The sequence below is a fragment of the Pseudacidovorax sp. genome, from assembly GCF_017991995.1.
GTDB lineage: Bacteria > Pseudomonadota > Gammaproteobacteria > Burkholderiales > Burkholderiaceae_C > Xenophilus.
On the sequence record NZ_JAGOPN010000032.1, the window covers coordinates 1 to 44290 of the forward strand.

Annotated in this window: 40 protein-coding genes and 1 other RNA gene; 20 read left to right on the plus strand and 21 right to left on the minus strand. The window is 68.2% G+C overall.

The window, feature by feature from the left end; all coding sequences use genetic code 11:
- The 7 genes from KBC94_RS28050 to gyrA form a co-directional block, all read right to left on the minus strand.
- Positions 1 to 748: S1 RNA-binding domain-containing protein (locus KBC94_RS28050; RefSeq protein ID WP_294378632.1), on the minus strand; the 748-nt coding region annotated here is incomplete at its 3' end.
- Positions 749 to 957: 209 nt separating this feature from the next.
- The gene (locus KBC94_RS28055; RefSeq protein ID WP_294378582.1) at positions 958 to 2967 is read right to left on the minus strand and encodes a bifunctional 3-phosphoshikimate 1-carboxyvinyltransferase/cytidylate kinase; all 2010 of its coding nucleotides are present in this window, start codon (positions 2965 to 2967) and stop codon (positions 958 to 960) included.
- A gap of 95 nt (positions 2968 to 3062) precedes the next feature.
- Complete coding sequence (locus KBC94_RS28060; protein ID WP_294378583.1) at positions 3063 to 3932, minus strand: prephenate dehydrogenase/arogenate dehydrogenase family protein; 870 nt, start codon at positions 3930 to 3932, stop codon at positions 3063 to 3065.
- 8 nt (positions 3933 to 3940) lie between these two features.
- Positions 3941 to 5062, minus strand: coding sequence for a prephenate dehydratase (gene pheA / locus KBC94_RS28065; protein ID WP_294378585.1), 1122 nt, complete (start codon positions 5060 to 5062; stop codon positions 3941 to 3943).
- 21 nt (positions 5063 to 5083) lie between these two features.
- Entirely contained in the window at positions 5084 to 6205 is a 1122-nt protein-coding gene (serC, locus tag KBC94_RS28070; RefSeq protein WP_294378587.1) for a 3-phosphoserine/phosphohydroxythreonine transaminase, read from the minus strand.
- Positions 6206 to 6262: 57 nt separating this feature from the next.
- Complete coding sequence (locus tag KBC94_RS28075) at positions 6263 to 6877, minus strand: DUF2059 domain-containing protein (protein ID WP_294378588.1); 615 nt, start codon at positions 6875 to 6877, stop codon at positions 6263 to 6265.
- A complete protein-coding gene (gyrA, locus tag KBC94_RS28080; protein WP_294378589.1) occupies positions 6874 to 9513 on the minus strand; it encodes a DNA gyrase subunit A in 2640 nt (879 codons plus the stop codon). The genes KBC94_RS28075 and gyrA overlap by 4 nt, the downstream gene beginning before the upstream one ends.
- 230 nt (positions 9514 to 9743) lie before the next feature.
- Between gyrA and ompA the strand changes: the two genes are divergently transcribed.
- The 4 genes from ompA to ssrA all read left to right on the plus strand — a co-directional run bounded on the left by ompA (position 9744) and on the right by ssrA (position 12304).
- The gene (gene ompA, locus KBC94_RS28085; protein ID WP_043113615.1) at positions 9744 to 10403 is read left to right on the plus strand and encodes an outer membrane protein OmpA; all 660 of its coding nucleotides are present in this window, start codon (positions 9744 to 9746) and stop codon (positions 10401 to 10403) included.
- A gap of 99 nt (positions 10404 to 10502) precedes the next feature.
- Entirely contained in the window at positions 10503 to 11231 is a 729-nt protein-coding gene (gene ubiG / locus KBC94_RS28090; protein ID WP_294378590.1) for a bifunctional 2-polyprenyl-6-hydroxyphenol methylase/3-demethylubiquinol 3-O-methyltransferase UbiG, read from the plus strand.
- Positions 11228 to 11905 carry an HAD-IA family hydrolase gene (locus KBC94_RS28095; RefSeq protein WP_294378591.1) on the plus strand — a complete coding sequence of 226 codons (678 nt, stop codon included), beginning with the start codon at positions 11228 to 11230 and terminating at the stop codon, positions 11903 to 11905. Before ubiG ends, KBC94_RS28095 begins: the two co-directional genes overlap by 4 nt.
- A gap of 13 nt (positions 11906 to 11918) precedes the next feature.
- Positions 11919 to 12304: a transfer-messenger RNA gene (ssrA, locus tag KBC94_RS28100) on the plus strand.
- 167 nt (positions 12305 to 12471) lie between these two features.
- Here ssrA and KBC94_RS28105 read toward each other — a convergent pair.
- The gene (locus tag KBC94_RS28105) at positions 12472 to 12657 is read right to left on the minus strand and encodes a hypothetical protein (protein ID WP_017757035.1); all 186 of its coding nucleotides are present in this window, start codon (positions 12655 to 12657) and stop codon (positions 12472 to 12474) included.
- A gap of 254 nt (positions 12658 to 12911) precedes the next feature.
- On the opposite strand from KBC94_RS28105, the gene icd reads away from it, so the two are divergent.
- Both icd and KBC94_RS28115 read left to right on the plus strand, forming a co-directional pair.
- Positions 12912 to 14177, plus strand: a complete 1266-nt coding sequence (icd, locus tag KBC94_RS28110; RefSeq protein ID WP_017757034.1) for an NADP-dependent isocitrate dehydrogenase — start codon at positions 12912 to 12914, stop codon at positions 14175 to 14177.
- A gap of 147 nt (positions 14178 to 14324) precedes the next feature.
- Positions 14325 to 14822, plus strand: a complete 498-nt coding sequence (locus tag KBC94_RS28115) for a ferritin-like domain-containing protein (RefSeq protein ID WP_017757033.1) — start codon at positions 14325 to 14327, stop codon at positions 14820 to 14822.
- 179 nt (positions 14823 to 15001) lie between these two features.
- Here the strand turns inward: KBC94_RS28115 and KBC94_RS28120 are convergent, their stop codons facing one another.
- The 4 genes from KBC94_RS28120 to KBC94_RS28135 all read right to left on the minus strand — a co-directional run bounded on the left by KBC94_RS28120 (position 15002) and on the right by KBC94_RS28135 (position 19157).
- A complete protein-coding gene (locus KBC94_RS28120) occupies positions 15002 to 16042 on the minus strand; it encodes a VWA domain-containing protein (RefSeq protein WP_234195049.1) in 1041 nt (346 codons plus the stop codon).
- Positions 16043 to 16056: 14 nt separating this feature from the next.
- Entirely contained in the window at positions 16057 to 17055 is a 999-nt protein-coding gene (locus KBC94_RS28125; RefSeq protein WP_294378592.1) for a DUF58 domain-containing protein, read from the minus strand.
- Positions 17056 to 18072: a MoxR family ATPase gene (locus tag KBC94_RS28130; RefSeq protein ID WP_294378593.1), complete on the minus strand. Its 1017-nt coding sequence runs from the start codon at positions 18070 to 18072 to the stop codon at positions 17056 to 17058. It lies immediately after the preceding gene.
- A 92-nt stretch (positions 18073 to 18164) separates the two neighbouring features.
- Positions 18165 to 19157 (minus strand): trypsin-like peptidase domain-containing protein, encoded by a 993-nt coding sequence (locus KBC94_RS28135; RefSeq protein WP_294378594.1) that lies wholly within the window; start codon positions 19155 to 19157, stop codon positions 18165 to 18167.
- Between the two features lie 89 nt (positions 19158 to 19246).
- On the opposite strand from KBC94_RS28135, the gene KBC94_RS28140 reads away from it, so the two are divergent.
- The 12 genes from KBC94_RS28140 to KBC94_RS28195 all read left to right on the plus strand — a co-directional run bounded on the left by KBC94_RS28140 (position 19247) and on the right by KBC94_RS28195 (position 32079).
- Entirely contained in the window at positions 19247 to 20089 is an 843-nt protein-coding gene (locus tag KBC94_RS28140) for a TatD family hydrolase (RefSeq protein ID WP_294378595.1), read from the plus strand.
- A 198-nt stretch (positions 20090 to 20287) separates the two neighbouring features.
- Positions 20288 to 20863, plus strand: a complete 576-nt coding sequence (locus KBC94_RS28145) for a hypothetical protein (RefSeq protein ID WP_294378596.1) — start codon at positions 20288 to 20290, stop codon at positions 20861 to 20863.
- A gap of 133 nt (positions 20864 to 20996) precedes the next feature.
- Positions 20997 to 21527, plus strand: coding sequence for a DNA-deoxyinosine glycosylase (locus KBC94_RS28150; RefSeq protein ID WP_294378597.1), 531 nt, complete (start codon positions 20997 to 20999; stop codon positions 21525 to 21527).
- Complete coding sequence (locus KBC94_RS28155) at positions 21524 to 22288, plus strand: spermidine synthase (protein ID WP_294378598.1); 765 nt, start codon at positions 21524 to 21526, stop codon at positions 22286 to 22288. The genes KBC94_RS28150 and KBC94_RS28155 overlap by 4 nt, the downstream gene beginning before the upstream one ends.
- The gene (locus KBC94_RS28160) at positions 22285 to 24126 is read left to right on the plus strand and encodes a GspE/PulE family protein (protein WP_294378599.1); all 1842 of its coding nucleotides are present in this window, start codon (positions 22285 to 22287) and stop codon (positions 24124 to 24126) included. Before KBC94_RS28155 ends, KBC94_RS28160 begins: the two co-directional genes overlap by 4 nt.
- 115 nt (positions 24127 to 24241) lie before the next feature.
- Positions 24242 to 24730: a tripartite tricarboxylate transporter TctB family protein gene (locus KBC94_RS28165; protein ID WP_114802440.1), complete on the plus strand. Its 489-nt coding sequence runs from the start codon at positions 24242 to 24244 to the stop codon at positions 24728 to 24730.
- Between the two features lie 13 nt (positions 24731 to 24743).
- A complete protein-coding gene (locus KBC94_RS28170) occupies positions 24744 to 26255 on the plus strand; it encodes a tripartite tricarboxylate transporter permease (RefSeq protein WP_294378600.1) in 1512 nt (503 codons plus the stop codon).
- Positions 26256 to 26479: 224 nt separating this feature from the next.
- Positions 26480 to 27445 (plus strand): tripartite tricarboxylate transporter substrate binding protein, encoded by a 966-nt coding sequence (locus tag KBC94_RS28175; RefSeq protein WP_294378601.1) that lies wholly within the window; start codon positions 26480 to 26482, stop codon positions 27443 to 27445.
- A 44-nt stretch (positions 27446 to 27489) separates the two neighbouring features.
- Positions 27490 to 29106 carry a gamma-glutamyltransferase family protein gene (locus KBC94_RS28180; RefSeq protein ID WP_294378603.1) on the plus strand — a complete coding sequence of 539 codons (1617 nt, stop codon included), beginning with the start codon at positions 27490 to 27492 and terminating at the stop codon, positions 29104 to 29106.
- Between the two features lies 1 nt (position 29107).
- Entirely contained in the window at positions 29108 to 30031 is a 924-nt protein-coding gene (locus tag KBC94_RS28185) for a DMT family transporter (protein WP_294378605.1), read from the plus strand.
- 169 nt (positions 30032 to 30200) lie between these two features.
- Positions 30201 to 30998, plus strand: coding sequence for an SDR family oxidoreductase (locus KBC94_RS28190; RefSeq protein ID WP_294378607.1), 798 nt, complete (start codon positions 30201 to 30203; stop codon positions 30996 to 30998).
- A gap of 85 nt (positions 30999 to 31083) precedes the next feature.
- Entirely contained in the window at positions 31084 to 32079 is a 996-nt protein-coding gene (locus tag KBC94_RS28195; RefSeq protein WP_294378609.1) for a quinone oxidoreductase, read from the plus strand.
- Between the two features lie 30 nt (positions 32080 to 32109).
- Here the strand turns inward: KBC94_RS28195 and KBC94_RS28200 are convergent, their stop codons facing one another.
- Positions 32110 to 33027: a LysR family transcriptional regulator gene (locus KBC94_RS28200; protein ID WP_294378610.1), complete on the minus strand. Its 918-nt coding sequence runs from the start codon at positions 33025 to 33027 to the stop codon at positions 32110 to 32112.
- A 69-nt stretch (positions 33028 to 33096) separates the two neighbouring features.
- On the opposite strand from KBC94_RS28200, the gene KBC94_RS28205 reads away from it, so the two are divergent.
- Entirely contained in the window at positions 33097 to 34110 is a 1014-nt protein-coding gene (locus KBC94_RS28205) for a bile acid:sodium symporter family protein (protein WP_294378612.1), read from the plus strand.
- Between the two features lie 127 nt (positions 34111 to 34237).
- Positions 34238 to 34795: a DUF924 family protein gene (locus tag KBC94_RS28210; RefSeq protein ID WP_294378614.1), complete on the plus strand. Its 558-nt coding sequence runs from the start codon at positions 34238 to 34240 to the stop codon at positions 34793 to 34795.
- Positions 34796 to 34894: 99 nt separating this feature from the next.
- On the opposite strand, the gene KBC94_RS28215 is transcribed toward KBC94_RS28210, so the two are convergent.
- The 8 genes from KBC94_RS28215 to KBC94_RS28250 all read right to left on the minus strand — a co-directional run bounded on the left by KBC94_RS28215 (position 34895) and on the right by KBC94_RS28250 (position 43899).
- Entirely contained in the window at positions 34895 to 35563 is a 669-nt protein-coding gene (locus KBC94_RS28215) for an NAD(P)H-dependent oxidoreductase (RefSeq protein ID WP_294378616.1), read from the minus strand.
- An 890-nt stretch (positions 35564 to 36453) separates the two neighbouring features.
- Positions 36454 to 38121: a Na/Pi cotransporter family protein gene (locus tag KBC94_RS28220; protein WP_294378618.1), complete on the minus strand. Its 1668-nt coding sequence runs from the start codon at positions 38119 to 38121 to the stop codon at positions 36454 to 36456.
- 172 nt (positions 38122 to 38293) lie between these two features.
- Complete coding sequence (locus KBC94_RS28225) at positions 38294 to 39124, minus strand: phosphodiesterase (protein ID WP_294378620.1); 831 nt, start codon at positions 39122 to 39124, stop codon at positions 38294 to 38296.
- Positions 39124 to 40182, minus strand: a complete 1059-nt coding sequence (locus KBC94_RS28230) for an ABC transporter ATP-binding protein (protein WP_294378622.1) — start codon at positions 40180 to 40182, stop codon at positions 39124 to 39126. The genes KBC94_RS28225 and KBC94_RS28230 overlap by 1 nt, the downstream gene beginning before the upstream one ends.
- Entirely contained in the window at positions 40172 to 40978 is an 807-nt protein-coding gene (locus KBC94_RS28235) for an ABC transporter permease (RefSeq protein WP_294378624.1), read from the minus strand. The genes KBC94_RS28230 and KBC94_RS28235 overlap by 11 nt, the downstream gene beginning before the upstream one ends.
- On the minus strand, positions 40975 to 41778 hold the full coding sequence (locus KBC94_RS28240) for an ABC transporter permease (RefSeq protein ID WP_294378626.1): 804 nt from the start codon (positions 41776 to 41778) through the stop codon (positions 40975 to 40977). Before KBC94_RS28240 ends, KBC94_RS28235 begins: the two co-directional genes overlap by 4 nt.
- 4 nt (positions 41779 to 41782) lie before the next feature.
- Positions 41783 to 42793: an ABC transporter substrate-binding protein gene (locus KBC94_RS28245; protein ID WP_294378627.1), complete on the minus strand. Its 1011-nt coding sequence runs from the start codon at positions 42791 to 42793 to the stop codon at positions 41783 to 41785.
- Positions 42794 to 42840: 47 nt separating this feature from the next.
- Positions 42841 to 43899, minus strand: coding sequence for a LacI family DNA-binding transcriptional regulator (locus KBC94_RS28250; protein WP_294378629.1), 1059 nt, complete (start codon positions 43897 to 43899; stop codon positions 42841 to 42843).
- Positions 43900 to 44290: the final 391 nt, after the last annotated feature.

Sequence of the window (44290 nt, forward strand, 5' to 3'; positions counted from 1 at the left end):
TGTCGAACTTGAGGATCTTGGCGGTGATTTCCTGGCCGGCCTGAACGACTTCGCTCGGGTGGCGGACACGGCGCCAGGCCATGTCGGTGATGTGCAGCAGGCCGTCGATGCCGCCGAGGTCGACGAAAGCACCGTACTCGGTGATGTTCTTGACCACACCGCGGACGATGGCGCCTTCCTTCAGCGTCTCCATCAGCTTGGCGCGCTCTTCGCCCATCGAGGCTTCGACCACGGCACGGCGCGACAGCACGACGTTGTTGCGCTTGCGGTCGAGCTTGATGACCTTGAACTCCATCGTCTTGTTTTCGAAGGGAGTCAGGTCCTTGATCGGACGGGTGTCGATCAGCGAGCCCGGCAGGAAGGCGCGGATGCCGTTGACCAGCACCGTGAGGCCGCCCTTGACCTTGCCGCTGGTCGTGCCGGTGACGAATTCACCGGATTCCAGGGCCTTCTCGAGCGCCAGCCACGAAGCCAGACGCTTGGCCGTGTCGCGCGAGAGGATGGTGTCGCCGTAGCCGTTCTCGACGGAACCGATGGCCACGGAGACGAAGTCGCCGGCCTGGACTTCGAGTTCGCCCTTGTCGTTCTTGAATTCGTCGATCGGCACGTAGGCTTCGGACTTCAGGCCTGCATTGACCACGACGTGGTTGTGCTCGACGCGGACCACCTCGGCGGTGATCACTTCGCCCGCGCGCATTTCGGAACGCTTCAGGGACTCTTCAAAGAGGGCGGCAAAAGATTCGGACATTGAGTTTCCTTCCGGTCTCTCCAGGTTTCCAGCCGCCCATGCAACATCGCGTGCGGCTGTTTCTATGACTGGAACCGGTGGTTTGGGCAGTGAAGCCCGGGGGTTGAGGTTGAACAACCAGCAGGCCGGTGCGCTGACGCGCGAGGGGAGCCTGGCTGGAGCGATAGGCGCACCCGGCAGGGCCGGGGCGCCGAGCCCGACGAAAGCGCTTAATGCGTCTCGAAGGGCTGCACCTGCCGCCACCAGTCCAACACCTGCGCGACCGACTGATCGATGCTGAGGAAGGAGTTGTCCAGGAGGCGGGCGTCCTGCGCGGGTTTGAGCGGGGCGACGCTTCGATTCGAATCGCGGGCGTCGCGTGCTTCCAGGTCCGCGCGAAGGTCGGCGAGTATAGCGGGAATTCCTTTGGAAATCAATTGCTTATGCCGCCGCTCGGCCCGGTGCTCGGCACTGGCCGTGAGGTAGACCTTCAGCGGCGCGTCGGGGAAGATCACCGTGCCCATGTCGCGGCCGTCGGCCACCAGCCCGGGCAGGCGGCGGAAGCTGTGCTGCAGTTCGGTGAGGGCCGCCCGCACGCCGGGCAGGGCCGACACGCGCGAGGCGTCCATGCCGGCCGCCTCGGTGCGGATGGCGTCCGTCACATCCTCGTCGGCCAGCAGCACACGGCCGGCGTCGAAGCGCAGCGGCAGCGCGCGGGCAATGGCGGCGATGGCGGCCTCGTGGGCCGGCTCCGGCTCCAGGCCGGCCCGGCGGGTCGCGAGACCCGCCACGCGGTACAGCGTGCCCGAGTCCAGGTAGTGGTAGCCCAGCCGCAGCGCCAGCTCGGCCGCCAGCGTGCCCTTGCCCGAGGCGGTGGGGCCGTCGACGCAGAGCACCGGCACCTCGTCCGCCGCGACGACCGAGAACAGGGTCTCGAAATAGTCGGGGAAGGTCTTGGCGACGCATTTCGGATCGAGGATGCGCAGCGGCCGGCGGTCGGGGTTGAAGGCGGCCAGCGAGAAGCACATGGCCACCCGGTGGTCGTCGTACGTGTGGATGGCGGCCGGCTTCCAGCCGCCGACGGGCAGTGGATGCACGACGATGAAGTCCGGCCCCGATTCGACGGTGGCGCCCAGCTTGCGCAGCTCGGCCTCCATGGCGTCGATGCGGTCGGTCTCCTTCACGCGCCAACTGGCGATGTTGCGAAGCCGGCAGGGGCCGTCGGCATAGAGCGCCATCACGGCCAGCGTCATGGCGGCGTCCGGAATCGCGTTGCAGTCCAGGTCGATGGCCTTGAGCGGCCAGGCGCCGCGGCGCACCTCCAGCCAGTTGGGGCCGCTGTCCACTTGCGCGCCCATCTGGCGGGCTGCGTCGATGAAACGGATGTCGCCCTGGATCGAGTCGGCGCCCACGCCTTCGATGCGGATGCCGTTGCGCCCCGGCAGCGGTGCGGCGAGCGCGCCCAGGCCGATGAAGTAGCTGGCCGAGGACGCATCCGCCTCGACATGAATGCGCCCGGGCGTGAGGTAGCGGCTGCCCTGCGGGATGGTGAAGCGGCGCCATTCCTCGCGCTGCACCTGGATGCCGAAGCGGGCGAGCAGGTTGAGCGTGATCTCGATGTAAGGCTTGGAGATCAGCTCGCCCACCACCTCGATCACCACATCGCGGCTGCCGGCGGCCAGTGGCAGGGCCAGCAGCAGCGCAGTGAGGAACTGGCTCGACACATCGCCCCGCACGCGGATCGGGGTGTCGAGCTGCAGGGCTGAGATCTGGGCCGGGCGGATGCGCAGGGGCGGATAGCCGGGGTTGCCCAGGTAGTCGATGGGACAGCCCAGCTGCACCAGGGCGTCGACCAGGTCGCCGATCGGGCGCTCATGCATGCGCGGCACGCCAAGCAGCTGGAAGTCGCCGCCCAGCAGCGCCAGCGCCGCCGTCAGCGGCCGCATGGCCGTGCCGGCATTGCCCAGGAACAGGTCGGCCTGCCGCTGCTTCACCTGGCCGCCCAGGCCTTCGATGCGCAGCACCGCGCCGTCACGGGCGAGGGTGCAGCCCAACTGGGCCAGCGCCTCCAGCATGACGCGGGTGTCGTCCGAATCCAGCAGGTCGTGGATCTCGGTCGTGCCGCTGGCCAGTGCAGCCAGCAGGAGCACGCGGTTGGAGATGCTCTTGGAGCCGGGCAACCGCACGGTGCCGCCGGCGCCGGCCAGCGCGGGAAGGTCGAGGAACTCGGTGGCGTACATGGAAGAGGCAGATGAAGGAGGGCCGCGGGAATCGGGGACTCAGCGCTCGAACGCGGGGGCGACAAGGATCACCATCGGCCGACGCGCGCGTGCGCTCAGTGGGAGAAGGCGGGCTTCAGGGCGGCGCGGGCACGGCTGGCCCGGCCGATGGCATCGCTGAGGCCGCTCGCGTCGCCTGCGGCGATCTGCGCCTCGAAGTCCGCCAGCGCCTCGCGGAAGGTGCGCGATTGACGCAGGACTTCCTCGCGGTTGGCCAAGAGGATGTCGCGCCAGACGGCCGGATCGCCGGCGGCGATGCGCGAGAAGTCGCGAAATCCGGGACCGGCGAGTTCGAGCCAGCGGGCGCCATCGGGTTGCTGCGCGATGGACTGCATGAAGGCGAAGGCCAGCAGGTGGGGCAGATGACTCACCGCCGCCAGGGCGGCATCGTGGCTCGCGGCGTCCATCGTCAGCACGCGGGCGCCGATCCGGCTCCAGACCTCGATGGCGCGCTGTACCTGCTCGGCGCGCGAGCGTTCGGTGGGCGTGAGGATGACATGCCGGCCCACGAACAGCGCGCCTTCGGCATGCTCGACGCCTGCGACTTCCTTGCCGGCGATGGGATGGGCGGGCACGAAGTTGCCGACCTGATGCTGCAGCGCGCGAAGGCCGGCCTGCACCACGTCGCCCTTGGTCGAGCCCACGTCCATCAGCAGCGTCTGCTCGCCGAGGCCGTGGCGGATGGCGCTCAGCGTCGACTCCGTCGCGGCCACGGGCACCGCCAGCACCACGAGGTCGGCGCCTGCGACCGCCTGCAGGGCGGAAGGCGCCCCGGTGTCGATCACACCCAACTGGCGCGCGCGCTCGGTGGTCGAGGGCGACTTGCTGTAGCCGACGACCCGGCGCACCAGCCCCGCCTGGCGCAGCGCCAGGGCAAAGGAGCCGCCGATGAGGCCACAGCCGATCAGGCCGAGTTGCTGGAACATCCTCGGACTCAAGCCTTGACGGGATAGGCGCCGATGATCTTGAAGAACGCGCACAGGCCGCGCAGTTCGGCCAGGGCCGCGGCGACGTTCGGCTGGCTGGGATGGCCGTCGAGGTCGATGTAGAAGTAGTACTCCCACTGGCCGGTGCGGGCGGGGCGCGACTCGAAGCGCGTCATCGAGACCTTGTGCTCCTTCAGCGGCACGAGCAGATCATGCACCGCACCCGGCTTGTTGGGCACCGAGACCACGAGGCTGGTCATGTCGCGTCCAGAGGCCGGCGGCATCGCCAGCGTGTGCGGCAGGCAGATGACGGCGAAGCGCGTGCGGTTGTACGGATCGTCCTGGATGGCATGGGCCACGATGTGCAGGCCGAACTGCGTGGCGGCACGTTCGCCAGCGATGCCGGCCCACGCCGGGTTGGTGGCCGCCAGGCGGGCGCCTTCGGCATTGCTGGAGACGGCGCGCCGCTCGGCCTTCGGCAGATGCTTGGACAGCCAGCCGTGGCACTGCGCCAACGCCTGCGGATGGGCCATCACCACTTCGATATCGTCCAGCGAGTTGCGGCTGCACAGCAGGTTGTGGCGCACCAGCAGGCTGACCTCGCCGACCACATGGGCGGGCGAATGCAGGAACAGGTCGAGCGAACGGGCGACGGCGCCTTCGGTGGAGTTCTCCACGCCCACCACGCCGTACTGCGCGCTGCCGGCGGCCGTGGCGTGGAAGACTTCGTCGAAGGTGGCGCAGTACACCAGATCGGCCGCACCGCCGAAGTACTCGATGGCGGCTTGTTCGCAGAAGGTGCCTTCGGGGCCCAGCACCGCCACGCGCTGCGGCGATTCGAGTGCCAGGCAGGCGGACATGATCTCGCGCCAGATGGCTTCGACGTGCGCGCCCTTGAGCGGGCCGGGGTTGTTGCGCTTGACCTTCTCGATGACCTGCGCGACACGGTCAGGCCGGAAGTAGGGCGTGCCTTCGCGCTTCTTCACCTCGCCCACCAGTTCTGCCACATGGGCGCGCTGGTTCAGCAGGTCGAGCAATTGGGCGTCCAGCGCATCGATGCGCTCGCGTAGAGGCGCGAGGCTGTCGGCGGCGGAGGAGGAGGGGGGGGGAGGGGATTGGTCAGCAGTCATCGAGCGGACTCACGCCTGTATTCAGGCGTGCAGGCGCTCGAATTCTCTCATGTAGGACACAAGTGCCTGAACGCCTTCCAGCGGCATGGCGTTGTAGATGCTGGCGCGCATGCCGCCCACGGACTTGTGGCCCTTGAGCTGCAGCAGCCCGGCCGTCTTCGCGCCTGTCAGGAAGGCCTCGTTGCGCGATTCGTCGGCCAGCAGGAAGGGCACGTTCATGCGCGAGCGGCAGGCCGGATCGACCTTGCTCACATAAAAGGCCGATGCGTCGATGAAGTCGTACAGCAGCTTGGCCTTGGCGATGTTGCGCGCCTCCATGGCAGCCACGCCGGTCAGCTCGCCTTCCTTCTGCTGCAGCAGCCACTGGAAGGTCAGGCCCGCCATGTAGATGCCCCAGGTCGGCGGCGTGTTGTACATCGAATCGTTCTCGGCCACGAGCTTGTAGCTGAAGGCGCTTGGGCAGATCGGCAGGGCGCGGTCGAGCAGGTCTTCGCGCACCACCACCAGCGTCAGGCCGGCGGGGCCGAGGTTCTTCTGGGCACCACCGAAGGCCAGGCCCACACGGCTCCAATCCACGCTGCGCGATGCGACATGCGAGGAGAAGTCGATGACCAGCGGCGCGTCGCTGCCGAGGGCTTTCAGGTCGGGCAGTTCCTGGAACTCGATGCCGTTGATCGTCTCGTTGGAGCACAGGTGCACATAGGCGGCGTCTGCGCTCAGCGACCACTTGGCGGCTTCAGGAATCGCCACATGGCCGCCTTCGGCGTTGGTGGCGGCCATGCGCGCCTTGCAATACCGGCCCGCTTCCTTGAGCGACTTGGTGCTCCAGCTGCCGGTGACCACGAAGTCGACCGTGCCACCGCGCGAGAGGTTCAGCGGCACGATGGCGTTCTCGCCCAGCCCACCGCCCTGCATGAACAGGATTCGGAAGTTGGACGGCACCGCCAGAAGCTGGCGGAAGTCAGCCTCCGCCTGCCCGATGATCTCGCCGAATTCCTTGCCGCGGTGGCTCATCTCCATCACGCCCATGCCGCTGCCGTGCCAGTCGAGCATCTCCGCTGCCGCGCGGCGCAGCACGGCCTCGGGCATGGCGGCCGGGCCGGCAGAGAAGTTGTAAGGACGGCGTGGGGCGGCGGGTGTCATTCGGCGGCGGGCGGCGGGCGGCGGGCGGCGGGCGGCGGGCGGAGGCGCAGGCAGGGGTTACTTCTTGGCGGGGGCCTTGGGTGCGGCGCTGCCGCTGGTGCCGCTGCTGCTTGCACCGTTGCCCTTGGCCGCACCACCATCGGTGGGCGCGCCCAGGGCCTTGGCGACGTTGGTGTCCAGGGCGCGCAACTTGGGCTCGACCGACGTGCGGGTCTCGGCCACCAGTTTCTCCGTCAACGCGTTCTGCAGCTGCGGATTGAGTTCCTGGTATTTCTTGCTCACCGGCGAGCTGACCCAGGCCACGAGCTGGCGCATCTCTTCTTCATTGAAGTTCTGGTCCAGCACCGGCGTCAGGGCCGCGGGAGCCAGTTGGACGGCCTTGTCGCGCACCAGCGGATAGGCGTCGTCGAAGTACTTCTTCAGTTCGGCGTCGGCGGCCTTGCCGGCGGCTTCGCGCTTGGCCTCGGGCACTTGCGTCTGCAGGTAACCGGCACCCGCGCGGGCGATCGGCAGGCTCGACTCTTCGACCAGGCCCCGCGCCAGCGCTTCCACGCCCGGACGCTGCAACTCGATGAACTGCTTGATGAGGGCAGCCTTGTCCTGGGCCCAGGCGCCGGAGACGGCTGCAGCGAGCGTGGCGCCGATCAGGGCGGTCTTGATGTGTTTCTTCATTGAGGGTTCTCCTGGGATGGATCTGCGGCGTCTTCCGCATCGGCGGCCGCGTTGGCGTCGTTCTCGACGATGCGCTGCAGCCCGCTGAGCTTGGCGCCTTCGTCGAGGTTGATGAGCGTGACACCTTGCGTCGCGCGGCCGAGTTCGCGGATTTCTGATACGCGTGTACGTACCAGCACGCCCTTGTCGGTGATGAGCATGATCTCGTCATCCACATGCACCAGCGTGGCGGCCACGACCTTGCCGTTGCGCTCGCTCTGTTGAATCGCGATCATGCCTTTGGTTCCCCGGCCGTGGCGGGTGTACTCGGTGATGCTGGTGCGCTTGCCGTAGCCGTTCTCGGTGGCGGTGAGCACGCTCTGCGTCTCATCCTCGGCCACCAGCATGGCGATCACGCCCTGCCCGTCCTCCAGCATCATGCCGCGCACGCCGCGGGCATTGCGGCCCATGGGCCGTACGTCGTTCTCGTCGAAGCGCACAGCCTTGCCGCCATCGGAGAAGAGCATCACATCGTGCTTGCCGTCCGTCAGTGCCGCGCCGATGAGGTAATCGCCGTCATCCAGGTCGACGGCGATGATGCCGGCCTTGCGCGGGTTGCTGAATTCGTCGAGCGCTGTCTTCTTGACGGTGCCCATCGACGTGCCCATGAAGATGTAGCGGTCGGACGGGAAGTTGCGCGTGTCGCCGGTCAGCGGCAGCACCACGGTGATCTTCTCGCCCTCGGCCAGCGGGAACATGTTGACGATCGGTCGGCCGCGCGAATTGCGCGAGCCCGAAGGCACTTCCCACACCTTGAGCCAGTACAGCCGCCCGCGGTTGGAGAAGCAGAGGATGTAGTCGTGCGTGTTCGCAATGAAGAGCTGGTCGATCCAGTCGTCTTCCTTGGTCGCGGCGGCCTGCTTGCCCCGACCGCCGCGCTTTTGCGCCCGGTACTCGGAGAGCGGCTGGCTCTTGATGTAGCCGCTGTGCGAGAGCGTGACCACCATGTCGGTGGGCGTGATCAGGTCTTCGGTGGAGAGGTCCTGCGCGCTGTATTCGATCTCGCTGCGGCGCGCGCCCAGCTTGGTCTGGCCAAACTCTTGCCGCAGGGCGCCGAGTTCCTCGCCGATGATGACCGACACGCGCTCGGGCTTGGACAGGATGTCGAGCAGGTCGTCGATCTCCGCCATCACTTCCTTGTACTCGGCGACGATCTTGTCCTGCTCCAGGCCGGTCAGGCGCTGCAGGCGCATCTGCAGGATTTCCTGTGCCTGCGTCTCGGAAAGGCGGTAGAGGCCGTCGCCCATCAGGCCGTAGATGCGCTCCAGGCCTTCGGGCCGGTAGTCGTCGGCATTGATGGTGCCGCCGTCGGCGCGCGCGCGGGTGAGCATCTCGCGCACCAGCTTGCTGTCCCACGAGCGGGTCATCAGCTCGGCCTTGGCCACCGGCGGCGTGGGCGACTCGCGGATGATGCGGATGAACTCGTCGATGTTGGCCAGCGCAACCGCCAGGCCCTCGAGCACGTGGCCGCGCTCGCGCGCCTTGCGCAGGTTGAACACCGTGCGCCGCGTCACCACCTCGCGGCGGTGCTGCAGGAAGACCTGCACCAGGTCCTTCAGGTTGCACAGCTTGGGCTGGCCATCCACCAGGGCCACCATGTTGATGCCGAAGGTGTCCTGCAGCTGCGTCTGTTTGTACAGGTTATTTAAGACCACCTCCGGCACTTCGCCGCGCTTGAGCTCGATCACCAGGCGCATGCCCGACTTGTCGGACTCGTCCTGGATGTGGCTGATGCCCTCGAGCTTCTTCTCGTGCACCAGTTCGGCCATGCGCTCCTGCAGCGTCTTCTTGTTCACCTGGTAGGGCAACTCGTCGACGATGATGGCCTGGCGCTGGCCGCGGTCGATGTCCTCGAAGTGGCACTTGGCCCGCATCACCACCTTGCCGCGGCCGGTGCGATAGCCTTCCTTGACGCCGTTGATGCCATAGATGATGCCGGCCGTCGGGAAGTCGGGTGCCGGCACGATCTCCATCAGGTCGTCGATGCTGGCGTCGGGGTGGCGAAGCAGATGCAGGCAGGCGTCCACCACCTCGTTCAGGTTGTGGGGCGGAATGTTGGTGGCCATGCCCACCGCAATGCCGCCTGAGCCGTTGACCAGCAGGTTGGGCAGGCGGCTGGGCAATACCAGTGGTTCTTTTTCGCTGCCGTCGTAATTGGGGCCGAAATCGACGGTTTCCTTGTCGATATCCGCCAGCATTTCATGCGCGATTTTTGCAAGGCGAATTTCGGTATATCGCATCGCCGCCGCACTGTCGCCATCGACCGAGCCGAAATTGCCCTGGCCATCCACCAACATGTGGCGCATGGAGAAATCCTGCGCCAGACGCACGATTGTGTCGTAGACCGACTGGTCGCCATGCGGGTGGTACTTGCCGATGACATCGCCAACGATACGGGCCGACTTCTTGTAGGGCCGGTTCCAGTCGTTGTTGAGCTCGTGCATCGCGTACAGCACACGGCGATGCACGGGCTTGAGGCCATCCCGCGCGTCGGGCAGGGCGCGCCCGACGATCACGCTCATCGCGTAGTCGAGATAGCTGCGCCGCATCTCCTCCTCGAGGCTGATGGGCAGGGTTTCCTTGGCGAACGATGTCATGAGGCGGCAGCAGGTCGGCGGGCGAAACGGTGGATTTTACGTTGCCCGCGGTGTCGCGAGACAGCAACACAAGTGCGGCTTTCCGTTGCAGTCCTACGCCGGCCGGGGCGGGCGCGCCCGGTTTGAGAAAGACCCTATGGCACAATGAACTCCAGCGTTTTGGGTGGTGGTCACTTGAGACGTCCTTGTTTCGCGGCTGCGGCTGCGGCTTTTTCCCCAAGAGGAGAACCATGAAGAAACTGAATAAAGTGGCGATGATGTTTGCAGTCGCTGCGCTCGCCACGGCCGCCGGCGCGCAGACCAAGGTCACCGCCGCGAACGGTGGTCCCGTGATCGACAACTGGCAGAACGGCACTGGCGAGCTGGTCTGGAAGAACGGCACCAACGAACTCTGCTGGCGCGATGCCAACTGGACCCCCGCCACGGCCGCCGTGGGTTGCGATGGCGCTCTGGTTACCGCTGCCCCCGCTCCCGTTGCTGCGCCCCCGGCTGCCGTGACGCCGCCCGCGCCGCCTGCACCGCCGGCCGTTGCCGCTTCGAAGGTCACCTTCGCTGCCGACGCCTTCTTCGACTTCGACAAGTCGGTCCTGAAGCCGGAAGGCCGTGCCAAGCTGGACGATCTGGTCTCCAAGATCAAGGGCATCAACCTGGAAGTCATCATCGCCGTGGGTCACACCGACTCCATCGGTACCGATGCCTACAACCAGAAGCTGTCGGTGCGCCGTGCCGAAGCCGTGAAGGCCTATCTGGTCTCCAAGGGCATCGAACGCAACCGCGTGTACACCGAAGGCAAGGGCGAGAAGCAGCCCGTCGCCGACAACCGTACCAAGGAAGGCCGCGCCAAGAACCGTCGCGTGGAAATCGAAGTGGTCGGCACCCGCGCCAACTGATTTCGATCAGCCCGCTGAAAACCCCGCCTCGGCGGGGTTTTTTTATGGCCATTCCTCGCATCCGGTCGATGACTTCGACGCGAACTCCATAATTCAACGATGACGGCAACTCATCCCAACGCAGATCCGGCCGAACTGGCCAAATTTTCTGAACTGGCCCACCGCTGGTGGGATGTGGACAGCGAATTCCGCCCCTTGCACGAGATCAATCCGTTGCGGCTCGAATGGATCGAGGGGCAGGTGCCTCTTGCGGGCCAGCGCGTGCTGGACGTTGGTTGTGGTGGCGGCATCCTATCGGATGCCATGGCGCGTCGCGGCGCCGACGTCCTGGGCATCGATCTGGCGGGCAAGGCGCTCAAGGTCGCGCAATTGCACGCCCTCGATGCAGGCACCCAGGGCGTGCGCTATCGCGAGGTGGCGGTGGAGGCGCTGGCCGAAGAGGCTCCCGGCAGCTTTGATGTCGTCACCTGCATGGAAATGCTGGAGCATGTGCCGAAGCCGGCTTCAGTGGTTCAGGCCTGCGCCAAGCTGGTCAAGCCTGGTGGATGGGTGTTCTTTTCCACCATCAATCGCAATGCCAAGGCGTTCATGCTGGCGATCGTGGGCGCGGAGTACGTGCTGAACATGCTGCCGCGGGGAACCCATGAATACGCCAAGCTGATCCGGCCGGCGGAGCTTGCGGCGCACTGCCGGGCGGCATCGCTGATGATCGATCACTCGCGGGGGCTCCAATACAACCCGTTGACCCGCCGTTACTGGCTCAACGACGACGTGAGTGTCAACTACATGCTGGCAACGCGGCGCGCGGTCCAGGCGGCCGGCGCATGAGCACAGTGCCCTGGCTGGACATTCAGGCGGTCCTGTTCGATCTCGACGGCACCCTCGTCGACAGCGCGCCCGAACTGGGCGCGGCCGCCGATCGGATGCGGGTCGAACGGGGCATGGCCTCGCTGCCGCTGAGCGCCTACCGGTCCATGGCTGGCGCCGGTGCGCGAGGCATGCTGGGTGTGGCATTCGGGCTGCGACCCGAGGACGCGCAGTTCCCTGAGCTGAGGGAGGAGTTCTTCAAGAACTATGAAGCGCTCATGCTCGATGGCACCCATGCCTTCGAGGGCGTCGAGGCACTCATCACCCAACTCGGCTCTCGTCGCCTGCCCTGGGGTGTGGTCACCAACAAGGCCAGCCGCTTCACGGTGCCACTGACTGGGAGCATGCCGTTGTTCCGCACAGCAGGGGCGATCATCAGCGGGGACACCACGCCGCATTCGAAGCCTCATCCGGCGCCGTTGCTCGAGGCGGCACGGCGCATGGGGGTGGACCCTGCCCGCTGCGTCTATGTGGGCGATGACCAGAGGGACATCGTCGCAGGTCGGGCCGCTGGCATGAGGACGGTTGCCGTTGCCTATGGCTACCTTGGCGCGGAGGCCGATGTCACCCTTTGGGAGGCGGATGCGGTGATTTCTTTGCCCCTCGACCTCTTGCAATGGTTGCCGTCGGCCTAAAATGAACGGTTCTGGGGCTGCATTGGTTTCGACGTGGGTTCGGGACCGCAGTGGTGCATGTCGAGCTGAATGTGCTCGTAAAACAGATTCAAACAAACTAACTGCAAACGACGAACGTTTCGCACTCGCAGCCTAATCGCTGCGAGCCTTGCAACAGTCGGCCGATGGGCTGGGCAAGGGGGCGTTAGAGCAATCTGACGCCTCCCGGCTGCAAGGTTAATCACATTGGCTGGCGGCGGTCCGGGTACCTTGGGCCGTTGCGAGATCTAAGGGTGCTGGCTGTCGGCAAAGCGTGCGTCTGCGCGTTGCCGGTGGCGAGATCCAAAACAGAGCGCTAAACATGTAGATCTGCGCGGCGAAGGCTTGCGGACGGGGGTTCAAATCCCCCCAGCTCCACCACACATCAGCGTTGCTATCGCCAACGCCCTCCGAGCCCGGACTGCGAGCCAGATCCGGGCTCATTTCTTTGATGCCTGCCTTGCCGCACCCTGTGAGACAGAGCGCTGGGGCGAGCCCGCAAAAAAGCCCGGCGGTGCCGGGCTTTCGTGCATGCGCTGATGCAGCGTTCAGGCGGCCTTGACGCTCTTCTTGGCCTTGGCCTTGTGGGCGACCTTGTGCTTGGTGGCCTTCTTGGTGTGCTTGGCCGAGGCGGCCTTCACGGCCGGCGCGTCGGTCGGCGCCGCGGCGGGGGCCTGGGCGAAGGCGCCGGTGGCGATCAGACCGGCGGTGGCGAAAGCGAGAAGCTTCTTCATAAGAACATCCTTTGGGATTGACGGTTTTTGGGACTGCCTTGATGAGCACTCAGCCATACACGGGATCGTGGCCGGCTGCTTGTAAAACGGCGCAGACGCGATCCGGTTGACGGCGCCGGTGAACATCGCGCGGGTACCCCATGCGCCCCGTCGCCTGGAGGGCCGCGTCTAGAATTCCTTGCCACGCCGGCCCATCCGCGGCTGAGCGCGACCGTTGTCGTACGAAGTGGCGCTTCTTCCACCCAAGCTCATCCATGTCCAGCTACCAGCACATCCAAGTCCCGGCGGAGGGCCGGAAGATCACCGTCAATGCCGACAACACGCTCGACGTGCCGGACCAGGTGATCATCCCCTTCATCGAAGGCGACGGCGTCGGTCGCGACGTGACGCCGGTGATGCTCAAAGTGGTGGATGCGGCGGTGGCCCAGGCCTATGGCGGCGCCCGCAAGATCCACTGGATGGAGATCTATGCTGGCGGCAAGTCCACCCAGCTCTATGGTCCCGACGTCTGGCTGCCTGACGAAACCCTCGCTGCGGTGCGCGACTACGTCGTCTCGATCAAGGGGCCGCTGACGACGCCCGTCGGCGGCGGAATCCGCAGCCTGAACGTCGCGCTGCGCCAGCAGCTCGACCTGTACGTGTGCCTGCGCCCGGTGCGCTATTTCAATGGCGTGCCTTCGCCGCTGCGCGAGCCGAGCAAGACCGACATGGCCATCTTCCGCGAGAACTCAGAGGACATCTACGCCGGCATCGAGTACGAGGCCCGCTCCGAGAAGGCGCAGAAGCTGATCCGCTTCCTGGTGGACGAGCTGGGTGCCAAGACCATCCGCTTCCCCGAGACCTCGGCCATCGGCCTCAAGCCGGTGTCCATCGAAGGCACGGAGCGCTTGGTGCGCAAGGCCATCCAGTACGCCATCGACAACGACAAGCCCAGTGTCACGCTCGTGCACAAGGGCAACATCATGAAGTTCACCGAGGGCGGCTTCCGCGAATGGGGCTACGCCCTGGCGGCGCGCGAGTTCGGCGGCCAGCCCATCGACGGCGGACCGTGGCTGCGGGTCAAGAGCCCGAAGACCGGCAAGGACATCGTCATCAAGGACGTGATCGCCGATGCCTTCCTGCAGCAGATCCTGCTGCGGCCCGCCGAGTATTCGGTGATCGCCACGCTCAACCTGAACGGCGACTACATCTCCGACGCGCTCGCGGCGCAGGTGGGCGGCATCGGGATCGCACCGGGCGCCAACATGTCCGACACCGTGGCCATGTTCGAGGCCACGCACGGCACGGCGCCCAAGTACGCCGGCAAGGACTACGTCAACCCAGGCTCCAGCATCCTCTCGGCCGAGATGATGCTGCGCCACATGGGCTGGAAGGAAGCGGCGGACCTGATCATCCGGGCCATGGAGGCGGCGATCCAGAGCAAGCGGGTCACCTATGACTTCGCGCGGCTGATGGATGGCGCGACGCAGGTGAGCTGCTCCGGCTTTGGTCAGGTGATGATCGACGCCATGGCCGAGTAACGGGGCCGCCGCCCGATGCGCCGCACGTTGCGGCGGCGCGTACGGCCTTCATCGAGCGCGGCGCACGCGTCCCCGCGACGCTTCCTACAGCCGCATGGACGTGGCATGACAGGGTAGGGGCTCCATCGTTTGCCAAGGAGCCTCCCCATGCCCATGAAGACCGTCCAGGACCTGTTCATCCACGACCTGTCCGACACCTACAGCGCCGAGAAGCAGATGACCCGCTCGCTCCCCAAGATGGCGCGCGCGGCGACCAATCCCGAGTTGCAGGCCGCCTTCGAAGCCCACTTGGAAGAGACGCGCGCGCAGGTCGAACGCATCGAGCAGGTCGCCGAGCAGTGTGGCTTCAAGCTCAAGCGCATCAAGTGCGAGGGCATGGAGGGCTTGATCGAGGAAGCGACCTCGCTCATCGACCAGATCGAAGCAGGCCCGGTGCTCGATGCGGCGCTCATCGCTTCGGCGCAGAAGGCAGAGCACTACGAAATCGCCGGCTACACCTCGCTGTGCCTGGTGGCGCAGAAGCTGGGCTTCCAGGAGGCAGTCTCGCTGCTCAAGGAGACTTTGGGCGAGGAGCAGGCCACGGACCAGCGGCTGGGCACGTTGGCGGAGGCGATGCAGATCGACGAGGCGCAGGCTGCCGCCTGAGCCGGCGCCAATCCGCATATTGATGCCTGCCGCGTGCCCTGATACGGAAGGGCGCATCTGCGCCCTCCGTCAGGCTCGGGAACGAAACCCCGCCAGCGCGGGGTTTCGTGCTTTCTCCCGTGGGCCTGCAAGTGACTCGGCGCTGACAACGCCACTCGGCCGCCGCGCCGCTGGCAGGCTTACAGAATCCGGTTGAACCACAGCAATGACAGGCCCGCTGCCAGCAGCGACAGGGCGGCCGCCGCGATGGCGAACAGTGCGGAGACCTCGGTTTCCTTCTTTTCGACCGTCAGGCGCGAGCTGAGGGTTTCGTAGACCTTGTGCAGGTCCTGCGCGGTGCCGGCGTAGAAGTACTCGGCGGCCGTCCGGTTGGCGACCGCCTTCAGCGTTTCCTCGTCCAGACGCACGCGCATCGACCAGCCTTCGAAGCCGATGGTTTCGCCATCCACCGTACCCACCCCGACGGTATAGACGCGCACCCCCCGATCGGCCGCGGCCTTGGCGGCGTCCAGTGGATCGACGCCGGTGGTGCGCTGGCCGTCGGTCAACATGATGATTGCGGCCGACGAGTAGGAGCCTGGCGCGACAGGCTTGAACGGCTCGGCCGGCTTGCGCCCCGCGCGATCCAGCGAGATGCCCTGCTGTCGACTTTGCGGCCCGAAGTCGGCGATGTCGATGCCGGCATCGGGGAAGAGCGTGGCCAGCGACACCACGATGGCATTGCCCGTGGCCGTGGCCCGCTGCAACTGGAAGGAATCGATGGCGGCCACCAGCTCATCGCGGCTGGTGGTAGGCAACTGCGCCACGTTGGCGCTGCCGGCGAAGGCCACGACGCCCACCTTGACGTTGCGCGGCAGGTCCTTGATGAAGGCCTTGGCGGCTTCCTGCGCGGCCACCAGCCGGTTGGGCTTCACGTCCTCGGCCCGCATGCTGCCTGACACGTCCATCGCCAGGATGATGGTCTGCTGGTTGGAGGGCAGGGTGATTACCGCCAGCGGGCGGGCCGCGGCGAGCAGCATGGCTGTGATCGCGAGCAGGAAGAGCACGGGTGGCAGGTGCCTGCGCAGCGACTGCCGTGCGCCCAGCGCCTCGCGCACGATGGACAGGCTGGCATAGCGCACGGCCAGCTTCTTCTTGCGCCGGATCAGCCACACGTACAGCAGCACCAGCGCAGGCACCAGCAGCAGCAGCCACAGGAACTGCGGCCAGAGGAAGGTCAGGGGCAGCGTGGCATTCATCGCAGTTCTCCAGCGCGTCGTGGCGGCGCGCCGGTCGCGCGCACCCGGCGACGGCGCATGTCGGCAAATCGGACGATGGCTTCGACCAGATCGTCGGCGGTGGAGAGCTCCAGTGCATCGACGCCGGCGTTGGCCAGGGCCTCGCGCAGGGCGTCCTCGCGCTCCGCGGCGAGCTTGGCGAAGCGGCGGCGGAAGGCCGCGTCGTGGGTGTCGACCCAGACCTGCTCGCCGGTTTCGGCATCGGCCAGCGGCACCAGGCCCAGGTCGGGCAGCTCGCGCTCCAGGGGGTCGAACAGGCGCACGGCCACCACTTCGTGGCGCTGGGCCAGGCGCGCAAGGGGCTTCTCCCAGCCGGGCTCCGTGAGGAAGTCGGAAACGACGAAGACGGTGCTGCGCCGGGGCATCAATCCTGCTGCCGACTGCAGCATGTCGGCCAGCCGGGTCATGCCGCGGTGGGGCGCCTTGGTGTCCGTTGCGGCATGCGCACGGCGTTCCATCTCGTGCAGCAACCGCAGCACGTGCGTTCGGCTGCTCCGCGGGGGCAGCACGGCCTCGAGGTCATGACCGTAGACCAATGCCCCCACGCGGTTGCCGTGGCGCGTGAGCAGTCGCGCGAGCACACCGACGAAGCCGGCCGAGATCTCGCGCTTGGCCCTCGGGCCGGAGCCGAAATCCACCGAGCGGCTCAGATCCAGCACGAACCAGGCGGCCATCTCCCGGTCTTCGGTGAAGACGCGCACGTGCGGCACCTGCTGGCGCGCGGTGACGTTCCAGTCGATGTGGCGCACGTCGTCGTGCATCTGGTATTCGCGCAGGTCGGCCAGGTCCAGGCCGGTGCCGCGCATCAGCGTGCGGTAGTCGCCTTGCAGCAGGCCGTCGAGGCGGCGGATGACGGTCCACTCCAGCCGGCGCAGCAGCCGGTCGGCCGCCCCGGCCTCGGGAGCCGGGTCGTTGGCCGCCGGCAGGGCGGCGGGCTTGCGGCGCCACAGCTTCATTCAGGCCACCAGCTTGTCGTGTTCGAGTGGCCGCGGAGGCGCGGGCACGGCGCGCATGATCTTCTCGATCAGCAGATCGGGCGTGAGGCCTTCCGACAGGCCCTCGTACGACAGCGTCACCCGGTGGCGCAGCACGTCGGGCACCAGGTCGCTCATGTCCTCGGGCAGCACGTAGGCCCGCCCGCGCAGCATGGCGAGAGCGCGTGCGCCTTCGGCCAGGCCGATGGTGGCGCGCGGGCTGGCGCCAAAGGTGATGAAGCGGCGCGTGTCCTTGAGGCCGAACTTTTCGGGATTGCGCGTGGCGGAGATCAGCTTGACCGCGTACTGGATCAGCGACGGGTCGACATACACCTGCCGCGACTGGGCCTGCAACGCCGCCAGCTGCTCGATGGTGGCCACCGGCGCGGCCTCCAGCTTCTCGCCGATCACCCGCTGGACGATGACGAACTCCTCGTCGTCGGTGGGGTAGTCGACCAGCACCTTCATCATGAAGCGATCCACCTGGGCTTCGGGCAAGGGATAGGTGCCTTCGGTCTCGATGGGGTTCTGCGTGGCCATGACCAGGAAGGGGCGCGGCACGCGGTGCGTCTCGCCGGCGATGGTCACCTGGCGTTCCTGCATCACCTCCAGAAGCGCGCTCTGCACCTTGGCGGGCGCGCGGTTGATTTCGTCGGCCAGCAGCAGGTTGGCGAAGACCGGGCCGAGCGAGGTCGAGAAATCGCCGGTCTTCTGGTTGTAGATGCGCGTGCCCACCAGATCGGCCGGCACCAGGTCAGGCGTGAACTGGATGCGCTTGAAGCTGCCGCGCATGGTCTCGGCCAGCGTCTTGACGGTGAGCGTCTTGGCGAGGCCCGGTACGCCTTCGACCAGCAGGTGGCCGCCGGCCAGCATGGCCACCATCACCCGTTCGAGGAAGCGGTCCTGGCCCACCACCACGCGCTTGACCTGGTAGAGGATCTGTTCCATCAGCTCGGCGGTGGTGGCAGCGGTGTCGGGCAGGGCGGTCGGTGTGGTCATGAGGCTTCCGGTGGACGGTCGGTAGGCGGCGGTCTGTGGATGGGGCAATCACGATGCCAGCCGCACGGGCTGGCGCTGGGCGGCGGACAGCGTCAGAAGGGCGGCGAGCCCACCGCCGAGGCGGCGTTCTCGATGGGCACCGCAAAGCCGATGCCGATGAAGGTGCGCTGCTGCGTCGGGTTGAGGATGGCGGTGACGATGCCCAGCACCTCGCCGTCCATGTTGATCAGCGGGCCGCCGGAGTTGCCGGGGTTGGCCGCCGCATCGAACTGGATCAGGTTGGACAGCTCCTGCTTGCCCTCTGGCGACTGGAAGGAGCGCTTGAGCCCCGATACCACGCCCGCCGAGACCGACGGACCGATGCCGAAGGGAAAGCCCACCGCCACCACCTGGTCGCCGGGGCGCAGGTCGGCGGTCGATTTCATGGTGGCGGCCACCAGGTCGTCGGGGATCTTCTGCGCCTGGAGGACGGCCAGGTCGTTCTCGGGCTGCACGCCGGTCACGGTGGCCACCGATTCCAGGCCGTCGAAGAAGGTCACCTTGATCTTCTGCGCGCCCGCGACGACGTGCAGGTTGGTCAGGATCACGCCCTTGTCGACGATGACCACGCCGGTGCCGATGCCGCGCTCGACTTCGCCGGGCGGGCCCGAGGCCTCCGGCGGTTTGCCGCGCGCCATGTTGCGGCCGCGCTTCTCGGTCCGCGCGGCGGGGGTTTCCTTTTCCTCGCCGTAGCTCACGACGCGGACGACCGAGGGCCGGATCGTGTCCGCCGCGCGCGTCGCCTGCGAAGGCAGCGTCTGCGTCTGCAGCGTCTTGAGCACGGCGGCGTCGATGTCCTTCTGCGTCAGCTGGAGCCCGGTAGTCGGGCGCTGCCACAGCCAAGCGCTGGTGGCGCCCAGGGCCAGCACGGCCACCGTAAGTGCCGCCACGGTGCGGCGGCCCGGCTGCCATGCCGCCGGGCGGACGGAAGGGCCAGGGGAGGGGGCGTCGCCTTCCCCTCCCGCTGGCGGCAACGGAGAGGACATCGGCTCGTCCTCGGCAACGGGACGACGGGGCGACGGGCTGTAGCGGGCGGGCCTGCGCATCGATGCACCTCCGGAAAAGTGATGCAGGGGTGGGGTCACCCTAGCACGCTTCGTACCGCTTTGCAGCCCCTGCGGCATGATCTCCCCGCATGGCGGTCTTCATCGATACCCACTGTCACCTGGATGCGCCCGAATTCGGTGCGCAGGCGTCGCAGGTGCATGCGCGATCGCGGCAAGCGGGCGTGGCGCTGTGCCTGATCCCGGCCGTATCCGCCTCCAATTTCGACGCCGTGCGGGTACTGGCGCATGCGCAACAGGATGCCTATGCGCTGGGCATCCATCCGTTGTGCACCGCGGGGGCCGGCGATTCGGCGCTCGCGGCCCTGGAAGGTGCGCTGGATCGCCACGCCGACGATCCGCGTCTGGTGGCGGTGGGTGAGATCGGGCTGGACTATTTCGTGCCCGGCCTCGACGGCCTGACGCAGGAGCGGCTGTTCCGGCGTCAGCTTCAGATGGCCTGGCAGCGGCAACTGCCGGTGCTGCTGCATGTGCGCCGCTCGGTCGACAAGGTGCTGCGCCAACTGCGCGAAGTGGGCGGCGGCCAACCATGGAGCGGCATCGCCCATGCCTTCGTCGGAAGCCGTCAGCAGGCCGAGGAGTGTCTGGCGCTTGGGCTGAAGCTCGGGCTGGGCGGCGCGATGACTTTCGAGCGGGCGACCCGGCTGCGCGAACTGGCGGCGCAACTGCCGCTCGACTCCTTCGTCCTCGAGACCGATGCGCCGGACATCCCGCCCAGCTGGCTCTACCAAACCCGGGAGGCCCGCGAAGCCGGCGTGCCCCAGGGGCGCAACGAGCCGGCGGAAGTCCCCCGCATCGCACAGGTGCTGGCTGAACTGCGCGGCCTGCCCGTCGGCGACGTGGCAGCGGCCACGACGCGAAATGCCCTCCAGGCGGTGCCTCGACTGGCGGCATTGATGCCCCTCGCGGGATGAAGGGCTTGCCGGCCTGTCGGACGCGGCCGATACGGCTTCGTAGGCGGAGGTCGCAACATGGCGTTCCAGCGATTGCAAGGCGTTCTTCGGTGTCATCCTTCGGCCACGGCCTGCCGTTGCAGGCCATACGGGGGCACCACCCCGTGTGTCCCAAACCGGGGCTGCCCCAGGCGGCCCGTATCCAAAGGAGCGATTCCGATGACAACGTACAACGTCCGCGCCCTTCCTGCCGCCCTGATCGTGGCCCTGGCCGCCATCGGCCTGCCGGCGGTCGCGCAGACCAGCGCCACGACCACGACGACCACCACCGCGACGACGCCGGCCGTGCCCGCAACGGCACAACCCACGCTGACGGAGCGGGCCAAGGAAACCGGTAAGGAGGCGGTCGACGCCACCGAGCGCGGCGCCAAGAAGGCCTACCACGCCACCAAGAACACCGCCGAGAAGGCGGCCGACGCCACCGAGCATGGCGCCAAGAAGGCCTACCGCAAGACCAAGGAAGTCGGCGGCGAAGCGGTCGATGCCACCGAAAGCGGCGCCAAGAAGGCGTATCGCAAGACGAAGGAAGTGGGCGGCAAGGCCGTCGACGCCACGGAAAGCGGTGCCAAGAAGGCCTACAGCGCGACCAAGCACGGCGTGCAGAAGGCCGGCGATGCAACGGCCAACGTGGCCCACAAGACGGCCGACGGCATGCGCACGGCCGGCGACAAGATCGGCGAGAAGATCCCCGGCACCGAGCAGAACGAAGCGGCCAAGGCAGCCGGCAAGCAGTGATGGGGTGAGTGCCGCCGAGCCCCGCATCCCGCGGGATCGGCGGCCCACCCGGCCCATGGCAAAGAGCCCGCTTCGGCGGGCTCTTTCGCATGGCGGCCCTGGAAGCCGCAGCCGACCGCGCGATGATGGCGCCATGCCGGTGTCGTCTCCTTCGTCCCCACCCGAGCCGCCGCTCCTGGAAGGGCTTGCGCCCGTGGTCGTCGCCCACACCCGGCTGCTGATCCTGGGCAGCTTCCCGAGCCGCATCTCGCTCGAGAGGCGGCAGTATTATGCGAACCCCCGCAACCAGCTCTGGACACTCTTGCAAGCCCTCTGGCCCGAGCAGCCGCTTCCGCCTTCTCACGACTATGCCGGGCGCTGCCGGTGGATCCTCGATCGAGGCCTGGGGCTGTGGGACGTGTACGCACGCTGCCGGCGCACCGGCAGCCTGGATTCCGCCATCCGTGACGCCGAGCCCAACGACCTGCGCCAGCTCGATCTTCCCCGCCTCGAAGCCGTCGCCCACAACGGCGCCGCCAGCCATGCCCAGGCCATGCGGCTGGGCATGACAGGCGTGGTCGTCCATCGCCTGCCTTCCACCAGCCCGGCCCATGCCGCCTGGAGCCTGGCGCGCAAGACCGAGGCGTGGCGCGAGGTCTTTGCACGACACGGGCTTTGCGCATGAAGGCCCGCCGCAGCAAGCCGCAGGAGCTGCCCGAGGTCAACTTCTCGGACTGGGGCGACATCCGCTACCTGCACCTGGGCACGGAATGGGTGCAGGGCTCCATGCGCATCGATGCGCCCTTCGAGATCGAGCTGGAGTACGTGCAGCGCATGATGGCCTGGCTGCTCTTCGTCGAACCGTCCGAGGTGGCCAAGCGCCATGCCATGCAACTGGGGCTGGGCGCGGCCTCGCTCACCAAGTTCTGCCGCAAGCAGCTGCGCATGCGCACCACCGCCATCGAGCTGAACCCGGCGGTGGTGGCCGCCTGCCGCGGCTGGTTCAAGCTGCCGCAGGACGACGCCAAGCTTCAGGTCGTGATCGCCGATGCCGCAGAAGAGGTGCGCGCCGCCCAGTGGCAGGGCCAAGTGCATGCGCTGCAGGTCGACCTGTACGACCACGAGGCGGCGGCGCCGGTGCTCGACAGCGCCGAGTTTTATGCCGATTGCCGCGGCGTGCTGGCCGAGGACGGCTGCATGACGGTCAACCTCTTCGGCCGCTCTTCCAGCTACGACCGCAGCGTCGAGAAGATCGCCGAGGCCTTCGGCGCCGATGCGCTGTGGGCCTTCAAGCCCACGCGTGAAGGCAACACCATCGTGCTGGCCCAGCGTACCCCGTCGCGGCCCAAGCGCGAACGGCTGGCCCAGCAGGCCGAAGTGGTCTCGGCGCGCTGGGGCCTGCCGGCGCCCAAGTGGCTGCGCGTGTTCAAACCCCTGCAGCCATGACCCGACCCGCGCGCTCCGGCATGCCGAACGCCCATCAAGGCCCGGTGGTGTTGCGCACCCTGGTGGAGTGGCTGGCGCAGGACGGCGTCATCAGCCGCGAGGAGGCTGACCGCACCATCGCCCGCTGCGCCCAGGCCGAGAGCAGCCAGCATCCGCTGGTGCGACTGGCCAACGTGGCCATCACCGGCGCCGCGGACGGGCGGCCGCTCGACCTGGAGCGGCTCACCGAGTGGCTGGCCGGCCGCGCGGGCCTGCCCTACCTGCGCATCGATCCACTCAAGGTGGACGTGGGCAAGGTGGCCGACGTGATGAGCGCGGCCTATGCCGAGCGCCACAAAGTGCTGCCGGTGCAGGTCGGCCCCACCGAGGTCATCGTGGCCACGGCCGAGCCCTTCATCGCCGACTGGGTGGCCGAGGTGGAGCGCCAGTCGCGCCGGCAGGTACGGCGCGTGGTGGCCAACCCGGTCGAGATCCATCGCTACACGGCCGAGTTCTTCGCCCTCGCGCGCTCGGTGCGCGCGGCGCAGAAGGCCGGCGGCCAGGCGGCGGCCACCAGCTTCGAGCAGTTGGTGGAGCTCGGCCGCAGCAACCGCCAGCTCGATGCCAACGACCAGAGCGTGGTGCAGGTGGTGGACTGGCTGTGGCAGTACGCCTTCGACCAGCGCGCCTCCGACATCCACCTGGAGCCGCGGCGCGAGCAGGGCGTGATTCGCTTCCGCATCGACGGGGTGCTGCATCCGGCCTACCAGATGCCGCTCACTGTGATGAGCGCCATGATCGCCCGCATCAAGCTGCTGGGCCGCATGGACGTGGTCGAGAAGCGCCGCCCGCTGGACGGCCGCATCAAGACCCGTCGCCTGCGCCCGGCGCTGCCCGGCGCCGAGGCCGCCGGCACCGGCACGGCAGCGCATGAGGAGGTGGAGATGCGCCTCTCCACATTGCCCACGGCCTTCGGCGAGAAGATGGTGATGCGCATCTTCGACCCCGACACCGTGGTCAAGGACCTGGACGCGCTGGGCTTCTCGGCCCACGACGCGGCGCGCTGGAAGACGCTGGTGGCGCATCCGCACGGCATCATCCTCGTGACCGGCCCCACCGGCTCGGGCAAGACCACGACCCTGTATTCGACGCTCCGACGCGTGGCCACCGAGGAGGTCAACGTCAGCACCATCGAGGACCCGATCGAAATGATCGAGCCCTCGTTCAACCAGACCCAGGTGCAGCACCAGCTGGACTTCGGCTTCACCGAAGGCCTGCGCGCCCTCATGCGGCAGGACCCGGACATCATCATGGTGGGCGAGATCCGCGACCTCGACACCGCCGAGATGGCCGTCCAGGCCGCGCTCACCGGCCACCTGGTGTTCAGCACGCTTCACACCAACGATGCGCCCAGCGCCATCTCGCGCCTGATGGAACTGGGCGTGCCGGCCTACCTGGTCAACGCCACGCTGCTGGGCGTGATGGCCCAGCGTCTGGTGCGCACGCTGTGCCCGCACTGCAAGCAGCCCGACGACGAGGTGACGCGCGAGACGCTCGACGAGCTGGCCGCGCCGTGGCGCGTGAGCGGCGGCACCGTGCGCGCCTACAGGCCCGTGGGCTGCATCGAATGCCGCATGACCGGCTACCGCGGCCGCACCGGTCTCTATGAGCTGATGACGGTGAGCGAGAGCTTCCGCGGCCTGCTGGGCCAGGCGCCCGACATCGGTGCGCTGCGTCGGCAGGCGGTGGCCGACGGCATGCGGCCACTGCGTCTGGCGGGCCTGCTGCGCGTCGCCGAGGGTCTGACGACCGTGGCCGAGGTGCTCGCGGCCACGCCGCCCCTGCAGGAAAGAAGCTGATCGCGACCGGGGCAACCCCGGGCTAACCCTGAACTCAGGTTAGGTGGAATCCACATCGAAGCTGACTGTTGGCTGACCAAGAATCCGCCCACTCTTTTTTGTGTGGAGACCGTTCGTGAAGATCAAAAGTCAGAAGGACTTTTTCGCGGGCCTCATGTTCACGCTGGTCGGGGCCGGGTTCGCCTGGGGCGCCACGACCTACACCGTGGGCAGCGGGGCGCGCATGGGTCCGGGGTATTTCCCCCTCATGCTGGGCATCGTCCTGGCCGTCCTGGGCCTGGTGGTCATCTTCGGCTCGCTGACCGTGGAGACCGTGGACGGCGAGCCCATCGGCAAGATCGCGTGGAAGCCGCTGGTGTTCATCATCGCGGCCAACCTCGTGTTCGGCGTGCTGCTGGGCGGCCTGCCCAGCATCGGCCTGCCGGCCATGGGCCTGATCATCGGCATCTACGCGCTGGTGATCATTGCCGCCCTGGCTGGCGCCGAGTTCTCGCTCAAGCTGGCGCTGATCCTCGGCACCATCCTCGCGGTGGGCAGCTACCTCGCTTTCATCGTCGGCCTGAAGCTGCAGTTCCAGGTCTGGCCCACGTTCATCACCGGCTGATCGGCGCAATCCCATGGATCTGATTACCAACCTCTCGATCGGCTTCGGCGCGGCCTTCACGCTGCAGAACCTGATCTATGCCTTCGTCGGCTGCCTGCTGGGCACGCTGATCGGCGTGCTGCCGGGCATCGGCCCGGTGGCGACCATCGCCATGCTGCTGCCGGCGACCTACGCACTGCCGCCGGTGGCGGCGCTGATCATGCTGGCCGGCATCTATTACGGCTCGCAGTACGGCGGGTCGACCACCGCCATCCTGGTGAACCTGCCAGGGGAATCGGCCTCGGTGGTGACCGTGATCGACGGGCATGCCATGGCCAAGGCGGGGCGCGGAGGGCCAGCGCTTGCGGCCGCCGGCCTGGGCTCCTTCTTCGCCGGCTGCGTGGGCACGCTGATCCTGGCGGCCTTTGCCCCGCCGCTGACCGAGCTGGCCTTCAAGTTCGGCCCGGCCGAGTACTTCAGCCTGATGATCCTGGGCCTGATCGGCGCCGTGGTGCTGGCCTCCGGTTCCCTGCTCAAGGCCATCTGCATGATCGTGCTCGGCCTGCTGCTGGGTCTGGTGGGCACGGACGTGAACTCGGGCGTGGCCCGCTACAGCTTCGACATTCCGGAGCTGACCGACGGCATCGGCTTCATCGCCATCGCCATGGGCGTGTTCGGCTATGGCGAGATCATCTCCAACCTGGCCAAGCCCGAGGAAGACCGCGAGATCTTCACCGCCAAGCTGCAGGGCCTGTGGCCCACCAAGGAAGACTTCAAGCGCATGACGCCCGCCGTGCTGCGCGGCACGGCGCTGGGTTCGGCCCTGGGCATCCTGCCCGGCGGCGGCGCGCTGCTGTCGTCCTTCGCGTCGTACACGCTGGAGAAGAAGCTCAAGCCGCGTCCGGGCGAAGTCCCGTTCGGCAAGGGCAACATCCGCGGCGTGGCGGGCCCCGAGTCGGCCAACAACGCCGGCGCGCAGACCTCCTTCATCCCGCTGCTGACGCTGGGCATTCCGCCCAACCCGGTGATGGCGCTGATGGTGGGCGCGATGACCATCCACAACATCCAGCCCGGCCCGCAGGTGATGACCAGCAACCCGGAACTGTTCTGGGGCCTGATCGCCTCGATGTGGATCGGCAACCTGATGCTGATCATCCTGAACCTGCCGCTGATCGGCATGTGGATCAAGCTGCTGTCGATTCCGTACAAGTGGCTGTTCCCGGCGATCGTGCTGTTCTGCGCCATCGGCGTGTACTCGACCAACAACAACACCTTCGACGTGTGGATGGTGGCCATCTTCGGCGTGGTGGGCTATGCCTTCATCAAGATGGGCTGCGAGCCGGCGCCGCTGCTGCTGGGCTTCATCCTGGGACCGATGATGGAGGAGAACCTGCGCCGTGCGCTGCTGCTGTCGCGCGGCGAATGGAGCGTGCTGGTCACGCGGCCGATCTCGGCCGGCCTGCTGCTGATGGCGGTGCTGCTCCTGGTGATCGTGCTGCTGCCTTCGGTCAAGTCCAAGCGCGAGGAAGCCTTCGTCGAAGAATGACGGGGGCGGCGGCGTGCGGCCAGCGGCACGCCCCTTGCACCAACGAACGGCACCTTCGGGTGCCGTTTTTCTTTGGGCGGGCGAGTGCAGTGCGATTCATAGATGGGCTGCATGAATTCATCAACCAAATCCATTTCCTCATCAGTCCCGAAAGCGTTCCAATCGGCGCCGCGCGGCCGCCGGGCCGACCGCCACCCACCATTCCCTCTTCTTCGCTCTTGACGATGCAACGCAGACATTTCCTGCAGGCCGCCTCGGCGTCCCTGCTTCCCGCCGGCGCCGCGCTGGCGCAGAGCTATCCGTCCAAGCCCATCCGGTTGATCGTGCCCTTTCCGGCCGGCGGCGCCACCGACCTGTTCGCCCGCACCCTGTCGCAGAAGATGGGCGAGAAGCTCGGCAACGCGCTGGTGGTGGACAACAAGCCTGGCGCCGGCGGCGCCATCGGCTCCGATCTGGCGGCCAAGGCGCCGGCCGATGGCTACACGCTGCTGCTGGCCACCACCAGCACGCACTCGGTCGGTCCATCGATCAACCCCAAGCTGCCCTACGACACGGTGCGCGACTTCACGCCCATCGCCCACGTGGGCAACGCGCCCAGCATCATGCTGGTGCCCAACAGCTCGCCCGCACGCAGCGTCAAGGAATGGATCGAACTGGCCCGCAAGAACCCCGGCAAGTTCAACTACGCCTCCAGCGGCAACGGCACCGTGGTGCAGCTGACGGCGGAACTGTTCAAGTCGATGGCCGGCGTGTTCGTCACGCACATCCCCTACAAGGGCACGGCCCTGGCCATGCCCGACCTGATGAGCGGCAAGGTGGAGCTGCTGTTCGATTCGCTGCCCACGGGCCTGCCCTTCGTGCGTGACGGACGTCTGCGCGCGCTGGCCGTCACTTCGCTCAAGCGCAGCCCGCTGGTTCCCGATCTTCCGCCGGTGGCCGACACGCTGCCGGGCTTCGAATCGGTGACTTGGTTCGGCCTGTACGGCCCCAAGGGTCTGCCTGCCGACCTGGTGGCGCGCGTCAACACCGCAGCGGCGCAGGCCATCACCGATCCCGAGGTGCGCGAGAAGCTCGACAAGCTGGGCATCGAGCCCACCACCAGCACGCCGGCCCAGTTCGCGGCCATGGTGGCGCAGGACGCCGCCAAGTGGAAGAAGATCATCGTCGAGCGCAAGATCACCAACGACTGACCGCCCTCGACCCCCAGACACACAGGACATTGCAGGAGAGACCCATGAAGCGCTTCGACTACGGCAACCCCTATCCCTCCACCCGCATCCCGGTCTTCGCCCGCAACGTGGTGTCGACCTCCCATCCGCTGGCCGCACAGGCCGGTCTGCGCATGCTGCACCAGGGCGGCAACGCGGTGGATGCCGCCATCGCCACCGCGGCCGTCATGACGCTGGTGGAGCCGGTGAGCAACGGCCTCGGCAGCGATGCCTTCTGCATCCTGTGGGACGGCCAGCAACTGCATGGCCTGAACAGTTCCGGCTGCGCGCCTTCGGCCTGGACGCCCGAATATTTCCGCCGCAAGCATGGCGCCGATGGCACCACACCACCCATGCGCGGCATGGATTCGGTGACGGTGCCGGGCGCCGTGGGCGCCTGGGCCGCGCTGTCGGAGCGCTTCGGCAAGCTGCCCTTCGCCGACCTGATGGTGCCGGCCATCGAGGTGGCCGAGCGCGGCTACCTGATCCCGCCCGTGGTGCAGCAGAAGTGGGCCGCGGCCACGCCGATCCTGCACGACCAGCCGGGCTTCGCGCAGAGCTTCATGCCCTGGGGCCGCGCGCCCGAGGTGGGCGAGTTGTTCCGCTTTCCGGCCGCGGCACGCGCGCTGCGCGCCATCGGCCAGACGCGCGGCGAGGCCTTCTACCGCGGCGAGATCGCCGAGGCGCTGGCCCGCTTCTCGGCGGCCAACGGCGGCAGCCTGACGACGGCCGATCTGGCCAACTGGAAGCCCGAGTGGGTCAAGCCGGTGAGCAAGGACTACCGCGGCTACACGTTGCACGAGATCCCGCCCAACGGCCAGGGCATCGCGGCGCTGATCGCGCTGGGCATCCTGTCGAACTTCGACATCGCCGACATGGCGATCGACTCGGCCCAGGCCCAGCACCTGCAGATCGAGGCGATGAAGCTGGCCTTCGCCGACGTCTACCGCTATGTGTCCGAGCCATCGTCGATGACGGTGACCCCCGAGCAAATGCTCGATGACGCCTATCTGGCGAGCCGTGCCAAACTGATCGACATGCATCGCGCACAGGACTTCCAGGCCGGCAATCCGGTCAAGGGCGGCACCATCTACCTCACGGCCGCGGACGAGAACGGCATGATGGTCAGCTTCATCCAGAGCAACTACATGGGCTTCGGCTCGGGCTGCGTGGAGCCGGAATTCGGCATCAGCCTGCAGAACCGCGGCCACGGCTTCAGCCTGAAGGACGGCAGCCCCAACCAGGTGGCCCCGGGCAAGCGGCCCTTCCACACCATCATCCCGGGCTTCCTCACGCAGGACGGCCAGCCGGTGATGAGCTTCGGCGTGATGGGCGGCAACATGCAGCCGCAGGGCCATATGCAGACGCTGGTGCGCATGATCGACCATCACCAGAATCCGCAGGCCGCCTGCGATGCGCCCCGCTGGCGCTTCAACGCCGGGCTGAACATCAATGTGGAGTCGGCCATGGCGCCCGGCGTGGTCGAGGGCCTGCGCGGCATGGGCCACGAGATCGATGTCATCAACGACTCGTACCAGGACTTCGGCGCTGGCCAGTTCATCTGGCGCATGGGCGATCCGAAGACCGAGGGCTATGTGATCGCCAGCGATCCGCGGCGCGACGGCCTCGCCGCCGGTTGGTGAGATGAGCAGCGGCGCGGCGTCTTCCTCCGTTTCCCCCAAGGCCCGCGCCGGCATGGGCACCGGCCTGCTGCTGGCGGTGTTCGGTGCCATCGCCTTCAGCGGCAAGGCCATCATCGTCAAGCTGGCCTATCGCCATGGCGTGGATGCCGTCACGCTCATCATGCTGCGAATGCTCTTCGCGCTGCCGCTGTTCGCGGTGATGGCGTGGTGGGCAGGGCGGGGCAAGCCGCCGCTCACGCAGCGCGACTGGCTGGGCGTGTTCGGGCTGGGGCTCACGGGCTACTACCTGGCGAGCTTCCTGGACTTCGCCGGGCTGGCCTACATCTCGGCCAGCCTGGAGCGGCTGATCCTCTACCTTAACCCCACGCTGGTGATGCTGTTCGGCTGGGCGGTGTACCGCCGAAAGGTGCGCGGCAAACAGCTGTTGGGCGCGGCCATCAGCTATGCGGGCGTCATGCTGGTCTTCGGCCACGAGCTCGGCCTCGGGCAGGGCGGTGCGACGGCCTGGGGGGCCTTCCTGGTCTTCCTGAGTGCGATCAGCTATGCCATCTACCTCGTGTGGAGCGGCGAGTTCGTCAAACGACTGGGCTCGCTGCGACTGGTGGGTCTGGCCACGACGGTGGCCTGCCTGCTGTGCATCGGCCAGTACCTGGTGCTGCGGCCCGTTGGCACGGTGATGGATGTGGCGCCGCAGGTGGTCTGGCTGTCGGTGCTCAATGCCACGCTGTGCACCGCCGTGCCGGTGCTGGCCGTGATGATGGCCATCGAGCGCATTGGGCCCGCGGTTGCGGCGCAGACGGGCATGATCGGACCGATGTCCACGCTGCTGATGGGTGTGGTGCTGCTCGGTGAGCCCTTCACCGTGTGGATCGCCGCTGGGACGGCCTTGGTGCTGGCCGGCATCTACGTCTTCACCCGGCCCTGAGCGCACTCGTCATTGCGCGTGCGCGGCGGTCGCGCAGCGGTGGTTGCCGGTCCCGCAGGCTGTACAGGCACTCCCCTCTGCCGAGCACGGATCGCCCGGCTCCGCTACCCTTGCGCCCCGTCGCCGCACGGCTGGCCCGGCGCGGCATTCATCTAGGAGTCTTCTACACATGGATCTGGGTATTGCAGGCAGAACGGCGCTGGTGTGCGGCGCCAGCAAGGGTTTGGGCTTCGGCTGCGCGCAGGCGCTGCGGCGCGAGGGCGTTAATGTGGTGATCGTGGCGCGCGGCGCCGAGGCGCTGCAGGCCGCCGCCGCCAAGCTGGAGGCCGAGCGCCCGGCCAGTGGCGATGCGCCATTCGTCAAATGGGTGGCGGCCGACATCACCACCGCCGAGGGCCGTGCCCAGGCCTTCGCCTCCCACGCCGACTACGACATCGTGGTCACCAACGCCGGTGGTCCGCCGCCCGGCGACTTCCGCGACTGGGACCGCGAAGCCTGGATCAAGGCCGTGGACGCCAACATGCTCACGCCCATCGAGCTGATCAAGGCGACCGTGGATGGCATGGCCGCCCGTGGCTTCGGCCGCATCGTCAACATCACCTCCAGCTCGGTGAAGGCGCCGATCGACATCCTGGGCCTGTCCAATGGCGCGCGCAGCGGCCTGACGGGTTTCGTGGCCGGCGTGGCGCGCACCGGCCTCGCGGCCAAGGGCGTGACGATCAACAACCTGCTGCCCGGCAGCTTCGATACAGACCGGCTGCAGGGCACCGCCGCCGCGGCGGCCAAGAAGACCGGCCAGAGCGTGGACGCCATCCACGAGGCACGCAAGAAGACCATTCCCGCGCGCCGTTTCGGCACGCCCGAGGAATTCGGCGCCATCTGTGCCTTCCTGTGCAGCATGCATGCGGCCTATGTCACCGGCCAGAACTGGCTGGCGGACGGCGGCGCGTACCCGGGCACCTACTGACCCGCAGCGACCGGCGCCTTGCAAGGGCGCCCGGTCCCGCCCCGCATCGGCTGCGATCCCGCACGACAACCCAGGAGATGAACCCATGAGCCAGAAGAGCAAAGCCATCCGCATCGACCGCCAGGGCGGTCCCGAGGAACTGAAGCTGGTGGAGGTGGAGGTCGGTGAACCCGGCGCCGGCGAGATCCGTGTGCGTCACCATGCGGTCGGCCTGAACTTCATCGACGTGTACCAGCGCAATGGCCTCTATCCCTTTCCCATGCCGCTGCAACTGGGCATGGAGGCGGCCGGTGTGGTCGAGGCGGTGGGCGAGGGCGTGACGCATCTTGCCGTGGGCGACCGCGTGGCATACGCCAGCCAGCCGCCCGGCGCCTACTGTGAGCGCCGCGTGATGCCGGCGCGCTGCGTGTGCCGGCTGCCCGACGCGATCTCCTTCGAGACCGGCGCGGCCATGATGCTCAAGGGCCTGACGGCCCAGTACCTGCTCAAGAAGACGCTGCCTGCCGAAGGCCTGCAGCCAGGCGACTTCGTGCTCTTTCACGCGGCGGCCGGCGGGGTCGGCCTGATTGCCTGCCAATGGGCCAAGGCACTGGGCCTGCAACTGATCGGCACCGCCGGCAGTGACGCCAAGTGCGAGCTGGCGCTGGCCCACGGCGCCGCGCATTGCATCAACTACAGCCGCGAGAACTTCGCCGAGCGGGTCAGGCAGATCACCGGCGGCAAGGGCGTGAAGGTGGTCTACGACTCGGTGGGCAAGGACACCTTCGAGGGTTCGTTGAACAGCCTGCGGCCCTTCGGCCTGCTGGCCAGCTTCGGCAACGGCTCGGGACCGGTGCCTCCGGTCAACATCGGCCAGCTGGGCGCCAAGGGCTCGCTCTACATCACGCGGCCGACGCTGTTCACCCACATCGCCACGCGCGAGAGCACCCAGGCCATGGCCGACGACCTGTTCGCCGTGGTTCAGAGCGGCGCGGTCAAGATCCCGGTGGAGCAGCGCTACCGCCTGGAGGACGTGCAGCAGGCGCACCGCGACCTGGAAGCCCGCAAGACCACCGGCTGCACCGTGCTCACGCTGGACTGACCGCCGCGGCCTCGTCTTGCGCGGGGCACTTCAGGCGGAGGGAACGGCGCCCTGCGCTTCGCGCTCGCGCGCGGTGGCGCGCACCAGCTCCCACACGCGCAACGCCAGCGGCGAAGGCTGGCGGTTGCGCCGGTGGACCAGCACGATGGCCCGTTCCACCTTGGGCGTCAGCGGTCGCACCTGCAGGCCGTGCAGGCCGCCCGGCGGCAGGCCGAGGGCCGGCATCACGCTGATGCCCAGGCCGGCCACCACCATCTGGAAGACGGTGGTCGGATGGCCGAGCTCCTGCGACACCGGACATTGCGCGCCGTGCCGCGCCAGCGCCTCGTCGATCAACCGTCGGCTTCCCGAGGCATGGTCCAGCAGCACCAGCGGCTCGCCGTCCAGCGCGGACCAGGGCACCGCCGACTTGCGCGCCAGCCGGTGCCCCTGCGGCAGGACCAGCACGAAGGGGTCGCGCATGATGGCCTCGGAATGCAGGTCCTCGTCGGCGGAGGGCTCGATCACCACGCCGAAGTCCACCTCGCCGGCCCGCACGCTGGTCAGCACGTCCTGCTGGATGCGGTCGAGCAGCAGCAGCTGGATGTCGGGCTCCTCACGCACGCAGGCGGCGATGCAGGCCGGCATCAGGTAGGCCGACAGCGTGGGGCTGCTGGCCACCCGCACCTTGCCGCGGCGCAGGCGGCCCAGGTCGCGCACTTCGGCGAGGGACTGGTCCAGCTCGTCCAGCACGCGTGCCAGCTTGAGCGCGAGGGCCCGGCCCGCTTCGGTCAGGGCGACCTCGCGCGTGGTTCGGTCCAGCAGCTTCAGACCCAGCTGCGACTCCAGCTCGTGGATGGCCCGGCTCACGGCAGGCTGGGTCAGCCCCACCTCCTGCCCGGCGCGGCTGAAGTTGCGCAGCTGTGCGACGGCAAGGAAGACGCGGAGCTGGCGCAGGGACACATTCATGCGGCGGGATCATAAAACCATCAGATAAATCCATTTCCCTTTGCTGAAGCCAAAGCGTCCAATCGCGGCATGAAATCGCTCGCTCGCTTCCTGCCCGACCGCTTCACGCTGATGCTGATCGGCACTGTGACCCTGGCCAGCCTGCTGCCCGCGCAAGGGCGGGTGGCCGCCGGCATGGAGACCCTCACCACCGCCGCCATCGCGGCGCTGTTCTTCCTGCACGGCGCCCGGCTGTCGCGTGAGGCCGTGCTGGCCGGCGTGGGCCACTGGCGGCTGCACCTGCTGGTGCTGGCCAGCACCTTTGTGCTGTTCCCGCTGCTGGGGCTGGCGCTCAAGCCGCTGCTGCAGCCGCTGGTCACGCCCACGCTCTACACCGGCGTGCTGTACCTGTGCGTGCTGCCATCGACGGTGCAGTCGTCCATCGCACTAACGGCCATGGCCCGGGGCAATGTGCCGGCCGCCGTGTGCAGTGCCTCGGCCTCGACGCTGCTGGGCGTGCTCCTGACGCCGTTGCTGGTCAACCTGCTGGTGGTGCCTGGCCACCATGCCGATGCCTCGCTGGATGCCATCGGTCGCATCCTGCTGCAGCTGATGGTGCCCTTCGTCGCGGGCCACCTGCTGCGCCCCTGGGTGGGCGGCTTCGTGCAGCGCAATGCCAAGATGCTGAAGTGGGTGGACCAGGGCTCGATCCTGCTGGTGGTCTACACGGCCTTCAGTGCGGCGGTTGTGAAGGGCTTGTGGCACCAACTGCCGCTGTCTGCCCTGATCGCCGTGGCGGTGGTGAGTGCGCTGCTGCTGGCCCTGGCGCTGGGCGTCACCAACGCCGTCGCCAAGCGTCTGGGCTTCTCCATCGAGGACCGTATCGCCATCGTGTTCTGCGGCTCCAAGAAGAGCGTGGCCAGCGGCGTGCCCATGGCCAACGTGCTGTTCCCTGCCTCGGCGGTGGGGCCGATCGTGCTGCCGGTGATGCTGTACCACCAGATCCAGCTGATGGTGTGCGCGGTGCTGGCGCAGCGCTATGCGCGGCGGGCCGAGCCGGCGCTCGCCGATGGCGCGGCGGCCGCGGCGCCGCGGACGGCCTGAACGGTCGTTTCCTCCAGAGCCGCTGCCGCGAGCCGGGTCCATTCGAAGGCTCGACGGCCCCGGTGGACCATGGCTGGCATCATGCCGGCCCCCTTTCCTGTCGCAGCCTGCGCGGCCGCCCCTGCCCATGACGTCGCCTTCCGCCTCCATTCCGCCCGAAGCCGCTGCTCTCGTGGATTTCTGGCGTGCCTCGCAGCCGAACTGGTTCCGCAAGAGCGATGCCTTCGATGCGGCGCTGTTCGACCGCTACCTTCAGCCCCACTTGGCGGCGGCGCGCGGTGAACGGGATGACTGGGCTGCAACGCCGACGGGCGCCCTGGCGCTGCTGATCCTGCTGGACCAGTTCCCGCGCAATGCCTTCCGTGGCACGGCCCACATGTATGCGACCGATCCGCGCGCGCGGGCCGTTGCCAGCCGGGCACTGGATCAAGGGCACGAGATGGGGGTGGAGCCGCCGTTGCGGCTCTTCTTCTGCCTGCCCTTCGCGCATTCGGAAGAGCTGGCCGACCAGCAGCGCTCGGTCGCGCTCTACCGCCGCCTCGCGCCCGAGGCCCTGCGCCATGGCGAGGAGCACCGGGACATCGTCGAGCGCTTCGGGCGCTTCCCGCACCGCAACGCGATCCTTCTGCGGCAGAGCACGCCGGAGGAGGAGGCCTTCCTGGCCGAGGGCGGCTTCGCGGGTTGAGCCGACGTCGTCGATCATCGGCGTTGAACCGGCGCAAAGCCTGAACACAGACAGGCCCCGCAGCGCAGCGCCGAAGCGCGCCACGGGGGGTGTGCGCGATCAGCGCACTTCGGTGATGAACTGCTCGCGCGGGCGGCGCACCTTCTTCAGGTTCACCAGCCAGTCGCCGTCGGCCTGGCGGTAGCCCAGCGGCAGGATCGCGACGCTGCGCAGACCGCGCGCGCGCAGTTGCAGGATCTCGTCGAGCGCGGCGGGGTCGAAGCCTTCCATGGGCGTGCTGTCGACCTGCTCGAAGGCGGCGGCGATGACGGCCGCGCCCAGACCGATGTAGGCCTGGCGGGCGGCATGCTCGAAGTTCTGCTCGGCGGGCCGGCCCGGGTAGGCGGCCAGCAGCTTCTGGCGGTAGGCCTCCCAGCCTTCGTTGCGGAAGCCGCGCTCCTCGTTCACCAGGTCGAACATGTGGTTGATGCGCTCGGCCGTGTAGTGGTCCCAGGCGGCAAAGACCAGCAGGTGGGAGCCTTCGGTGACCTGGGCCTGGTTCCAGGCGATGGCCTGGATGCGCTGGCGCACTTCGGGGTTGGTGACGACGACCACTTCGAAGGGCTGCAGGCCGCTGGAGGTGGGCGCGAGGCGGATCGCTTCCAGGATGCGCTCGACCTTGTCGGCCGGCACGGCCTTGGCGGGGTCCATCTTCTTGGTGGCGTAGCGCCACTGCAGCGTGTCCAGCAGTCCGGTGGCGTCTTGGTGGTGCTTCGTCAGGTCGTTCATCGGGCCTTCTCCCAGGCGTGGTTTCAGAGGGCGCTGATCATCGTGCGGGTGCGTGGATGTCAGCCTTGGGTCAGCTCAATATCCCGAGCGCGACCGGTGGTCTGCGTGACGGCGAGCAACGGTGCGGCGAATGGTGTAAGTGCGGTGGGGCTCGGCGGATCAGGCCCGTGGTGGCCGCGGACTTGGCGTGCTTGGGCCGGTTGGCTGAGGCGCTGCTGGGTGGGGTGTGGATGGACCGTTTGAGTTGGGCGGATTTGGTGGGACGCTTGGGGAGCCAGCCTGGTTGAGGGCAGGGCGGGCGCGCGAGGAACGGCCCGGCGTGGGCTCATGGCAAGGCGGTCGGCACTGCGTGCCGACTCCGCTGCGATGCTCGCGAACCCGGCCCGCGGCAGAACTCGCTGCGCTGCCTGCGGCAGCTCCGCTCAAACAACTGCCGCGAGTCAGATCACGAAGCGGGCCTGTCCTTCGGCAGGCCCGCGGCCGGGTCCGCTGCGCTTCTCGCCGCCTCGCAAATCGCCCGCGCCGGGCCATTCCTCGCGCGCGGACACCGGGTGCTCGATCGGCCGGTACGAAGGCTGTGGGCTCTCGGCGGCGCTTCGAGGTCATTGCCGGCGTCATGCCGTGCAGCAACGATGCTCAAGGCGTGCCTTGCCTTTTCAGGGCTGCGCAGGGCTTCGACGAGCTCAGCCCGAACTGTTGGGGGCGGTGATACGGACGGATTCTTCGCCTCTTCACGTCCTCGCGTCCTAGCGTCGCTGCGGGCTTGCGGGCTTGCAGCACCGGCGGTCAGTTCCGGTCCGGGCGGTGGCCCGCCCCCGTCCGGACCGGCGCACCCGCCCTGACCGACACCTGTATCGCGCGGCAGCCAGCAACGGGCCGTGTCAAAGCCCTCAGTGCGGGTCGTCCGCCCCGACCAGTGACGACCGCAACCGGCTGGGCGCCAGCGCCCCCGCCGAGTCCAGGATCGGGTACGCGATGGAGCAGATGTGCGAGTTGATGCGCTTCAGGTCGCTGATCAGGTCGATGTGCAGCGAACTCGTCTCCATGCTCGGCGTCGTACGGTCCATCAGCCGCGTGAGGTGGGTGTTGGCATAGGCCCGCTCCAGATCGCGGAAGCGCACCTTCTCCTCTAGCAGCTTCTGCGCGTCGCGCACATTGCCGTTGAGGAACACGCTCATGCCCAGCCGCAGGTTGGCCACCAGCCGCTCGTGCATCTCCACGATCTCTGCCATGCCCGCCTCGGAGAAGTTGCGGTGCGGCCGGATCTTCTTGTCCTCGATGTCGGAGATCACCCGCTCGATGATGTCGCCGATCTGCTCCATGTTGATGGTGAAGCTGATGATGTCCGTCCAGCGCCGGCTCTCCTCCTCGCCCAGCGCCTCGCGCGAGATCTTGGTGAGGTAGTACTTGATGTCCGAGTAGAGCCGGTCGACCTGGTCGTCCATCTTGCGCAACTCCTCGGCCAGCCGCAGGTCGTTGCTGCGGATGACCGTGAGCACGCCGATCAGCATGCTCTCCACCACGTCGGCCTGGTGCAGCGCCTCGCGTGCGGCGTTGGAGATGGCCAGGGTGGGCGTGGAGAGTGCAGAAGGGTCGAGGTGCCGCGGCCGCGAGCCGGTGGCCGGCGTGCGGGGCACCGGCACCAGCTTCATCGACAGCTTGGCCACGGCCGTCGTCAGACCGATGAAGGCCACGCTCGCGATTACGTTGAAGGCCAGGTGGAACATCACGACCAGCTGCGCCGGCGAATCCACGAGCGAGGTCGGCGCGTGACGCAGCACCAGCCCCACAAAGGGCGCCGCGATCACCACGCCCAGCAGCTTGAACAGGAAGTTGCCCACGGTCACCTGCCGCACTGCGGGCGGCGACTTGGCCGTCGTCAGCACGGCCAGCAGCCCGCTGCCGAGGTTGGCACCGAGCACCAGGCCCAGCGCCACGTCCAACGGCACCACCGCGCCCGTGGCCATCGCCGCCACCAGCAGCACCACGGCCAGGCTGGAGTAGGCGACCACGGCCAGCGCAGCGCCCACCGTGATCTCCAGCATCAGGTCGCTGGTGATCGAGGCGATCACGGCGCGCATGGCCTCGCTCTCGAACAGCGGGCCGGTGGCCTGCACCACGAGTTGCAATGCCAGCAGCATCAGCCCCAGGCCAATCAGGATGCGGCCGAAGCGACCCGCCGGGCTGGCCGGGCGCGTGATCGACAGCACCACGCCCGTGAAGATGAAGAGCGGCGACAGCCAGGAAAGATCGGTGGAGAACAGCACCGACATCAGCGCCGTGCCGATGTCCGCCCCGCGCATCACCGCCAGGGCCGATGGCAGCGTGATCAGGCCCTGCCCCACGAAGGACGAGGTCATCAGCGAGGTCGCCGTGCTCGACTGCACCAGCGCCGTCACGCCGATGCCCGCCAGCGCCGCGGAGAAGCGGTTGCCCAGGCTGCGCTGCAGGAACCTGCGCAGGTCGCCCCCGAACACGCGCAGCACCCCCGTGCGCACGAGATGGGTGCCCCACACGAGCAGGGCGACGGCGGCGAGCAGGTTCAGCAGGTGCTTCATGGACGGGGTGCGTCTCCTTCGTGAAGAGGGGCAGTGGAAAACGGGGCAACCATTCTGCACGCCTCGTGCCAGCCTGGCCGTAGGCTGAGGACCAGTTCTCTGCGGCCGCTGCATGCGGGTGCGCAGCGCCAGCAGAGCGCAGGCCTTGGCTGGTCCGTCATGGATGTGGCGTTCAGTCGATCAACGCGCCGTTGTCATGAAAGGGATACGGCCCTTCGAAGACGCCGCTCGCGGCCAGGTGCGTCACCAGCCGCTGGCCGTCCCACGCATGCACGCGAAAGCCGGGCGGCTCCAGCGTCCAGACCGAGGGCGCATCGGGCGCCAGGTCCAGGCAGACCTGATGCGCGGGGGCCGGCGCGGTGCTGGCCACGGTGCCGCCGAAGCGCACGTCGATGGCGCGGTGCAGGTGGCCGCAGATGATGCGCTCCACGTTGGGATGCTGCCGCACCAGCGCTTCCAGCTCGGCCGCGCCTTCGAGCAGGCCGATGTCGTCCATGTGGCCGATCAGCGTGCGGAAGGGCGGATGGTGCATGGCGATCACCACCGGCTGCCCGCGGCTGGCCTCCAACTCGCGCGCCAGCCAGTCGAGCCGGCGGCTGCACAGCGAGCCATGCGAGGCGCCGGGCGTCACCGTGTCGAGCGCAATCAGCCGCAGCGGCCCGACGGCCACGTTGAACTGCACGAACTCGCCGTCGCCCAGGTAGCCGTGCGTAGGAAAGCTGCTGCGCAGCTGCGCCCGCTCGTCATGGTTGCCCGGCAGCAGGTAGACGGGCGTGGCGCCCAGGGGCGCCAGCAGCTCGGCCAGGTGCGCGTATTCCGCCTCGCGCCCGAAGTCGCTCAGGTCGCCGGTGATCACGATGGCGTCGGGCGCCTGGCGCAGCCGCAGCACGCTGGCCACCGCCTCGCGCAGGTAGGGCGCGGTATCGATGCGGCCATAGGCCAGGCGGCCGGGTTCGCGGATGTGCAGGTCGGTGAGCTGCACGAGGAAGGTGGGGCGGGTCATCAGGCAATCTCCGTGGCGGGCATCAGGCGGTCGGCGGTGGTGCGGATGCCCACCTGCTGGTCCTGCTGCCAAGGGCAGTCGCGGCCAGCCTCGGCCAGCAGCGGCGGCTGGTCGCCGGTGTCCAGCCGCAGCTGCACACGCTCGCCCAGGAAGGTCCGTTGCACGACCCGGGCCTGGCCCCAGCCGGTCTGCGGCGGGCCGAGTTCGATGTCCTCAGGCCGCACCAGCAGTGCCGGTTGCGCGGCCATGCCTTCGGGGCAGGGCAGCGCCAGGCCGCCCAGCATGACCACGCCCTGCTGGCGCGCGGCGTCGTTGCGGTCGAGGCGGTTCACCCGGCCCAGGAACTCGGCCACGAAGGGATGGGCCGGCGTGCGGTACAGGTCCTCGCCGCGGCCCACCTGCACGATGCGGCCGCCGCGCATCACGGCCAGGCGGTCGGCGATGGCCAGGGCTTCCTGCTGGTCGTGCGTGACGTGCACGGCCGTGATGTGCAGGCGGCGCAGCAGCTCGGCCAGCTCGTCGCGCAGTGATTCCTTGAGCTTGGCGTCCAGCGCGGCCAGCGGCTCGTCGAGCAGCAGCACGCGCGGGCGCACCGCCACGGCGCGGGCCAGGGCCACGCGCTGGCGCTGGCCACCCGACAGCTCGGCGGGGCGCTTGTGTTCGAGGCCCGTCAGCCGCGTCAACTCCACCAGTTCGCCCACCGTGCGTTCGACCTCGGCGGCGGGCGTGCCGCGGATGCGCAGGCCGTAGCCGATGTTGGCCGCCACGCTCATCTGCGGAAAGAGGGCATAGCTCTGGAACACCATGCCCACGTTGCGCCGCTCCACCGGACGGTCGCTCACGTCCTGGCCGCCGAAGAGGATGCGTCCGCCCGCGTCCATGCCCTCCAGGCCGGCGATCAGGCGCAGCAGCGTGGTCTTGCCGCAGCCCGAGGGGCCGAGCAGGGCCAGCACCTCGCCGGGTTCCACATGCAGGTCGGTGGGCTGCAGGCCGCGCGTGCCGTCGGCATAGGTCTTGGCGCAGCGTTCGATGTCGATGGCCGTTCGTTCAAGTTCCATGGTGTTTGCGAATGAAGTCCGCGGCGGCCTGCAGGCCCCAGAGCACGGGCAGGATGACGAGGAAGAAGACGAGGGTGTAGGCCGAGCCGATCTCGATGCGGGCCGATGCATAGCTGTCGGCCAGGCCCACGGGCAGGGTGCGGGTGAGTGGCGTGTGCAGCATCCAGGTGAGGTTGAACTCGCCCACCGACAGCGTAAACACCATCAGGCAGCCCGCCACGATGGCCGGAAAGACGGCCGGCACCAGCACGCCCAGGAAGCGCTGCAGGAAGCTCGCGCCCAGCGTGCGCGCGGCCTCGTCCAGCGCCACCAGCTCGCGCCGCTGGAAGGCCGAGGCCACGGTGCGCACCATGAAGGGCAGGGTGAAGACGACATGGCCCACCAGGATGAAGGCATAGCTCTGGCGAAAGCCCTGCACCTGGCCGTAGGCCAGGATCAGCGCCAGGGCCGTGGCCAGGCCCGGCACGGCAACGGGCAGTGTCAGCAGTTCCTCGAACAGCCGGGCCGCGCGCGTGCGGCTGCGTGCCAGCGCCCAGGCGCAGGGCACGCCCAGCAGCACGGTGCACAGCACGCAGGTGGCGGCCAAGAGCAGCGAGCCGGTGACGGTGCTGCCGTAACTTTCCCACACCTCCACGAGCCAGCGCAGCGTGAAGCCGCTGCGCCAGCCGCGGCCGTAGTTGGTCACCAGGCCGGCCAGCACGGACAGCAGCATGGGCGCCAGCGTGAAGAAGGCCACCAGGCCGGTGAGCGTCGCCAGCACGGGCGAGCGCGATGTACCGCTGCGTGCCGTGGTCATGCGCCGGCCTCCCCTCTGAAGCGCCGCGCAATGAAGAGCACGGCCCAGGTCACCAGCCCCAGCGCGGTCGACAGCGAGGCCGCGAGTGCGAAGTTGGCGTAGTTGGTGAACTCGTCATAGATGGTGATCGGAATCACCTCGAACTTGCTCGCCAGCGTGAAGGCCGTGCCGAAGGCGCCCATGGCGGTGGCGAAGACGATGGCGCCACAGGCCAGCGTGGTGGGCGCCAGCTCGGGCACCCACACGTCGCGCGCAATGGCGATGCGCGAGGCGCCGAGCGAGCGCGCGGCCTCTTCCAATGCCGGGTCCATGGCCTCGGCCGCCGCCGTGTAGGCCGCGATGGCCCGGGGCAGCGAGAAGTACAGGTAGGCCAGGAACAGCCCCAGCAGCCCGTAGGCGAAGGTCAGTCGTTCGCCGCCCAGGCTGGACGAGATGTCGGCCACCAGCCCCTGCCGGCCGCCGAGCAGGATCACGAAGAAGCCCACGATCACGCCCGGAAAGGACAGCGGCAGCGTCAGCACCGCCAGCAGCAGCCGGCGGCCGGCGAAGCGCTGGCGCGCCAGGTACAGGCCCACGGCCGCGCCCAGCACCAGCGTGGCCAGCGTGACCACCACCGACAGGGCCAGCGTCTGCAGCATGCTCGTGAGGTAGCGGGGCTGCGTCAGCACCGCGAAGTAGGCCGAAGCCCCTTCGCGCGCGGGCAGGGCCAGCAGCTGCAGCGCGGGCAGCAGCCAGAAGGCAAGGAAGAAGATGCCGGCCGGCAGGGCGCAGGCCAGCAGGATCAGCTGCGGTCGCTGCATCGGCTCAGCGCGCTTCCTTCAGGTAGCGCTCGGAGAAGGCCTTCTGCACGCCGGCCATCTTCGCGTAGTCCACCGGCTTGGCGCGGGCGTACTCGCTGGCAGGCAGGAACTGCGCTTCCACGTCCTTGGGCATGGCGCTTGCGCGCACCGGCCGCAGATAGGCCTTGGCCCACACGGCCTGGCCTTCGTCGGAGAGCACGAAGTCCAGCGCCTTCTTGGCGTCGGCCGCATGCGGCGCCTTGGCCACCAGGCTCATCACGTAGGGCACCACCACCGTACCTTCGCTCGGGATCACGAAGGCCACGTTGGCGCCGTCCTTGTACTTGGCGCGGTAGGCGTTGAAGTCGTAGTCGAGCAGGATGCCGATCTCGCCCGAGAGCACGCGGGCATAGGCGGTCTGCTTGGGCACGATGGGCTCGTTCTTCTGCAGGGCCTTGAAGTAGTCGATGGCCGGCTTGAAGTCGTCCATGCTGCCACCGCGCGCCTGGTTCACCGCCACCGCGCCCACGTAGCCGACGAAGGCCGAGGCCGGGTCCAGGTAGCCCACCAGGCCCTTGTACTCGGGCTTGAGCAGGTCGGCCCACGACTTCGGGATCGGCTTGCCCTTGAGCGCATCCACGTTGACCATGAAGCCGAGGGTGCCCGAATGGATGGTGAACCAGTTCCCCTGCGGGTCCTTGAGCCCATCGGGAATGTCCTTCCAGTTGGCGGGCTGGTAGGGCTGCACCACGCCGTCCTTCTGGGCCTGGATGGCGAAGGTCACGCCCAGGTAGGTCATGTCGGCCACGGGGCTGGCCTTCTCGGCCACCAGCTGTGCGAGGGCCTGGCCGGAGTTCTTGTTGTCCGGCGGCACGGTGACGCCGGTCTTGGCCTTGATGGCCTTGATCTGGCTGCCCCAGTCGGCCCATTCGGGCGGGCAGTTGTAGCAGATGGCCGTCTGCGCGAAGGCCGCGGTGGCGGCGAAGCCGGCGGCGGCGACTGCGAGGCGGGTGGCGGCGAGGAGCTTGGAGGTCATGGAAGCGTTCCTTTGGATGGGAGAGGGACGGACAGAGGCAGGCCGGTTCAGCGCGCGGGGCGGCGCCGGCTCTTGGTGGTTGTGGGTTGGGTGGGCTCGTCGGAGCGCATGTCCGGCGGTGGCGCGCACGATTCGCCGGTGCGCAGGCGGTGCGGCAGCAGAAGGCTGTCGGCGGGCAGCGGCGCGCGCTGCCCGTCCAGTGCCGCCATCAGCAGTTGCGCGGCCCGGCGGCCGATGTCGGCTGCGGGCTGCTCGATGGTGCCGAGCCGCGGCGTGAGCTCGTCGCCGAGCGCGATGCCGTCGAAGCCCATCACCGACAGGTCTTGCGGCACGCGCAGGCCGGCCAGGTGGGCTGCGCGCACGGCGCGGATGGCCAGCAAGTCGTTGGAGCAGAAGAGGGCGGTGGGCCGGCCGGGCGCGGCCAGACGTTCGCGCAGCGCGTCCACGGCCGCTTCGACGAAGGGCACCTCGATCAGCGGCGGCGCGTCGAGTCCGGCAGCCGCCATGCCGGCCAGGAAGCCGCGGTGTCTCTGCTGCGAGCGATCAGACTGGGCGAGCGTGCCGCTGACCATGGCGATGCGCCGGTGGCCCAGCGCAGCCAGGTGCGCCACGGCCTCGGCCGAGGCGGCCTCGTTGTCCACCGCCACACAGCAATGCGCCGGATGCCGGTTGTAGGCCAGCACATAGGGCCGCTGGCGCGCCTGCAGCCGGGCGAGCGCGGCGGAGGTCTGCGGATTGGAGATGACCAGCACCATGCCTTCGACCTCGCGGGCGAGCAGCTGGTCGACCGCGCGCTGCTCGGCGTCCAGGTCGTAGCCGGTGGTCAGCGGCACGATGGCATGGCCGGCCTCGGCCGCGGCCTGGGCCAAGCCCTGCAGGCATTCGGCGAAGGTGGGGTTGAGCAGCGTGGGCAGCACGACGCCCAGCACCCGGCTGCGCTGGGTGCGCAGGGTGCGCGCGCTGGCGCTGGGCAGGTAGCCCAGCTCGCGCGCGACCGACTCCACCAGCGCGCGCGTGGCGGGCAGCACCTTGTCGGGCGCGTTGAACACGCGCGAGACGGTGGCGATGGAGACGCCGGCCTTGTCGGCGACGGCCTGGATGCTCATGCGGAGAAACCTTCGATGGAAAACATCATGTAAACGTTTTCATTTGAAGGTGCGCATGTGACACCGTCATGACGCATTCGGGAACCGGGATTACCCGGGGCTGGTGGTGCGCCGGGCGTCAGAGAAAGGCACGGCGCTTTGCGCGGCGTGCCCGTCGGCGCGGATGCGCGTGCAGTCGGGCGTGCTTGCCGCCGGGCGTGCCGAACGCAGCCTTTGGGTCCGTTCGGGCTGAGCTTGTCGAAGCCCGGAGCCGCTAGGGCGGGCCTTCGACAGGCTTGTATGGTTTGGTTTCCATCAACCAAACCGTAAGAAAGGGCGAGGAGCCGGGATGTAGGGACATCGACAGGCATCGGCGGTAGCTTCAGACCCTACCGACCGACACCCTGAGTCA

Coding starts and splice junctions, on each gene's coding strand:
- KBC94_RS28240 (WP_294378626.1), bottom strand. CDS start 41,778: ATGCAGCGACCGCAGCTGATCCTGCTGGCCTGCGCCCTGCCGGCCGGC.
- KBC94_RS28060 (WP_294378583.1), bottom strand. CDS start 3,932: ATGTTCCAGCAACTCGGCCTGATCGGCTGTGGCCTCATCGGCGGCTCC.
- KBC94_RS28170 (WP_294378600.1), top strand. CDS start 24,744: ATGGATCTGATTACCAACCTCTCGATCGGCTTCGGCGCGGCCTTCACG.
- KBC94_RS28200 (WP_294378610.1), bottom strand. CDS start 33,027: ATGAATGTGTCCCTGCGCCAGCTCCGCGTCTTCCTTGCCGTCGCACAG.
- ompA (WP_043113615.1), top strand. CDS start 9,744: ATGAAGAAACTGAATAAAGTGGCGATGATGTTTGCAGTCGCTGCGCTC.
- KBC94_RS28175 (WP_294378601.1), top strand. CDS start 26,480: ATGCAACGCAGACATTTCCTGCAGGCCGCCTCGGCGTCCCTGCTTCCC.
- KBC94_RS28195 (WP_294378609.1), top strand. CDS start 31,084: ATGAGCCAGAAGAGCAAAGCCATCCGCATCGACCGCCAGGGCGGTCCC.
- KBC94_RS28180 (WP_294378603.1), top strand. CDS start 27,490: ATGAAGCGCTTCGACTACGGCAACCCCTATCCCTCCACCCGCATCCCG.
- KBC94_RS28190 (WP_294378607.1), top strand. CDS start 30,201: ATGGATCTGGGTATTGCAGGCAGAACGGCGCTGGTGTGCGGCGCCAGC.
- serC (WP_294378587.1), bottom strand. CDS start 6,205: ATGACACCCGCCGCCCCACGCCGTCCTTACAACTTCTCTGCCGGCCCG.
- pheA (WP_294378585.1), bottom strand. CDS start 5,062: ATGACTGCTGACCAATCCCCTCCCCCCCCCTCCTCCTCCGCCGCCGAC.
- KBC94_RS28125 (WP_294378592.1), bottom strand. CDS start 17,055: ATGAAGCTGTGGCGCCGCAAGCCCGCCGCCCTGCCGGCGGCCAACGAC.
- KBC94_RS28130 (WP_294378593.1), bottom strand. CDS start 18,072: ATGACCACACCGACCGCCCTGCCCGACACCGCTGCCACCACCGCCGAG.
- gyrA (WP_294378589.1), bottom strand. CDS start 9,513: ATGACATCGTTCGCCAAGGAAACCCTGCCCATCAGCCTCGAGGAGGAG.
- KBC94_RS28115 (WP_017757033.1), top strand. CDS start 14,325: ATGCCCATGAAGACCGTCCAGGACCTGTTCATCCACGACCTGTCCGAC.
- KBC94_RS28140 (WP_294378595.1), top strand. CDS start 19,247: ATGGCGGTCTTCATCGATACCCACTGTCACCTGGATGCGCCCGAATTC.
- KBC94_RS28245 (WP_294378627.1), bottom strand. CDS start 42,793: ATGACCTCCAAGCTCCTCGCCGCCACCCGCCTCGCAGTCGCCGCCGCC.
- KBC94_RS28205 (WP_294378612.1), top strand. CDS start 33,097: ATGAAATCGCTCGCTCGCTTCCTGCCCGACCGCTTCACGCTGATGCTG.
- KBC94_RS28075 (WP_294378588.1), bottom strand. CDS start 6,877: ATGAAGAAACACATCAAGACCGCCCTGATCGGCGCCACGCTCGCTGCA.
- KBC94_RS28230 (WP_294378622.1), bottom strand. CDS start 40,182: ATGGAACTTGAACGAACGGCCATCGACATCGAACGCTGCGCCAAGACC.
- KBC94_RS28185 (WP_294378605.1), top strand. CDS start 29,108: ATGAGCAGCGGCGCGGCGTCTTCCTCCGTTTCCCCCAAGGCCCGCGCC.
- KBC94_RS28055 (WP_294378582.1), bottom strand. CDS start 2,967: ATGTACGCCACCGAGTTCCTCGACCTTCCCGCGCTGGCCGGCGCCGGC.
- KBC94_RS28235 (WP_294378624.1), bottom strand. CDS start 40,978: ATGACCACGGCACGCAGCGGTACATCGCGCTCGCCCGTGCTGGCGACG.
- KBC94_RS28145 (WP_294378596.1), top strand. CDS start 20,288: ATGACAACGTACAACGTCCGCGCCCTTCCTGCCGCCCTGATCGTGGCC.
- KBC94_RS28095 (WP_294378591.1), top strand. CDS start 11,228: ATGAGCACAGTGCCCTGGCTGGACATTCAGGCGGTCCTGTTCGATCTC.
- KBC94_RS28135 (WP_294378594.1), bottom strand. CDS start 19,157: ATGCGCAGGCCCGCCCGCTACAGCCCGTCGCCCCGTCGTCCCGTTGCC.
- ubiG (WP_294378590.1), top strand. CDS start 10,503: ATGACGGCAACTCATCCCAACGCAGATCCGGCCGAACTGGCCAAATTT.
- KBC94_RS28155 (WP_294378598.1), top strand. CDS start 21,524: ATGAAGGCCCGCCGCAGCAAGCCGCAGGAGCTGCCCGAGGTCAACTTC.
- KBC94_RS28105 (WP_017757035.1), bottom strand. CDS start 12,657: ATGAAGAAGCTTCTCGCTTTCGCCACCGCCGGTCTGATCGCCACCGGC.
- KBC94_RS28250 (WP_294378629.1), bottom strand. CDS start 43,899: ATGAGCATCCAGGCCGTCGCCGACAAGGCCGGCGTCTCCATCGCCACC.
- KBC94_RS28215 (WP_294378616.1), bottom strand. CDS start 35,563: ATGAACGACCTGACGAAGCACCACCAAGACGCCACCGGACTGCTGGAC.
- KBC94_RS28160 (WP_294378599.1), top strand. CDS start 22,285: ATGACCCGACCCGCGCGCTCCGGCATGCCGAACGCCCATCAAGGCCCG.
- icd (WP_017757034.1), top strand. CDS start 12,912: ATGTCCAGCTACCAGCACATCCAAGTCCCGGCGGAGGGCCGGAAGATC.
- KBC94_RS28210 (WP_294378614.1), top strand. CDS start 34,238: ATGACGTCGCCTTCCGCCTCCATTCCGCCCGAAGCCGCTGCTCTCGTG.
- KBC94_RS28225 (WP_294378620.1), bottom strand. CDS start 39,124: ATGACCCGCCCCACCTTCCTCGTGCAGCTCACCGACCTGCACATCCGC.
- KBC94_RS28150 (WP_294378597.1), top strand. CDS start 20,997: ATGCCGGTGTCGTCTCCTTCGTCCCCACCCGAGCCGCCGCTCCTGGAA.
- KBC94_RS28220 (WP_294378618.1), bottom strand. CDS start 38,121: ATGAAGCACCTGCTGAACCTGCTCGCCGCCGTCGCCCTGCTCGTGTGG.